Here is a 57,671-nt window from a genome sequence, read left to right as displayed (position 1 = left end):
GCAGGCGCTTTCGACATCGAGCCCCGAGCACCCCCCTCCAGCGCTGTGGAGGGCCTCCCCGTCTGCGTGCGCGTGCGCCAACCGTCAGCGCTCGTGCCGGAGTTGCTCGCCACCATGCGCCATGCCCTGGATGCGCAGTTGGAGGCGGATGTCGTTTGGAGCCGCTCCCAGCTTGCGGTGGCCTCCTTGAACAGGGCCGGAGCCGCCGCACTGGTGGAGCGCGGCCTGCGCTGGGCTCAACGCTCGGACATTCTGGACGAGGCCGGGCAGAGCTACTTCGACCGGTATCTTCAGGCGCTTGAGCCCTTGAGGGACGAGTCGCAGCGCGGGCACCTTCTCGGAGACGCCGCCGAGCCCCTGCAGAAGGCCATCGCTCTGCGTTCCAAACGCTTCAAGGCGAGCTACAGCGTCACGGATGGCTCGCCCGTCCTCGCTCCGGGCAGCGTCGTGGGCCGCTTCTATTTCGCCGACAGCTCGAGTGTCCAGGTGCGCACCCTGCTGCTGCTCACCGAGGAAACATCTTTGGAGCGTGCGGAGCTGCGCGTGCGCAACGCTCCTCGTGGAAGCCCGCGCGTCATCATCCCCGGAGAGGACGGGCGCTGGCGGGGCTACAGCGCCGAATTCAACACCGTTGCCGCTGCTCCCGATCCGCTCGAGCACCCCGAGGGCAATGCCTACTGGTACTACCCAGGCACGCTCCTCATTCGACCGGGGCACTGGCGGCCGGGGCTGAGCGCCGGTACGGGCGAGTTGGCGGCCTTGCGACGAGAGCTCCTCCAGACAGCCCTCGCCACGGCGACACCGCAAGCGCCCCAGCCCCTTGTCTCCCTCGACCATGACGTGCTCGCCCTCCTCACTCCGGACGAGCGACTGGGCGTCTTCACTACCATCCTCACGGGCCCCGCGCTTACCTCGGACATGAAGGAGGAGGCAGTGGACCTGCTCGCGCGTGTACTGCTGTCCACGCCTGACCGGGAATTTCCACCCCTGGAGCGCAGGCTCACTTCGAGTGGAGCGCTGGAGAAGCTGCTTGGCACCCAGGCACCGGACAGCAAGGTGTTGTTGGGACGAGCCTTCACCCAGAAGGCACTCGCCTCGTTTCCCCTCGTGTTGGACCTCCTCGAGTCCCTGCCCACCTTCCACCTGGGGCGTGAGGGCGAGAGGACATACCTGCTCAACATCCCCTCTGGGCTGGTGTCCACGGTGTTGGTGGCGCCGGAGGCGTGGGAGGAGCAGCAGGGAGTGCGCCTCGGAGCCGAACCCGCTCTGCCCGGAGAAGCGGTAGGGCCCTCCAGGCGCATGGCGCTTTACTTCCAGCCGGTGCGGCAGGAATTCCAGGCCCGCTACCTGTCCTCGGTGGACGAGGCGCCGCGCAGCCGGGCTCTGCACCCACTGGAATGGGTACGGCTGGAAGTGCATGGGCCACAGCCGCGCACGCACCTGATGACGGCCATGGAGCTGGCCCTGCTCGCCTCCACGCCGGACACGACACTGGTGTGGTCGGCGGTGAGCCGAATCAGTGAGATGCACATGGTGTACGGCGCCGTTTCCGCCCTGACGAAGGCACCGCTGTTGACAGGAGTGCCAGCCACGGTAGCGCAAGGCGGCACGCTGGCGGCGGCACGCGGAACGGCGGTGCGCCTCTTCGTGGGCCGCATCTCGTGGGTGGCGACTCTGGCGGTGGTGGACACGTACCGGGACGAGCTGTCGCAGACGCCAGAGGGACGGGACTTTCTCGCAGTACATGACGCGGCCATGGTGGCGCTGGCCGCCCGGGACATCTACAAACTTGCCACCTCGGGTATAGGACGCGAGCTGGTACACCGGGGAGGGCTGGCGTTGAATGCGGCTGGCGCCCGGGCCTCGTCCGGCATGCGCGAGTCGGTGGAGTCAGTCCAGGCCTTGGTGAAAACGCTGGAGCGGATGCTTGCCCAGGGCAAGGCCGTTGCGACACCGGACGGGCTGAGGTTCTCTCTTCCTGGCGGTGCCGAGGCCTTCAAGCAGGCCTTCTTCGCCATCCGCGGAGAGATCGCCGCTGCACGGGCCCTCGGCGGCATTCGCAGGGCGGGGCTCGCGGCCCAGCAGGCAGAGAAGACATTGGATGCGTTGAAGCTGCTGGCGGCGGAGAGCCAGGAGATGACGCTCGCCTACGGTTCGGTGGCACGGCGAGCGGCGGCGCTGCCGGCCGACAAGGCTCAGGCGTACCTCGCCGCGGTGGAAAACATGCGTGTCGCCACCCGCGGTGCGGCGAAGCCAGCACTCGCGGAACTACTGTGGCGCTCGGGAACTCCGAGCCTGAAGGACCCGCTTGCATTCTTGTCGCAAGCCGAGTGGCTCGTCAGGCACCCTCAATTGGACGTCGAGGCAGTGATTGAGCTGGCGAGGAAGGCGCGCAAGGGCAGCGTGGACCTGGGTTGGCTGCGCGCGACGGGGCTGTCCCTGGAGGATCTCAATGCGATGGCCAGGGACACACGGACGCCTTGGAGGCTGTTCCAGCAGGCAGCAGCGGAGCCAGGGAACCTGGCGAAGCAACTACGGGCGCGTGAGCAACTCCGAGGAATCGCCGCGGAATTATTGACAGAGCGCAATGCGCAAAAGCTCTTCCCAGGCTTTCGTCTGACAGGGCGGCAGGTGCCGTTAGAAGGGGGGCACATCATCGATCGCGAATTGACGTCGATGGGCCGCTCAAGACTTCAACACGGAGTAGAAGTCAAGGGCTGGAATGACAACAAGTGGCGTAAGGCGCTCGACGCCTGGACGGCAATGCAGCGTGCGAAGACGCTCAACAAAGGGCAGCAGGCGCTGACCGAGCAACTCCAGCGCCTACTCGACCAACTCAAGGACGCGGCGAAGGCGCCTAGAGGGACGCCATTCCTCGTCAGCACAGATGGGTTGAGTGGGCCTACCAGAGCGAAACTGGAAGCTTTCCTCCTGAAAAACGCACGAGATACGACTCTCATATGTTTGGAGGAATCGCTGATGTTGGAGAAGACAATGCAGCTGCGAGCGGCACTCAAGCTGCCAGAGAAATTGTCCGGAGGTATACCGTGAGCAAGTGGCCTCTCTGGGCGGTCCTGACTCCAGGCGATCCCGCGCGGCTTGAGGGACACGTTCGTGATGCGTTGATGTTGGAGACGGACGAAGAGGATGGAAAGGAGCCGTCCTTCGACGTCATTTCAGGGAGTGGCCTTTATCATGCCATCGTGGGTACGAATCCCAACGACGTGGGCGCCGAGTTGCAGATCGCTGAAGATTTGTCACTCCAATTCGATGAGCCTGTGTACTCGATCAATCGCGCCACGGATCCGTGGCTGATCATGTCATTTCGAAACGGTGTGGGAGCGGTGGAGGATGTCGGCCCAGAGGCCCTGGCGAAATCTCTCGGCTGTCCGCTGCCAGAGAGCAAGGAACATTCAGACCTGCCGATGGAACAACGGCTGCGGCATGTCGCATTGGTTGAAGGCGTCCGAGCACAGGAGGCGTACGGAATACTAGAAGAGGAGTCTGGCGAGCCCCTCGAGCCAGGGCACTACCGGCTCGAGGACACGCCGCAAGGGCTCCTCATTGCCAGCGACACAGGCGACATAGGCTTCGCGGATATTAACATATCTGAACGGCGCCCCATTGCGACCGCGTATGGGGTAATCGCCTCTCCAAGCCTCGATATATTCTTTGTCAACATTCTCCGAGGAGGCGAGTGCATTGGACAATATGCCCAACCCCCTCGTGAGCATTCGTCTCTGCCGAGAGTCACCGAAATCAAGGGCGAGCGCGTGCCCGAGCGGATTCTCTCCGCGCTGGGCATCCCGGCGAAGTGGTTCCGGAATGAATGACGGGTGACGTACACGGGTCCGTGGACCACCGGGCACCCGCTCTCCTGGGCACGCTCCAGCGCCGAGCCCTCTGGCTTCGCCGTGGTCGTCCCCGTCACCGATGCCTCGGGCGCGGCGGTGTTCCTTCCCGGTCCGGATGGAGTGCCCTACCCGGAGGTGCGCTCCGTCTCGCACACCCCGGAGCTCGCGCGTCTGCGAGACCTGTTCGCCTCGGTCCAGCCGCGGCAGGTGCTCTTCGTTCACCATGCGGCGCGGGCGCTCGTCCGGATGCCCACGAGAGAGGGGCATGGTAGAAATCCGTCCCACTCATGAGCCTGTCGCCTGCGAGAGCTGGGGCCCCCGGGGGGGTGGCCCGTCCACCTGGAATGCGTTGGCGCTTGTCTTTCCTCGGCACTCCCTCACTCTCCGATGGCGTGCGTCAGGTCTCCCTCGCGGACACCGGTGCGATGGTGCTCGCCTATGTGGCGCTGGAGGGACAATGCTCCCGGGCCGTCCTGTCCGCCCTGCTGTGGCCCGGTTCGCCCGAGGCGACGGCCCGCAACAACCTGCGCCAGCTCAAGCGCCGGCTGCGGCTCGCCTGCGACGGAGACGAGCTGCTCGAGGGCGAGGAGTCCCTCCAGCTCTCCGGCCACGTGCTGGTGGACGCGCTGCAACTGCGGGACTCCGTCCTTCCGGCTGGGACCTCCGAGGGAGAGCTGCTCGCCGGCCTGCAATTCGACGACAGCCCCGAGCTGGCGCGTTGGCTCGACGGGGCCCGGGCCAGGGTGGAGGGCTGGTGGCGGAAGGCGCGCGTCGCGGAGCTCGCCCGGCGCGAGGCGGCGGGAGACCTGGCGGGTGCGCTCGCGCTCGCCGAGGCCTGGGCCAGCCGCGAGCCCGAGTCCGAGGAAGCCGGCCGCCACCTCATGCGGCTCCTCTACCTCCAGGGACAGCGCGGCGCCGCCCTGAAGGTCTTCGAGCGGCTCGAGCGCACCCTGGAGCGCGAGCTGGGCGTGAAGCCCCTGCCGGAGACGCTCGCGCTCGCCAGACTCCTCGAGCAGGGCACCCAGCTTCCCGGCGCCACCGCCACGCGCAGGCCCCTGCCGATGAACATCCTGCGCCCTCCCGTCCTCGCCGGGCGCGAGGCGGAGTGGCAGGTGCTCCTGGAGGCCTGGGAGGCGGGCCAGGTGCTCGTCATCATCGGAGAGCCGGGCGTGGGCAAGAGCCGGCTCATCACCGACTTCGCCGAGTCGCGTGGGCGCTGGGTCCGCTGTGAGGGGCGCCCGGGAGACAGGGAGGTGCCCTTCGCCACCACGGTGCGCTCGCTGCGGGAATGGCGAGCGGTACGCCCGGACGTCCAGATTCCAGAGTGGGCTCGCCGTGAGTTGTCGCGGCTGCTCCCCGAGTTGGCCGAGCCGGGCGAGGCGCTGCCTCCGGTGAGCAGCGAACCGGACCGGATGCGTCTCTTCGACGCCATCACCGAGATGTCCACGCGGTTGATGGGCACCTACGACACGCTCGTCTCGGACGACATGCACTACTTCTCCGAGGCGGACCTGGCCCTGACCCGCTACTCCTTCGGCCGCATGTACCCCACGAATGGCGCGGGTCTCCCCCGGTGCATCCAGGGCCTGCGCAAGGGAGAGGGCTCGGAGAGCTTGTGGAGCCTGGTGCGCGGCCTGGAGGACGCGGGGGTGGCCCGGGTGGTGGAGTTGCGGCCGCTCGGGCCCGAAGGTGTGCGCTCCCTGCTGGCCGGGCTGGGCCTGGGCGGCGCGGAGCGGCACGCCGAGCGCATCGCCCGCTACACCGGCGGAAATCCCCTCTACGTGGTGGAGACGGTGAAGCACCTGGTGGAGACGGGCGCGCTGGAGGGGGACTGGCCCGAGCGGCTGCCTCCTCCTGGCAGGGTGGGGCGGCTCATCCAGCGGCGGCTGGAGGCGCTGTCTCCCTCGGCGCTCCGGCTGGCGCGCGTGGCGGCCCTGGCCCGCACGTGGTTCTCCTATGCGCTGGCGTCCGCGGTGCTGGAGGTGGGCGCGCTGCAGGTGGGCGAGGCCGCCGTGGAGCTGGAGGCGGCCCAGGTGATGGCGGGCGAGCGCTTCACGCACGATCTCGTCCACGAGGCGGTGGCGGGGGCCATCCCCGAGCCCCTGCGCCGCATGCTCCACGTGCGTCTGGGAGAGGTGCTCGAGCGCATGAAGGCACCGCCCGAGGTGGTGGCGCACCACTGGTTCGAGGCGGGCGAGCCCTGACAGGGGCCACGCCTCACTCGAGCGCCAGCATCTCGCGGACGTTGCCGCGCCAGGGCGCCCGCGTGAAGCGCCGATCCTGGGCGTGCACCGTCATGGGCATGCCGTGCTTGGGGCTGAGGGTGATCAACACCTCGCGATCGATGCGGGAGCCGGGCACCAGGGCGAGCCTGTAGCGTTGCAGCATCATGGCCAGGGCCAGCTTGAGCTCCATCATCGCCAGGGTGGCGCCGATGCAGCGGCGGGGCCCGTTGGCGAACGGGATGTAGGCATACACGGGCGGATCCAACGTCTTCCAGCGCTCGGGAAGGAAGCGCGCGGGCTCGGGGTAGAGCTCGGGCATGCGGTGGGTGACGTAGGGGCTGTAGATGAGCTCCGTGCCCGCGTCGAAGGAGTAGCCGCCCATCTCGAACGGGGCCGCCGCCACCCGCTGGCTCAGCGGCACGGGAGGCAGGAGCCGCATGCTCTCCTTGATGACCCGGTCCAGCAGCGGCAACCGCTCCAGTTGCTCGAGCGCCGGGGCCTCGCCCCGCAGGGTGCCCTGGAGCTCGTCCACCAGGGCGGCGTGGACCTCGGGGTGCTGATCCAACAGGAACAGGGTCCAGGTGAGCGCGTTCGCGGTGGTCTCGTGGCCGGCGATGAAGAGGATGGTGATGTGGCCCACCAGCTCCTCGTCGGAGAGCGAGCCCCCGTCCTCGTCACGCGCCTCGAGCAGCAGCGAGAGCACGTCATTGCCTCCGCCGCCCTCGCGCCGCTTGCGGGCGATGAGGTCGCGGATGGCGGCCTCGCCCCGCTCGGAGATCCGCATCACCCGGCGGTAGGGCAGCAGCGGCCAGTCGTGCTGGAGCAACTGCACCGAGGCGCTGCCGAACAGGCGGAACCACTCCGAGAGCAGCTCGCCATGGGCGAGGCACTCCTGTTCATCCTCCAGTCCGAAGAGCACCTTCGTCACCACCAGCAGGGTGACGCGCCGCATGTTCGCGGAGACGTCGCGCGTCTCGCCGGGCCGCCAGCCGTCGAGCATGCGCTGGAACAGGGAGACCATGTCGTCGCGGTAGCCCTCCACGCGTTTCTTGTGGAAGGCGGGCAGCATCAGCCGGCGCCCCTTCTTGTGCACCTCGCCGTTGGTGGTGCCGAGCCCCGTCCACAGGCGCCGCAGGGACGAGCCCGGGGGCGCGTTCTTCGCCGGCTCGAGCGAGAGGAAGAGGCCCGGGTTGCCGAGCACCTGCTGGACGTACTCGGGAGCGAACACGAGGATGTGCCGGCCGGAGCCACGGGCCAGACTGACGAGCGGACCATGGCGTTGCAGCTCGGAGAGCCCGCCGATGAAGTCGCTGAAGAGGCGGAACTGGCTGCCGAACTCGCCGAGCAGCGGCATGGGCGGCGGCCCCGGTGGGGTGCGGCGGATGGGCGTGGGCTGCAAGGTGGGTATCCTCCGGAAAGGGTCGTGCGCGGAGAGATGCCGCACGGCGGTGATTCCCGGGTGACCGCCCCGGGCGCGAGGGGCCGGCCGGGCCGTCACGCCCCGGTCACTCCGGCGGAGGAGGAGCGGGTAGAGTCCACGCCGTCTCATGAACGTCCGGGAGCCTGGTGTGTCGCGCCTGTTGGCATCAGTGGTGGTGGGAGTCCTCGTGCTCGGGGCCGCGGGCTGTGCGCACGAGACCGGTGCGCTTCCGTCCTCCGGAGAATCCGCTCCCCAGCGGCCGGCCGGGCCTTCCCGGGAGCCGCTTCCCAGCGGGCCGCTCGTCCTCCGGGGCGTGGTGACCTGGGAGGGCAAGCCCGCGGGGGGCGTGACGGTGAGCGCCGTCCCCCATGCCGATGTGCCCCTGTCCGCGCGGGCCTGCTCCTCCGGGGTGCCCGGGATGACCATGCTCGACCCCGGGTGCGGCGCGATGAAGGGGGAGCTCGCGCGGACCGCGGAGTGGCTCGGCCTCGAGGCGCCCATGGCCCGGACCGTGACCGGGGCCGATGGTTGGTTCGAGTTCTCCCAGCTCCGGGAGTCCACCTATGACCTCTGGGTCAGTGGTCCGCGGGGAACCGCCTTCCTGGCCGCCGTTCCCGCCGGGGCCAACGTGGTCGGGGTGTTGCTGGAGAAGGGCAGGAGCATCCAGGTGGCCGTGGAGGATGGGAACTCGGGGCGGCCCCTGCCCGGGGCCCGGGTCGCGCTGCTGCCCCAGGTGGGAGGCCAGGCCTTCCTGACGGTCTCGGACGACGGAGGACAGGCCACGTTTCCATCAGTGCCCACGGGCGAGTACCACGTGGTCGCCTCGCTTCCCGGGCGCCTCGCGGACGCGGGCCCGGCGGGGGCCGAGGGCACCACCCTTCACCTCCACGTGCCCCGGAGCCTCTCGGGCCGCGTGCTCCGCTCGGGTGGGAATGGCGAGGCCGGCCTCCGCGTCCGGCTCGAGGGGCAGGGGTTGCAAGGGCTCATCCAGACCCGCGAGCAGGGCGACTTCCACCTGGCGGGACTCCCGCCTGGCTCCTACGCCTTGACGGTGCGCGAGGGGCGGGAGCTCGCGATGGCCACGGTCCTCATCCCCGAGGACCGGGACGCCACGGACGTCCGGCTCACCCTGGAGCCCTGCGCCGAAGTGGCCGGGCGTGTCTCGCGCCCCACCGGGGAGCCCATCCCCCGGGCGGAGGTGGAGCTGCTGCTCGGCAGAGGGGGCACCTGGCGGAAGATGCTCGCCACCACCTCCGCGGAGGGGCGCTTCCGCTTCGAGTGCATGGAGCGGGGCCAGGTGCGGCTCTCCTTCAAGGCCCGTGGCCACGTCTCCCCACCCGAGCCCCTCGCCGGAGAGCTGAACGCGGGAGGCACCTTCCCGGCCGATGCCGTCCTCCCTCCAGCCGCGCCCGCGCGAGGGCGCATCGTGAATCCCGGGGGTCGCGGGGTGGGCGGGGTCCGCATCGTCCTGACCGCGCTCGATGGACGGAGTGGGGGCAGCGCCACGACGGCCGAGGATGGGAGCTTCGAGGTGGATGGCCTGGCGCCGGGCCGCTATGCGTACGAGCTCTCGCCGGGTGAGCGGTTCCAGGCGGCCAGGGGAGAGGTACGCCTGCCGGCGGCGAACCTGCGGCTCAAGCTGCTTCGGGGGCCCGCGGTGGAGGACCGCCGCCCGTGAGGGTTGGACGAACCGTGCCTGTTCAACCCGGGGCAGCCCTGGTAGATCCGCCCTCGACCCAGGGGGGGAGACCCGCCCCGCGCACCCGAGAGGGGGCCTCGTGGCCGAGCAAGTACCATTTGGAGCCTTGTCGTTCGCCGAGAACCCGGAGCCGCGCTGCCCGTGCGTGCTGCTGCTGGACACCTCCGGTTCCATGAATGGGCGCCCCATCGAGGCGCTCAACGCGGGACTGCTCCAGTACCGTGACGAGCTGGCCGCGGACAGCCTCGCCTCCAAGCGGGTGGAGGTGGCGGTGGTCACCTTCGGGGGCCAGGTGCAGACGCTGCACGACTTCTCCACCGCCGAGGCCTTCTTCCCCACCGCGCTGACGGCCGAGGGCAACACCCCCATGGGCGAGGCCATCGTCCGCGCCACGGACCTGCTGTCGGCGCGCAAGAGCCTCTACCGGCAGAACGGCATCCTCTTCTACCGGCCATGGATCTTCCTCATCACGGATGGAGGCCCCACGGACGCGTGGCAGGCCGCCGCCGAGCGCGTGCGCCAGGGCGAGGCCAGCAAGGCCTTCTCCTTCTTCTCCGTGGGCGTGGAGGGAGCCAACCTGGACGTGCTCAAGCAGATCTCCGTGCGCGAGCCGCTCAAGCTGGACGGGCTGCGCTTCAGGGATTTGTTCCAGTGGCTGTCCAACTCGCAGAAGGCCGTCTCGCGCTCGCAGACGACCGACGAGGTGCGGCTGGTCAACCCGGCGGCACCCGGCGGCTGGGCCTCCGTGTAGGGCGGGGAGTATCGCGATGTGGAGGCTGCTCCAGCAGTCCCTGGAGGGAACCTCGCACCGGCGCCTGGCCACGCCCTGCCAGGACAGCTGCGACGGGACGGTGACGAGCCCCGGGCAGGAGACCTTCCTGGTGGTGGCCTGCGCGGATGGGGCGGGCAGCGTCGGGCTGAGCCAGGAGGGCTCGGCGCTGGCGTGCCGGCGCTTCGTGCAGGTGGCCTGCGAGGCGCTCGAGCGCGAGGGCCCGGAGGCCGTGCGGGATCCAGAGCGCATCCGTGACTGGTACCGGCAGGTGCGGCGGGCGCTGGAGGAGGAGGCCGCCCGGCGGGAGGTGCCGCTGCGCGAGCTGTCCTGCACGCTGCTGACGGCGGTGGTGGGCGAGCACGCCGCCGTCTTCGCGCAGGTAGGGGATGGAGCCATCGTCGTGCGCGAGGGCGAGGGTTACGTGCCCATCTTCTGGCCGCAGGCGGGTGAGTACGCCAACACCACGTGGTTCCTCACCTCGGCGGACCTGGAGCAGGTGCTGCAGGTGGTGAGCCGGGAGTCCGTGGACGAGGTGGCCCTGTTCACCGATGGTTTGCAGATGCTGGCGCTGCACTTCGCCTCGCGCTCGGTGCACCGTCCCTTTTTCGAGCCCCTGTTCACCGCGCTGCGTGGCGCCGCGAATCCGGACGATCTGGTGGTGCCCCTGCGCTCGTTCCTGGACTCGCCCGCGGTGAACGAGCGCACGGATGACGACAAGACGCTCGTGCTCGCCGTGCGCGAGTCCTCGCCAGAAGCCGGGTAGCACGTGTCCCAGCCCGTCCTCTTCAATTCGCGGGGTGAGCGGGTGGCCCTGGGCCCCGAGGTGGGGCGCGGAGGCGAGGGCGTGGTGTACGTGCTGCCGAAGGACGCCTCGCGCGTGGCGAAGGTGTACCTGACGGCGCCGCCGGCCGAGCAGGGCCAGAAGCTGACGTGGATGGCGGCCCATGCACCGCCGGGCGTGGAGAAGCTGGCGGCCTGGCCGCAGGAGGTGCTGCACGAGGGCCGGGCGGGTGGTCCGGTGCGGGGCTTCACCATGCCCCGGGTGAGCGGCCTCAAGCCCATCCACCTGCTGTACTCCACGGCCAGCCGCCGCAAGGAGTTCCCCACCGCGGACTGGTCCTTCCTCGTCCAGACGGCGCTCAACTGCGCCAGCGTCTTCGAGGAGCTGCACGCGGTCGGCCACCTGGTGGGGGACGTCAACGAGAGCAACCTGCTGGTGTCGCCGCGGGACGCCACGGTGCGGTTGATCGACTGCGACTCGTTCCAGATTCGCGCGGACAAGCGGGTGTTCCGCTGCGAGGTGGGCGTGCCGCTCTTCACGCCTCCCGAGCTGCAGGGCCAGGCCTTCGGGGGGCTGGAGCGGACGCCCTCGCACGAGGGCTTCAGCCTGGGGGTGTTGCTCTTCCACCTGTTGTTCCTGGGGCGCCATCCCTTCACGGGCGTCTTCACGGGGCAGGGGGAGATGACGCCGGAGCGGGCCATCCGCGAGTTCCGCTTCGCCTATGGCCGCAACGCGCGGGCGCTGCAGATGACGCCGCCGGCCATCCACCTGCCCCTGGGGACGCTGACACCGGAGCTGGGCCGGCTCTTCGAGGATGCCTTCGCGCCGGATGCCCCGAGGGTGGGCCGGCCGGGCGCCACCGAGTGGTACCGGGCCCTGCAAGCCCTGGCGCGCTCGCTGCGCAGCTGTGCCCAGGAGCCCACGCACAAGTATCCGCAGCACCTGCAGACCTGCCCGTGGTGCCAGATGATGGCCACGCGCGGGGTGGCCTTCTTCGGCGCGCCGCGGAACACGGCCCCGGGGCCCCAGGGCTTCACGTGCACCTTCCAGGAGTTGGAGCCGCTGTGGACCGAGTCGCAACGGTTGCTGGCGCCGAACCTCATTTCGCCCGTGGCGCCGCCGCCGATGCCCGCGCTTCCGGACCGGCTGCCGGCGGAGCTCCAGGCCGAGGTGGAGCGGGTGCGGCAGGCCAGCGTGGCCATGCTGGTGGGCGGGGTGCTGGCCACGGTGGGCTGGTGGCTGGTGATGCTGGTCTCCGCCAGGGTGGGCGGATTGCTGCTGGTGCCGGGCGGCACGCTGCTGGGCAGTGCCGCGGTCGTGTGGTGGCTGAGCCGGAAGCACCAGCGGCTCCCGGTGGAGGTGGCCGAGCAGCAGGGGTTGTTGCGGCAGGCGGAGGCGGGCATGGCCGCGGCGCAGGCCGAGTCCGAGCGGTTCAAGGACGAGCTCCAGCGGATGGCGGATCGGGCGCGCCAGCTGTTGCACGGGTTGCGCGCGGAGTACGGCAAGCTGCAACCGGAGTTCGAGGCCGAGCAGCGGCGGCAGCTCCAGCACCGCGAGGCGATGCAGCGCGAGCAGTTCCTGCGCGGAGCGCTCATCGAGGACCATGAGATCGACGGCATCAAGCAGGTGCTGAAGGCGAACCTGGTGCGCTGGGGCATCGAGTCCGCGTACGACGTGCTGAAGGAGGACGTGAGGCAGGTGCCGGGCTTCGGTGAGGTGCGGACGACGAAGCTGCTCGCGTGGGCGAAGGAGGTGGAGAAGGGCTTCCGGTTCGATCCGGGGCTGGCGGTGAGCGAAGCGGAGCGGCGGGCGCTGGTGTCGCACTTCCTGCAGCGCAAGGCGTCGTTGCGCTCGCGGCTGGAGGCGGAGGTGGCGCCGCTGCGGGCGTGGTCGCGGGAGATGACGAAGCGCTCGGGCGAGCTGGCGGCGAAGCTGGAGGAGGCCTGGCAGGGCGTGATGCGGGCCAACCTGGGAATGCCCGCGACGCGTCCAGCGGTGGAGGCGGCGCTGAAGCCTCCGGTGTGGGAGGACCGGCGCGTCCTGTTGGCCATGGTCCTGGCGGTGATGCTGGGCGGAGTGGTGGGGCTGGTGAACCGGGCCACGACGGGGACGGTGGAGCAGGTGAAGGTGGCACCGCCTCCCGTGGCGCGGGATTCCGAGGAGCCCGCCGAGGCGGAGGTGTTGCCAACGGACTGCCTGGCGCGGGAGGAGGCCACCACGGGAGCGCCGGTGGTGGAGCGGCTGACGGCGGGAAGCCTGCTGGAGGTGGTGGCGAAGGAGGGCGGGTGGCGCAAGGTGGTGCTCGCGGGAGGCCGCGAGGGGTGGACGGGTCCAGGCTGCTGGTCACCTCCGTGAGCCCTTCGGGTACGCTCGTACCGGGAGGGAGCGCGTGGAGACTCCGCAGCAACGGTGGTTACGGGAGAGCCGCGAGGTGGAGCAGGCCCTGCGGGGCCTCTTCGCGATGGACCTGGATGACGGACAGTTGCGGCAGGGGATGGAGGAGATGGCCACGCGCTGGCCCTTCCCGGGGCTGATCGCCCTCTGGGGTCCCGGGCTCTACTACCGCAACCGCACCGTCTTCCGTCCCTTCATCCTCGCCCGCTTCCCGCAGTTCACCTTCGACACGCGAGGCCGCCCAAAATCCGTCTTCGAGGGGCCCACCGCGGAGCTCTTCGAGCGGTGGCTCCAGGATGTCGAGCGCTCCGGAGACGTGGAGCTGTTCCGCCGGTTGTACCGGCTCCAGTTCCAGGACGATGATGGGGAGGTGCGCCGCAAGCGCTGGCTCGGGGATCTGCTGGCCCGCTACGGCGCGGCCTCCACCCGGGCCCAGCGCCAGCTCGTGCTGACACAGTTCGACTTCCCCTTCGAGCTCGACGAGCCGGCGGCCATCACCCTCTACACCGCGGACGCCGTGGTCTCGCGCGGCTTCATCCTCGCGCACCTGCCCTGGAGGCGGTGGCACGGCTTCGGCCGGAGCTCCCCCTGGCAGAAGCTGCCCGCCCTGGCGCGCGAGCGCGGCGACGAGGCGCTCGCCCTCGACCTCTACCGCCGGCAGGTGCCGGAGGAGACCTGGAAGCAGGACGTGCTGGCGCTGTGCGGCAGCGTCCGGGAGCCTGGCGCGTTGGTGGAGGCGCTCGAGCAGCGGCACCCGGCGCAATGGCTCAAGGACGCGGCCACGACGTTCCTCGCACTCGCTCGCGAGCGCGGCCGGGATGTCGTGCCCTACCTGCTGCGCCACGTGCGCGACGTCCGCCAGCCCTGGGTGCCCCTGAACCGGAGCTTCTCCCAACTGGTGGAGCTGGCGCGCGAGCGGGAATGGTTGGATCTGTGGTCCGCGCTGATGTGCACCTCGGCGGCTCCCGACACCTATGCCCGCGAGGTGCTCGGCCTCCTCCAGCGCTCGCGGTTGTCCGGAGACGAGGTGCGGAGGCGGCTCCTGCTGCTCGCGGGAGTGGGCCGGGAGCTCAACTTCCCCGGCCTTGGCCTCGTCCAGGTGCAGCCGCTCGAGGACGAGACGGCGGTGCTGCTGTACGAGCGTTTCCCGGACCTGGTGCGCGGCCCCTTCCTGCGGCACGTCTCTCCCGGGTGGAATGGCACCTATCCGAAGCTCACCACCCGCGCCATCGAGCGGGATGACGCGCCACTGGTGGACTACCTCGCCAGCCGCGTGGCGCTCCAGAGCGTTCATTACGGCGCCTCGCGGCAGCCCTCTCCGTGGGCCGAGAGCATCGAGCGGCTCTCGGCCTCCTACGAGGCGTTGCTGGCACGCTCGCCCGAGACGTTCGTTTCCCGGGCGGCCACCGTGCTGGGGAAGATGCCGGCCTTCGCCATTGGCGACTACGGCCTGTTGGTCCGCCACAACCGGCTGGCCCGGCTCCTCTTCGAACGGGCCCACGCGCACTACGCGGCGGATGCACGCGCGGTGAGGGATCTGCTCGAGTCGCCGCAGATCCACGTGCAGGCGCTCGCCTTCCGGGTGCTCGGCCGGGACGACGAGCGGGCCCGGACCCTGGCCGCGCGGAACGTGGATCTGCTCCAGGCCACCCTCCTGCGTCCCTTGCATCGCAAGACGCGGTTGATGGCCTTGGGGGCTCTGCGCAACGCCGTCCGGGACGAGGCCGCAGCGCGCCAGCTCGTGGGCCGCATCCGGGATGCCCTGGACCTGCCGGACCAGCGGTACCCGAAGGAGGCGCTGCTCGGGATACTCGCCGACATCCTCCACCGCTGGCCCGCGCTCCGGGGCCCCTCCGAGCAGCCGGTGGTGTACGGAGGTGCCGCGTGATTCCGCTCCTCGTCGACTACGCCATCCCCAGCGCCTTCACCTCGGACTGGGACCGGGCGCAGCTCGGCCTGTCTCCCAATCTCCGCCGCCCGCTGCGCTTCCACGGCCGCATCCGCGAGCACGTCCTCTCGGTGAGGCTCGCGCTCCAGGCGCTCGGCGAGCTCATCTGGTCCGATGACTCCTGGGCGTCCACGGAGGAATACCTCTGGGGCGTGCTCGACCCGGTCGTCACCGTGCATCGCGACCGTGTCTTCTTCGAGGCCTTCAGCCAGGATCAGAGCGCCTACGGTCTGGTCATCATCGACCGGGAGCTGTTCGAGACCGAAGGGGAGGTGGAGTGCGGCACCACGAACGTCGACTTCACGGCGTGGCTGTGGGCGGCGCTGGGGGAGATGCGCTCCTCGCGTGACACGTGGTTGCGCATCGAGAAGCCCGGCCTCGAGGTGCGAACGGAAGGCGCTGGAGGCCGCTTCGAGAAGAAGGTGGAATTGCCCGAGGCGTGGGTGCGCGGCTTCCTCCAGCTCCAGGGCGCCATGGCGCTGCCGGGGACACGGCTCACGGTGCGTCCGGTGGATCTGGTCGCGGCCCTGCGATTCCTGCGCTTCAGCCATGCGAAGGTATCGCCGCGAGCGCTGCGCTACGTCTTCGAGCCCGGCCAGCCCGCGGCGCTGGTGCTGGAGCCATGGGAGGAGCGCATCGTCCTGCGGGGAGCGGAACACGGCTACGACGAGCCCCGCACCGTGCGGACCTGGGGCCGCCGCCGGCTGCGGCTGCTCGAGCCGTTGCTGCCCTACGCGAACAAGGTGGACGTCTTCCTCAAGGGCCGGGCCCTGCCGAGCTTCTACGCGGTGGAGCTGCCCGGGGTGACGTGGGTGCTGGGGCTCACCGGGTGGAGCGCCCAGCGCTTCAGCGGCACGGGGAGCTTCGATCTGCTCACGCCGGACGCACCGGTGACTCCGGGAGTGAAGGAGCGGGTGCTCGCCGTGTTGCGCGAGCGGCAGGCCGCCAGTGTGGAGGCACTTGCCCAGGCTGTGGGGGCGGACAAACCGGACACGAGCCGGGCCCTGTTCCACCTGTGCCGGGCGGGCATGACCATCTTCGACGTGCAGCGCCGCGAGTACCGTCACCGCGAGCTCTTCGAGACACCGGTGGACGAGGAGCGCCTCTTCCCTCCGGACCTCCGGCGCGAGCGGGCCAACGCGCTGCTCCAGGAGGGCCGGGTGAAGGTGGAGTCCGTCACGCCGCGCGAGACGCGGAAGCTCAAGTCGCTGCACACGCCCGAGGGGACGGTGCGCCGGGAGATCATCCATCGAGACCAGGTGGTGGCGGGGGCCGTGGCGGAGCAGTCCCGGGTGGAGCTCGTCCTCAACGACGAGGAGCGGCTCATCTTCGCCACCTGTGGCTGTGACTTCTTCCTGGAGAACATCCTCAACCAGGGGCCGTGTGAGCACATGTTGGCGTTGCTGACGGCGAGCGCGGGAGCACGCCGGGACATGGCGACCTCGGCCGCCGTGTCGCCGGAGGCCGAGGCGCTGTCGAAGCCTCCCCGTGCCACGGAGGAGGGCGGGAGCGGCGGAGCGGGAGAGGAGCTTGACGGTGAAGAGACGTAGGACGATAAGGGCCGAGCTTCATCCGGGGGAGCCGTTCGCCCGGGAGTCAGCCATTCGTGCCGTGGTGTTTCGCCGCGGCGGTGTCATGTTGCCTTCACCTCGCCACGGGACCCAGCGTACGGAACGCCGGGACCCATGGGTCCAGAGCTTCGAGAGTGACGCGCGACCGGCTCCCTCGGATGCAGGCGTTCGAGCCAGAGGAGGGGAGGCTCATGGGCTTCGTTGACTGGCTCAAGGGGCTCTTGCGTCCCAAGCTGGTGCGGGACGTCTCGCGTCTGGAGCGGGAGAGCGGCTCGCTCGATACGGTGCAGGAGGTGGTGCGGCCCGAATCCGGCCCGCTCAAGCCTGGGCACCGCCGCACGGTCCGGCGAGATCCCCGGCTGTTGCCCAAGCCGAAGCCGAAGGCGCCGCTGATCGGGAAGCGCAAGAAGTGGATGGAGGCGAGCGAGGCCCGCCGGCTCTTCGCCGGGACGCTGCGCACGCGCAACCGGCACATCAGTGATCTCCTGCCGGACGAGGCGCAGTTGCAGCGGCTCGGCTTGCCTGTGTGGCGGGACGAGGGAGAAGTGGCGGTGGCGTTGGGCATCTCCGTGAGGGAGCTGCGCTTCTTCTCCATCCACCGGGAGGCCGAGCGCGTTCCGCACTACGTCACCTTCTCCATTCCCAAGCGGAATGGGGGGAGGCGGCTCATCATGGCGCCCAAGCGCCGGTTGAAGGCGCTGCAGCGCAAGCTCCTGCCGCTGCTGGTGGACAAGCTGCCGGTGAGTGGGCACGCGCACGGATTCCGGGCGGGGCGCTCCATCCGTACCGGAGCCGAGCCCCACGTGGGCAAGGCGGTGGTGTTGAAGATGGATCTCGCCGACTTCTTCCCCTCGGTCACGTACGTGCGGGTGAGGGGTCTGTTGATCTCACTGGGCTATGGCTACACGGTGGCGGCCACACTCGCCGCGCTGATGACGGAGGCCGAGCGCCAGCCGGTGGAGATGAACGGAGTCCGGCTGCACGTGCCGGTAGGTCCGCGCGCCTGTGTTCAGGGGGCTCCCACGAGCCCGGGCCTGTGCAACGCGGTGGTGAGGAGATTGGACCTGCGGCTCGCGGGGCTCGCGCGCAAGCACGGATTTTCCTTCACGCGCTACGCGGATGACCTGTGCTTTTCGGGAGGCTCGCTGGAGGCACTGAAGGATCTGCGCGCAGGGGCGAAGCGCCTCATCGAGACCGAGGGCTTCCGGGTGAACGAGGCCAAGACGCGAGTGGCCCGGCGAGGGCGCCGGCAACAGGTGACGGGGGTGGTGGTGAACGAGACGCTCGGCCTGTCGCGCCAGGAGCGCCGGAAGCTGCGCGCCGCCATCCACCAGGCCCGGAAGGAGGGCACTGGTCCCGAGGCCGCCGCGCGCATCGAGGGCAAGCTGGCCTACCTCTCCATGCTCAATCCCGAGCAGGCCGCCGTCCTGCGCAAACGGTGGAAGCCGTCCAGGTAGGTGAAGCTCAGCCCAGTACTATGTATTTACCGTCGGGCATGAAGAGGTTACGCGGGCGGGTTCTCGCCGTCATGCAGGCGGGCCATGAAGTCCGTGAAGCTGTCCGCTACGGGGTAGATGAACATCTCCACGGTGACCAGGGTGACCTTGGGTTGCTCCGATGATTCTCTGTAGTCGAAGCACAAGTACTCACCGCCGGGAGTGAGCGCGAAGGGAAAGATCCCCGCTGGAACATGCGGTTCCAGTACGCGACGCGCCTGTTTGACGGAGTACGCCTCCTTTTCTCTGTCAGCGCTGACGATCAACAAGACGCTGAACGCGTCATTGCCTGTGCCAACATCGAAGGCGCAAGGTTCAGGACCCATTCCCTGGTGTTCGAGGACGAGTTCCCTGTACTGCTGAGGTAGCTTGACGTTCCATTGGTGCTCGAGTTGGTCGAGAACCTGTGAGTCCACTGGATGGGGTTCGGCCCACAAGTAGGGCTTCCATTGAATCCCCATGGCTACCTAGTCATGCAGCATCTCCAGGAACTCGGAGAAGCTGTTCGCGATGGGGTAGATATCCATCTCGACGGTGACGAGGACGATTGTGGGCTGTGCAGGTGTGTTCCGATAGTCAAAGCATATGTACTGGCCACCAGGAGTGTCGGCGAATGGGAATATCCCTGTGGGAACATGGGGTTTCAGCGCTTCAAATACCCTCCTCGCGGAATACTCCTGCCATTTCTCCTCTTCGTGGATCGTCAAGAGCGTGTTGAAGACATCGGTTCCTTGGTCCACATCGAAGACGGGAAACTCTGGAGTCATGCCTTGACGAGTGGAGATGATTCTCTTGAATTCGTCGGGAAGCAGCACATCCCATTCGTGCTCGAGGACTCCGATCTCATCTGGAGTGGCCGGGTGAGGTTCTTCCCAGAGATAATTCATCCATCGAACAGTCATTGCTCTTGACTCCTGCCAGCGCATCCCATCCGTTGCGCACTCGGTCAGCAGCAGGCATGCCACCAACTTGCGCTCCGTCACCTGTCTCATCCCGAGGGATACCCAGCGAATAACGCCACGTGTACTCCTGGGGGACGGTCTATCCGCTGTAGAGGCCATTCATGAACGACTTGAAATTGTCCGCGACAGGGTGGATGGACATTTCCGCCGTCACCAGGACAACCCTGGGCTGCTCTGGTGAGTCTCTGTAGTCGAAGCACAAGTACTCACCACCAGGGGTACTGGCGAACGGGTAGATGCCACTGGGGATGTGAGGTTTCACTGCCTCATATGCACGCATGACGGAGTATGTGCGCCACTCGCTGTCTTCGATGATCGTCAAGAGCACATTGATGACATTGGTGCCTCTGCCCACGTTGAAGACAGCTGGATGAGGCGTCATTCCCTGATACTGCGCGGCTACTTCCTTGTAGGCCTCGGGAAAAATAATGCCCAGCCGGTGCTCGAGTTGCTCGAACTCTCTGGATGCGGCTGGGCGGGACTCGTCCCAGACGTAGGGTATCCAGTTCAATGTCGTCATCAGTGCCCTCCTCCCCAAATGGCCATGCCACCCGTGTGTGGACGCGAGAGGATGTGCGCTTCCTCTTGTACGAGTTGCATCCTGCAGACATCTTGATGGTGGTGCCAGATGTATCCTCTTGGAGCTCTGTCTAGAGTCAAGAGTTGCTCGATGCTTGTTCTGCTCAATCCGAGTTCCTTGGCTAAGCCCGGAGCCGACTTGATTGCATCGAAAAGTCTTCGATTGGCTGCTCGCATATGCTGTTCGGAGCGCCCACTGCCAATGTGGATGTCATCTAGAATGGTCTCGAACTTCGTTTCGAACTCCGCAAATCCATCCTTGTCGAATCGGACGTTGTTCTTGCCATCCGTGATGGTTTGTCCCGCCCGGTTGCGGCCCAGGTTCGTGATGGGCTTGGGCGGATTCCTGGTGCCGGGGTAGGGCAGGATCTTCCCATCCTCGGTGAACCTCGGTTTGCGCCATGACTCGATGGATGGCAGGCGGTGGTTGCTCGGAGCGTCTCCGCCCCCGTCCGTGCCCTGGGCGGCCATGGCGAGGGCGCCCGGAGCCAGAGTCAGGGTGAGGCTGCTTTGGCCCACCAGCACCTGCCGCACTTGCCCTACCGCCGCCAGCTCCAGGCCCATCTGCGTCCTGGCCATGAGAGAGGCCTGCGCGTAACCCGGCAGCCCTGGCCCCTTCATGAGCAGGCTCGTCGTCGAGCCGAGGGCCGCTGTCGCCAGCATCACCAACAGGCGCCCCACCTGCGCGCCCATCACCCGGCCGAAGCGCTCACCGGCCTCGCGCACCTCGGCGAAGGTGCGCGCTTGCTGGGTCTCCAGCTCCAACTGCCTCCAGCCCTGCAACAGGCTCCACACCGTGTCCACGCCCAGCCAGGCCACCATGAAGCAGCCGAAGGAGACAGCGGCCGCCTGGGTCACCGGATTGGGAAACGCGAGCATGGCGAGGTAACCGGCCAGGGCGGTCATCACCATGGATTGCAGTGCCACCGGGTCCACCATGCTGGCCCAGACATCCACCGAGCCTTCCCAGACAGAACCCAGGGCAATGGTCAGCGCCAGGGTGCGCCGTGCCTCGGCTCCCAGGGAGCGCGCGTTGCCCAGCAGTGACAGGCAATCGCCCGGGGTACCCCGACGCTCGCACCAGAACCGATAGCCCTGCGTCACTGCCGCGCCTTCATCCTCCTGCCCAGGCTGGCCACATGAGGTGAGCGCCAGCCGATGACGGGAAGGGGAGGGCAACTCCAATCCGGCCACCAGCCGCGCCATGGCCGAGTCGAACTGCGCTGCGGTCACCTGCACGGGCATCACGCGCGGAGGGGCGAAGGTCCGCGAGGGGCCTTCCTCCGTCTCCAGTCGGACCTGGACGCGGCCGTGTGCGTCGGCCACCCGTGTTCCATCCGTCGCGCAGGCGGCCAGCAGCAGGCTCGCCACCAACAGGCGTACCGCCACCTGGCTCGTTCCGAAAATGCTCCTGCGAAGGGTGTCCGGCATGGCGGCGCGGCAGCTTACGAGCCTTCTCTCGTCGCCGTGAACGGCCGCTGATGTCACCTCCCACGTCTTGCCATCTGGCATGACTTGCGAGGAATACCCCTTGACTCGGAGTGCTGGGCATGGCACCACAGCGGCAAGAGAATGATAATGATAACCATTCTCAACTTCTGAAGCTCGCGCGGACCGGGCGTTCCGGGCCGTGGGAGGGAGCACATGGGAACAACCACCAGAGTGGCCCTGGTCACCGGGGCCGCGCAGGGCATCGGTGCGGCCGTGGCACGGGCGCTGGCCGGCGAGGCGTCGATCGCGGCGCTCGACAGGCGGGAGGAGGGACTGTCCTCCCTGGTCGCGGAGTTGCGCGAGCGCGGCTGCCGCGCCGCCGCCTTCCCGGCCGATGTGAGTGATAGCGCCGCGGTGGAAGCGGCGGTCGAGCGGATCGAGCGCGAGCTGGGGCCGATCGGCATCCTGGTCAACGTGGCCGGCGTGCTGCGGATGTCCCCGGTCGTGTCGCTCAGCGATGAGGACTGGGCGGCCACCTTCGCGGTCAACACCCACGGCGTCTTCCACGTCTCCCGCGCCGTCGCCCGCCGCATGGTGCCGCGCCAGTCGGGCTCCATCGTCACCGTCGGCTCGAACGCCGCGGGCGTGCCCCGCATGCAGATGGCCGCCTATGCCGCCTCCAAGGCCGCTTCCACCATGTTCACCAAGTGCCTGGGGCTCGAGCTGGCCCAGCACGGCATCCGCTGCAACGTGGTCTCCCCCGGCTCCACCGACACGGCCATGCAGCGCGCGCTCTGGGCCGACGATAACGGCGCCCAGGCGGTGATCGCCGGCTCGCCCGAGACCTTCCGCGTGGGCATCCCGCTGCGCCGGATCGCCACCCCGGCCGATATCGCCGAGGCGGTGGCGTTCCTCGTCTCGGACCGCGCCCGCCACATCACCCTCCATGACCTCTGTGTCGACGGGGGCGCGACCCTGGGCGCGTAGCGCCTCGGTGTCTCCAGATTCTGCGATTGGTTGTCATTTTCAATTTCAAGAGGTGATTGAGATGGTCGGAAACTCCTGTGCGTCGCGGATGCTGGCGGCGCAGTTGCTCGAGAGCTACGAGGCGGGCTCGTCGTTCTTCTTCGCCTCGCCCAAGCGGACGCTGTTGGCGAGGGGCACGTTCGCCACGGTGCCGCACTCCGGAGGCACCAACGGAGGCACCAACGCGCTGGCGCGCCTGCCCGAGCGCGTGGCGGCGGTGCTCAACGAGGCCCGCGAGGCCGACCACGACATCCCCGTGGCCGTTGGCGCGGTGCCCTTCGACAGCTCGATTCCCGCCCAGCTGGTGGTGCCCATGACGCTCCAGCGCGCGGGGCCGCTCGAGTTCGGCTCGGACGTTCCCGCGCAGCGCCCGCTGGCCGAGCGCTACACGGTCCAGCCGGTGCCCGAGCCCGCGGCGTATCTCAACGGTGTGAGCCGGGCGCTGGAGCTGATGGGAAGCGGGCCGCTGCGCAAGGTGGTGCTGTCCCGTGCGCTCCAGCTCAGCACCGCCACGCCGATCGACCTGCGCCAGTTGCTGCGCAACCTGGCCCGGCGCAATCCCTCGGGCTACACCTTCGCGGTGGACCTGCCCCCGCTGAAGGGCTCCGCGCCCGAAGCGGGGCGGCGCACGCTGATTGGCGCCAGTCCCGAGCTGCTGGTCTCCCGCTCGGGGTTCCAGGTGGTGGCCAACCCGCTGGCGGGTACGACTCCCCGGAGCGCGGACCCCGTCGAGGATCAGGAGCGGGCCGCCGCGCTGCGGGTGTCGCCCAAGGATCTCCACGAGCATGCCGTGGTGATCGACTCGGTCGCGGAGGCCCTGCGTCCGTACTGCAAGAACCTGGTGGTGCCCAAGGAGCCGTCGCTCGTCAGCACGCCGACGCTGTGGCACCTGTCGACCCGGATCAGCGGTGAGCTGTTGGATCCGTCCATCTCGTCGCTGACGCTGGCCGTGGCGATGCATCCCACGCCGGCGGTGTGTGGCTACCCGGCCGAGCTGGCCCACGAGGCGATCGGTTCGATCGAGCCCTTCGAGCGGGGCTTCTACACGGGCACGGTGGGGTGGTGCGACGCGAATGGTGACGGCCAGTGGGCCGTGACCATCCGCTGCGCCGAGGCCGGCGAGAACTCGCTGCGGCTGTTCGCGGGGGCGGGAATCGTGGCGGGCTCGAAGCCCGAGTCCGAGCTGGCCGAGACCGAGGCCAAGTTCCGCACCATGCTCCAGGCGATGGGGCTGGGGCAGGGCGTCGAGGTGCAGCGATGACGGCGCCTCTGGAAACCGTTCCACTTCCGGGCTGCCCCATGTGGCCCGAGGAGTTCGCCAGGCGCTACCGGCGGGCCGGCTACTGGTGCGGCGAGACCTTCGGACAGCTGCTGCGCGATCGGGCCCGGCGCCACGGTGCGCGCACGGCGCTCGTCGCCGGGGCCCAGCGCTGGAGCTACCGCGAGCTCGACGAGCGGGCGGACCGGCTGGCCGCCGGGCTCCAGGCACTGGGAATCAAGCCGAGGGACCGGGTGGTGGTGCAACTGCCCAACATCGCCGAGTTCTTCGAGGTCATCTTCGCGCTGTTCCGGCTGGGCGCGTTGCCGGTGTTCGCGCTGCCCGCGCACCGGAGCGCGGAGATCAGCTACTTCTGCGCGTTCACCGAGGCGGCCGCCTACATCATCCCGGACAAGCACGGGGGATTCGACTACCGCACGCTGGCCGAGCAGGTCCGCGACAGGGTGCCGGGTCTGCGGCACGTGCTCGTCGCAGGTGAGGCCGGTCCGTTCACCTCGTTGAGCAGTTTGTACGCCGAGCCAGTCGAGCTGCAGGGGCCGAGCCCCAGTGACGTGGCGTTCTTCCAACTGTCGGGTGGCAGCACCGGCATCCCCAAGCTCATTCCGAGGACGCACGACGACTACATCTACAGCCTGCGTGGCAGCGTGGAGATCTGCCAGCTCGATGGGTCGAGCGTGTACCTGTGCGTGCTTCCCGCCGCGCACAACTTCCCGCTCAGCTCGCCGGGGGTGCTCGGCACGCTGTACGCGGGAGGCACGGCGGTGCTGTCGCCGTATCCCAGCCCCGACGTGGCGTTCCCGCTGATCGAGAAGGAGCGCGTCACCATCGCCGCGCTGGTGCCTCCGCTGGCGATGATCTGGCTGGAGGCCGCAGCGGCCCGGCGGCACGACCTGTCGAGCCTGCGGGTGTTGCAGGTGGGTGGGGCGAAGTTCAGCGAGGAGGCCGCGCGGCGGGTGCGCCCCACGCTCGGGTGCACGCTGCAGCAGGTCTTCGGAATGGCCGAGGGTCTGGTCAACTACACCCGGCTGGATGACCCCGAGGAGATCATCGTCAGCACCCAGGGCAGGCCGATCTCCCCGGATGATGAGATCCGGGTGGTGGACGAGGACGGCCGCGAGGTCGCTCCCGGTGAAACGGGCCTGCTCCTGACGCGCGGCCCCTACACCATCCGTGGCTACTACAAGGCCGAGACGCACAACGTGCGGGCGTTCACCCCCGACGGCTTCTACAGCACCGGAGACGTGGTGCGGGTGACGCCCGAGGGCTACCTGGTGGTGGAGGGCCGCGAGAAGGATCAGATCAACCGGGGCGGCGACAAGGTCGCGGCCGAGGAGATCGAGAACCACCTGCTGGCCCATCCCGCCGTCCACGACGCGGCGGTGGTCGCCATCCCGGATCCGTTCCTCGGCGAGCGCACCTGCGCGTTCGTCATTCCCCGCGAAGCACCGCCGCCCACCACGGCGCTCACCACCTTCCTGCGCGAGCGCGGACTGGCCGCCTTCAAGATTCCCGACCGGGTCGAGTTCGTCGACGCGTTCCCGAAAACGGGAGTCGGGAAGGTCAGCAAGAAGGCCCTGCGCGAAACGCTCACCCGGCGGAATACCGCCTCCACCCCCTGAAAGGAGTCACTTCATGGCACTCCCCGCCATTGCCCCCTATTCCATGCCCGGCACGGCCGACCTTCCCAAGAACAAGGTCTCGTGGACGCCGGATCCCCAGCGCGCCGTGCTGCTGATCCACGACATGCAGCGCTACTTCGTCAACGCCTTCACCGCCGGGCAGTCCCCGGTGCCGGAGTTGATCGCCAACATCCAGCGGCTGCGGCAGCACTGTGCCTCGCTGGGAATCCCCGTGGTGTACTCGGCCCAGCCCGGCGGCCAGACGCCCGAGCAGCGGGGCCTGCAGCTGGACCTGTGGGGGCCGGGCATCAACGGCGGTCCGGACCAGAAGCAGATCATCGACGCGCTCACCCCGAGCGAGGGCGACATCCTCCTCACCAAGTGGCGCTATAGCGCGTTCGTCAAGACCGGGCTGCTGGAGATGCTGCGTGAGCGCGGGCGCGACCAGTTGATCATCACCGGCATCTACGCCCACATCGGCTGTCTGCAGACCGCCAGCCACGCCTTCATGCACGATGTGAAGGCCTTCCTGGTCGCCGATGCGCTGGGCGACTTCTCGCGCGAGCAGCACATGCTGGCGCTGAACTACGCGGCGAAGCTGTGCGCCGTCACCACCACCACCCAGCAGGTCATCGATGTGCTGCGGCCCGTGGCCTCGAGGGAAGACGGTCTCCTGAGCCGCCAGCAGGTGCGCTCGGATGTCGCCGAGCTGCTCCAGGAGGCGGCCTCCATCGGTGACGACGAGAACCTGCTGGAGCGGGGGCTCGATTCGATCCGGCTCATGAGCCTGGTCGAGCGCTGGCGGCGCACCGGAGCGGAGATCTCCTTCGTGGAGCTCGCCGAGCGCCCGACCCTGACCGACTGGTACGCGCTGCTGTCCCCGGCGGCCCCCCAGCGTCCTTCCCATCACGTTTCGTAGTCCGCGGTACACGGAGTCCCGAGCGATGCACGATCCACAGAATGTCCGCTGGCCTCTGTCAGCGGCCCAGCACGGAATCTGGCTGGGCCAACAGTTCGACCGCACGAGCCCGGTGTACAACGCCGGTGAATGCATCGAGATCCGCGGTCCCGTCGACCCGGCGCTCTTCGAGGCCGCGGTGCGGCAGGCCGTCTCGGAGGCCGAGGTGCTGCACGCTCGCTTCGTGACGGAAGGGGAGCGGCCCGTGCAACTCCTCGAGCCGCGACAGGACTGGACACTTCATGTGGCCGATCTGAGCGGGACTCCGGATCCGTGGGAGGCCGCGCGGGCGTGGATGCGCGACGACCTGGCGCGGCCCGTGGATCTCAGCCAGGGACCCCTCTTCGCGCAGGCGCTGTTCAAGGCCGCGCCCGACCGGTACTTCTGGTACCAGCGGGCCCACCACATCGCCCTGGATGGTTTTGGCTTCTCGCTGATGGCGAGGCGGGTGGCCGAGCTCTACACCGCGCGGGCCGCGGGACGGCCTGTCACGGGCGGCTTCGGCTCGCTGCGTGCCGTGCTGGACGAGGACGCGGCCTACCGGGCCGGCCCGCAGTTCGAGCTCGACCGGACCTTCTGGACGGAGCGTTTCGCCGACCGGCCCACCCCGGTGGGCCTCGCGGAGCCCGCGCCCATGTCGGCCAGCTTCGTGCGGCAGACGCGCCACCTGTCACCCGGTGACATGGAGCGGCTGCAGGCGGCCGCGCGCCAGGCGAACCTGGGCTGGTCGGATCTCGTGCTCGCGGCCACGGCGGCCTGGCTGCACCGGCGGACCGATGCGCCGGAGGTGGTGCTCGGCCTGCCGGTGATGTCGCGGCTGGGCTCGGCCGCGCTGCGAGTGCCGTGCATGGCGATGAACATCGTGCCCTTGCGCATCTCGGTGCGTCCGGGGGCCGGGTTGATCGACCTGGCCCGCGAGGTGGCCTCGGAGCTCCGCACCGTGAGGCCCCATCTGCGCTACCGCTACGAGCAGCTCCGGCGGGATCTGCGGCTGGTCGGTGGGCAGCGCCGGCTGTTCGGCCCGGTGGTCAACATCATGCCGTTCGACTACGCGCTGCGCTTCGCGGGCATGCCGGCCATCGCGCACAACCTCTCCGCGGGCCCGGTCGAGGATCTGTCGATCGGCCTGTACGCCAGGTCCGACGGCGGCGGACCGCGAATCGACTTCGACGCCAACCCGGTCTGCTACAGCGCCGATACACTGGACTCCCATCAACGCGAGTTCCTCCAGCTCCTGGAGTCGTGGGTCGCCGCGCCCGAGAAGGCGGTGGGCCGCTCCAGCCCGCTCTCGTCCATTCTCGATGGCGGGCCACTCCCCGTGCCCGCGCGTCCGGTCCTGAATCTGATCACCGAGCAAGCCCACGCGCATCCCGACGCGATCGCGGTGGAGCACGGCCCGCACCGGCTGAGCTACCGCGAGCTGCTCGAGGCTTCCCACACGCTGGCGGGCCGGCTCGTCGCGGCGGGTGTCGAGGCCGACACTCCCGTGGCGGTGATGGTTCCGCGAGGAATCGATGCGATCGTCGCGAGCCTGGGCGTGCTGTTCTCCGGGGCCGGTTACCTGCCGATCGATCCCTTCGGCCCCTCGTCCCGGACCACCGCGATCCTCGAGGATGCCGCGCCCGGGTTGATCATCACCTCTTCCCAGGGCGCGACGCCCGGTGCCGGCCCGGTGGCGCCGGGTCATCTGGCCGTGAGCAGGAATGAGAAGGCCACCCCCCGTGTGTCCGGTGAGGCGCCACGGAAGGCGGACGAGCAGCTGGCCTATGTCATCTACACGTCCGGCTCGACCGGTCAGCCCAACGGGGTGCAGATCTCCCGGGGCGCGCTGGCCCACTTCGTGGCGGGGGCGACGCAGCGCTACGGCGTGAACCGCGAGGACCGGATGCTTCAGTTCGCGCCGCTGCACTTCGACGCCAGCGTCGAGGAGATCTTCCTCACCCTGTGCGCGGGCGCGAGGCTGGTGCTGCGCACCGATGAGATGCTCCAGTCGGTGCCGCGGTTGCTCGGGGCCTGCGCGGCGCATGGCATCACCGTGTTGGACCTGCCCACGGCGTTCTGGCACGAGCTGGCCTACAGCGTCTCGACGGACGCGGCCCGCCTTCCTTCCTCCCTCCGACTGGTGATCATCGGAGGCGAGGCCGCGCTGCCCGAGCGTGTCGCACGCTGGCGCGCCGCCGTGGGGCCCGAGGTGCTGTTGCTCAACACCTATGGCCCCACCGAGGCCACCGTGGTGGCCACCGCCGCCACGCTCAGCGGTGGCACCAGCACCGCGTCCACCCACGAGGAGGTGCCCATCGGCTGCCCGCTTCCCGGCGTGCGCGCGGCGGTCCTCGACTCGCATGGCCGGCTCGCCGCTCCGGGCACAGAGGGAGAGCTCTACCTGCTGGGCGGTGCTCTGGCGCGAGGCTACCTGGGCCGTCCGGAGCGGGATGCGGCGCGCTTCATCCCCCTCGAGGCCCTGCCCGGCAGCCCACGCGCCTACCGCACCGGTGACAAGGTCCGGCTTCGCGGGGATGGGCAGTTGGTGTTCGCCGGCCGCGTGGATGACGAGTTCAAGATCAGCGGCCACCGGATAGACCCGGCCGAGGTCGAGACCACGCTGCTCGGTCACCCGGGGGTGCGCGAGGCCGCCGTGGTCGGGCAGGTGCTGCCCGGAGGCTCGCGGCGGCTGTGCGCGCACATCGTCGCGGCCGAGCCTGTTCCCTCGGCGGCGGAGCTGCGCCGGTTCCTCCTGTCCGAGCTGCCAGCGCCCATGGTCCCCAGTGCCTTCGTGTTCACCGAGCGGTTGCCTCGGACCAGCACGGGCAAGCTCGATCGGGCCGCGCTGCGTCACGTGTCACCCGCCGGTGAGTCCGCTTCGGTGACCACCGCGGCTACGGAGCTCGAGCGCGTGGTGTTGAACGCCTGGGAGCAGGTGCTGGGCGTGAGCGGGGTGTCGGCGCAGGACGACTTCTTCGAGCTCGGAGGCCAGTCGCTCCAGGGCATCCAGGTGGCCAACCGGCTCGGCGTCGCGCTGGGCCGCGAGGTGCCCGTGGCCACGGTGTTCCGTTACCCCACCGCCGCCGCGCTGGCGCAGGCGCTCGAGCGTGGCGCGGAGTCCGGCTCGGACGGTGGCGGTCTCACGCCCGCCATGCTCGTGGATGCCGAGCTCCCCGAGGAGATCGTTCCCCGCCAGGTGGGGAAGGGGCAGGGGACGGACGCCTGGGCACCGCGGCAGGTCCTGCTGACCGGTGCCACCGGCTTCGTTGGCGCGTATCTGCTCGACCAGTTGTTGCGCCAGACGGATGCGCGGGTGGTCTGCCCCGTGCGTGCCCGTGATGAGGCGCATGCGATGGAGCGGATTCGCGCGGCCATGAAGGCCTGGCGGCTCCCGGACACGGGCCTCGCCGAGCGGGTGCTGGCACTGCCGGCCGATCTGACCCAGCCCTGGCTGGGGCTGGGTTCCGCGCGCTTCCACGGACTGGCCGCCGAGTGCGATGCCATCTACCACAACGCCGCGGTGGTCAGCGTCGTGCGCGAGTACGGCAGCCTGCGGGCCGTCAATGTGCATGGGACTCGCGAGCTGCTCCGGTTGGCCGCCGCCGTGCGGCCCAAGCCGTTGCACTACGTCTCCACCCTGGCGGTGGCTCCGCCGGCGAATCTCGCCCCCGAGGTTCCCGAGGAGTTCGTGCCAGCCCACGCGGGGCTGCGCGATGGTTATCAGCAGAGCAAGTGGATCGCCGAGCGGCTGGTGCAACAGGCAGCGGAGCGCGGCCTGCCGGTGTCTGTCTACCGGCTGGGGCGGGTCGTGGGCGCTCCCGGTACCGGCACCATCAATCCGCAGGATCTCGTCTGGCGCATCCTGTTGGCCGGCATCCCCGCGGGGGCGTTGCCCCAGCTCGACGTGAGCGAGGCGTGGACGCCGGTGGACTACGTGGCGCGGGCGCTCGTCCGGCTCTCGTTGGTGCCCCAGCCCGGTGCGGTGTTCAACCTCACGCCCGCGCCGGAGGTGCGGCTGAGCGAGCTGTTCCGCCAGGTCCGTGACTACGGCTACCCGGTGGAGCTGCTTCCGGTCCCCGAGTGGTGCGCCCGCGTGGCGGAAAGCAAGGACGGCGCGGCGCACAAGGCCACGCTGGCGTTCTTCGAGCTGCGCTCGGGCTCCTCGGAGCCCACCTTCGGCCTGGGGCCCACCCGCTGCGAACGTTTGACTCGAGCGCTCGCGGGGACCGGCATCTCCTGCCCGCCCGCCGACCGCCAGCTTCTGTTCCGCTACCTGGATTCCTGCGTGGAGCAGGGGCTGTTGCCCGCTCCCTGATCCCTTCCATTCCCCCCATCTCGAAGAGCCCTACCGTGATGACCCGAAACTGGACCCCCCGTTCCTGGCGGGAGATGCCTGTCAGGCACATGCCCGAGGACTACCCCGATCCTCGAGCGCTCGCCCGCGTCGAGGAGGAGCTGTCGCGTCTGCCTTCCCTGGTGTTCGCGGCGGAGACGCGCCGCCTGACCACCGCGCTCGGCCTGGTTTCCCAAGGCAAGGCCTTCCTGTTGCAGGGCGGTGATTGCGCGGAGAGCTTCAAGGAGTTCACCGCCGACAACATCCGCGACACCTTCCGGCTCATCCTCCAGATGGCGGTGGTGCTCACCTTCGCGGGCGGACGCCCGGTGGTGAAGGTGGGCCGCATCGCCGGCCAGTTCGCCAAGCCCCGCTCCAGCGCCGTCGAGACCATCGGCGGTGTCACCCTGCCTGCCTACCGCGGCGACAACATCAACGGCATGGAGTTCGATCCGGCCGAGCGCACGCCCGATCCGAAGCGGTTGATCAAGGCCTATCACCAGTCCTCGGCCACGCTGAACCTCCTGCGCTCCTACGCGCAGAGCGGCTACGCGGACCTCTGCAACCTCCACCGGTGGACGCTCGACTTCGTCGCGGGTAGCCCCCAGGGAGAGCGCTACCGCCGGCTGGCGGATCAGATCTTCGAGTCCCTGACCTTCATGAGCGCCCTCCATGTGCACCCCGAGCCGCAGTCCTCGCCGGTCCCGGTGGATCTCTTCACCAGCCACGAGGCCCTGCTCCTGAACTTCGAGGAGACCATGACCCGCGCGGACCCCGTGTCGGGCGAGTGGTTCGACGCTTCGGCCCACATGCTGTGGATTGGCGAGCGGACCCGCCAGCCCGATGGGGGCCATGTGGAGTTCGTGCGCGGCATCCAGAATCCCATCGGCCTCAAGTGCGGCCCGACCATGGAGCCCGACGAGCTGTTGCGGCTGATCGACATCCTGAACCCCAAGGGCATTCCTGGACGGCTGACGCTCATCGGCCGTTTCGGCGCGGACAAGGCCGCCGAGTGTCTGCCCCGGCTGATGGCCGCCACCCGGCGCGATGGCCGCCCCGTGGTCTGGTCGAGTGATCCCATGCATGGCAACACGCAGAAGGCGGGCAACGGCTACAAGACCCGGCCCTTCGACCGCATCCTGTCGGAGGTGAAGACCTTCACCCTGGTGGCCGAGGCGGAAGGCGTCCATCCCGGTGGCCTGCACCTGGAGATGACCGGACAGAACGTCACCGAGTGTCTGGGGGGGGCCCGGGCGGTGACCGAGGACGACCTCTCCAGCCGGTACCACACGCACTGCGATCCCCGGCTCAACGCCGACCAGGCGCTGCAGCTCGCCTTCATGGTGGCCGAGAAGCTCCGCGCCGAGCGCCTTCCCCAGGAGGCCCGGGCGGCCTGATCCGAGTTCCTCCTTGACGACGCGGCCCCTCAAGGGCTAGACGCCTTGTGAAAATGAGAATGCGAACCATTTTCATAATCTTTTACACGTGGCTTCTCGTCGTCAGGGGGGCTCAGGCGCAAGAGCTTCCGTCCGAGGGGGCGGGTGAGGCCGCGGTGGCGCCAGCGCCGGTGGTGGCGCCAGCGCCGGTGGTGGTGCAGCCGAAGCTGCTGGATTTCGTCGAGGCGGACTACCCGGCCCAGGCGAAGAGCGCGGGCCTCGAGGCGCGGGTGCGGCTCCGCCTGCGGATCGACACCCAGGGCCAGGTCACCGAGGCCGAGGTGATGGAGCCGGTGGGGCATGGTTTCGACGAGGCGGCGCGAGAGGCGGCCCTCCGCTTCCGCTTCGAGCCGGCGAGGCGCGATGGGGTGGTGAAGCCCTCGCGGCTCGTCTACGTCTATGAATTCCGCCTGCCCCAGCAGAGCCCGAAGGAACCCGCGTCCAGTCCCGAGGAGCTGGGGCCCATCGAGATCAGCGTCCAGGGCGAGACCGAGGCGGAGCGCCGCCGCCAGTCCGCCGCGTCGGTGAAGGTGGTCGAGACGGAGCGCCTCCAGCGGGAGACCGCCGATCTGGGCGAGGCCCTGGCGCGCACCGAGGGCGTGGGGGTGCGCCGCTCGGGAGGGCTCGGCAGCCGCGCGCGCTTCTCGCTCGCCGGGCTCACGGATGATCAGATCCGGTTCTTCATCGATGGCATTCCGCTGGAACTGGCGGGCTTCGGGCCAGTGCTGGCCAACGTCCCCGTCAACCTCGTCGAGCGCGTGGAGCTCTACCAGGGTGTCGTCCCCATCCGCTTCGGGACCGATGCGTTGGGGGGCGCGGTCCAACTCCTCACCGACCGCTCGGTGTATGGGACGGGCGCTGCCGCGTCCTACGAGCTCGGGTCCTTCGACACGCATCGCCTCACGGCGGGTGTCCGGCACCTCCATGGGCCCACCGGGTTCCTCGTCCGGGCCAACGGCTTCCTGGACGACACCAGCAATGACTATCGCATCAACGTCCAGGCCGCCGACTCACAGGGGCGGCTCGTGCCCACGCGCATCCATCGCTTCCATGATGCCTACCGGACCCGGGGGGCGGGGGTGGAGATGGGCTTCGTGGATCGGCCCTGGGCCCGGCGCCTGCTCTTGCGCGTCTTCGGCAGCGGGTTCGAGAAGGAGCTCCAGCACAACCCCACCATGACCGTGCCCTATGGCGAGGTGGACCAGGGGGAGGCCTCGGGTGGCGCCTCCCTCCGGTTCGAGCGGACCTTCCTCGAGCGGCTCTCGGTGGACGCGGTCGCTGGCTACACCTTGCGCAAGACGCGCTTCACGGACGTGGGGGAGTGCGCCTACGACTGGTTCGGCCGGTGCCTCCTGAAGCTCCCGCAGCCGGGAGAGATCGAGTCCCGGGCCGTCGAGCGGTACGTGGATCAGCACACGGGTTTCGCACGGCTCAACCTGGAGTGGAACCTCTCCGCCCTCCACACGTTCCGCCTCGCGGTGGCCCCCACCGTCGTGGTCCGGAGTGGCGAGGACCTCCGCATGCGAGCCCGTAACGAGCCGGATCCGCTCATGGGCGAGCGCAACCTGTTCTCCCTGGTGGGTGGCCTCGAATACGAGCTCGATGCGCTCGACGGGCGCCTGGAGAACATCGCCTTCTTCAAGGACTACGTTCAGCTCGCGCGCGCGGAGAAGCTCCAGCCGGGCGGGAGCTTCGCGCGGAGCGATCAGGACACGCATGGCGTGGGGGTGGGCAACAGCACCCGTTTCCGCCTCTCCCAGGCGCTCTACGCGAAGGCCTCCTACGAGTGGGCCACGCGCCTGCCGCGTCCGGACGAGCTCTTCGGCGATGGGGTGCTCACCGAGGAGAACCTCGCGTTGAAGCCCGAGACCAGCCACAACCTCAACCTCGGGCTCGAGCTGGAGTCCTGGCGGACGCCGGCGGGGGACTTCCGGGCCAACGTGACGGGCTTCGGGCGTTTCGCGGATCAGCTCTTCCTCCTCATCGGGCAGGAGAACTACTTCATCTGGCAGAACGTCTACGCGGCCCGTTCCCTGGGGGTCGCCGCCGCGGCCGGGTGGACCTCTCCGGGGCAGTACCTCGTTCTCGACGGCAATGTCACCTGGCAGGACTTCCGCAATGTCTCCAACGAGGGCGGCTTTGGTGCCTTCGAAGGGCAGCGCATTCCGAACCGTCCCTACCTGCAGGCCTATGGCAGCGCTCGTTTCCAGCTCAAGGACCTGATGCGTCCCGGTGACGAGCTCTCGCTCGCGTGGCACTCCCGCTACGTCCACGCCTTCTTCCGCTCCTGGGAAAGACTGGGACAGGCGGAGGGCAAGCGGGTGATTCCTTCCCAACTCCTGCACTCGATCGGCCTCACCTACGTCATCCGCAACGCGCCCACCACGCTGAGCTGGACGATCGACGTGCAGAACCTCACCGATGCGCTCTCGTTCGATTTCTACGGCGTCCAGCGCCCCGGGCGGAGCCTCTTCGCGAAACTCACGGTGGACTTCGGAGGCTGAGCCCGTAGCCAGCCATTGCAACTGTAGACAGCAGAAAGGCAAATCACATGAGACTCTCGACTCCCCTTCGTTCGCTCGCCGTCACGGCGCTCGCCCTTCCCCTGTTCGCCGGCTGCGATCCCGACAAGCCGGGTCCCACCGGTCCGGACAATGAGGGGCCGGTGTATGCCATCACCACGCAGGTCCTCACGAGCGATGATCCCCAGAGCTACGTCGTCCTGACGGACAAGATGGACCACACCGAGCCGCTGTCGTTGGATCAGGCCATCGAGCTTCCGGGGCGCTCGCTCGGGGTGGGCATTCCGAAGTCGGGTGCGCTCTTCGTGGCCGGAAACGAGGGTCCCACCGTCACCCGCTACAACCTGACGGATGACGGCCGCCTGGTGGCGGGCGCCACCGTGAGCTTCGCGGGCGAGGGTGTGGCGTCGATCGGCGAGTACCAGCACCAGTTCCAATTCATCTCGGAGAGCAAGGCGTACTACTTCGATGGCCGCACCGCGAAGGCCATCATCTGGAATCCCAAGGAGATGACGGTCACGGGGAGCATCAGCCTCAACGGGATCGCCATCGAGGGTGCGATCCAGACCTTCGCGACGCTGCCCGTGCGCCTCGAGAACCAGGTGATCATGCCCCTGGGCTGGCGCCCGGCCGCGGGGATTGGCATCACGAAGCAGGCGGGTGTCGTCGTCATCGACACGAGGAACGACACGGCGACGGTCGTGAAGGACGATCGCTGCGGCTACGTGCGCGATGGGGTCATGGGCCCTGATGGGAAGCTGTACCTCGCGACGGAGGTGTACGGCGCGGCGGTGTACCGGGTCGCCGGGGGCGAGACGCCCAAGCCGTGCCTGCTCCGCTTCGACCCGCGGACGCTCGAGTTCGATTCTTCCTTCTACGTCGAGCTCAACACGCTCGCCAACGGAGGCACCGTCGGCACGCTGCTCCCCGGCCCCCAGGGGACCGCCTACCTGCGCGTCCTCGATGAGGGCGTCTACTCGGTGACGGCGGGGGTCCACCCCCGGACGGTGGCGAGCGCGGCCGCGTGGAAGTGGTGGCAGCTGCGGTTCGACAACCTGACGGCCACGCCCGTCGCTGGGCTGCCGGCGACCACGGGCAGCACCTTCATCTACGAAGCCGGTGACCGGACGCTCTACACCGAGTTCGCCAACGGCTCGACGGCGACGAGCTTCCGCGATCTGACGGATCAGAGTGGAACGGTGAAGGCGAACCTGCCCGGAGTCAGCTTCTCCTTCGTGCAGCTGCGCTGAGCCCTTCAGGTCCGGCAACGGCCTCCCTGGTTGCCAGGGAGGTCGCTGCTCGGCTGAACAGCAGGCCCATTCTTCTCAGTAGAGGTTCACCGCGTCGAAGGGGCGGTTGAGCTTGCTGCGCGCGCGGGGCAGGGCCTTGCGCACGGCCTCGGCGTCACCGCGTGAGAGTGCCTGTACCAGCGGCTCCGTCTCCGCTGGCGTCGTGGTGCTCGCCTGGGCGCAGCGCAGTGCCTCCGTCCAATCCCCGCTGCCCTCGGCCAGTGCCCGTCCCGCGAGGCTCTGCGCCGCCCGCAGCGGATCTCCGATGACCCGCGCCTGCTCCGCCGCCCGTGAGAACCACTGCGCCGCGGTGGCCGGCTCCGTGCCCAGCAGGTGCAGCCCCAGGTCCGCGGCGATCACCTGCTGGTGCAGCGGATCTCCCAGCTCCCCAGCGCACGTGAAGGCCTCGGTGTAGCTGGCCACGGCCGCCTCCCGCTCCCCATTGGCCATCTGCAGCGCGGCCAGCCGGTAACGGTGGTGCTTGGCGAAGTTGGCGCCCCAGTTCTCGCTGATCTTCTCGAAGCGCCTCCAGATGGCGATGGACTCCGCGAAGTTCCTCGCCGTCTCCTGCAGGTAGCTGGCGTTGGAGATGAGGTTGATCTTCAGGTGCGTGGCGCTCGCGTCGTGCAGGTCTCCCACGCACCGCATGGCCAGCTTCTCCTGCTCCTGCGCCAGGGGCAGCTTCTTCTCCAGGAAGTACGTGAGCGCGTACACGTTGCGCAGCCACGCCTCGTGCAGCTTGCGCAGCGGCGTGTCCAGCCCCGCCATCAGCGCGATTCCCGCCTCCACCTCGGCGCGGGCATCCGGAAGCTGCGCCAGCCGCTTGGTCCGCGTGAGCGCCCGGAACATGCGCATGTGCGCCAGCCGCTCCGGCGGCGCCTTCCGCTCCAGCGCCCGGCCGAACGCCTCCAGGGCCTCGTCGTGCTGGCCCGTGAAGACGTGCACCACGCCGATGCCGCGCTCGAAGAGCACGCGCAGCTCCTCCGCGTCCCCCAGGCTGCTCTTGTCGATCTCGATGGCCGGCGTGGAGAAGCCCGTGTCGAGCGCGTCCCAGCCCTCGGCCACGCGCGCGGTGGAGAGTCCCGGCCCCGCCGCGTCGAGCAGCGCCAGCCCGCGCTCGGCGGCGAGCATCGCGCCCTCGTAGTTGGTGGTGAAGAAGCAGCTGCGGATGGCGAGCACCGCCGCGGCGATGCGGTGCTCCAGCGGCGCGTCGTCGTCCACCACGGCGCCCAGGTAGCGGCCCTCCAGGTCCACCGCCGGCTCCAGCGCCCGGCCGGACACGGGGCCCACTCCGCCCCCCGGCGGCGTGGTGCGCATGCGCTCGCACAGCGAGCCCAGGAAGTCCCTCCGCCGCTGCTCGAAGAAGGCCGCGTAGTGCGGCCGGCGCGCGTTCCAGCCGGTGAGCAGGATGCGGCCCTCCAACTGCTCCAGCCGGCCCCACTCGGCCGCGCGCATCACCGCGCGCAGGCTGACCAGATCGCACTCGCCCGCGCCGTGGATGACGAGCGGCCGTCCACTCACCCGCAGCGTCTCCACGATGGCGCGCGCCGCCAGGTTGAGCACCCAGAACATCTGCTCGGACTCGCGGTGGAGCCGGCGCTCGGACGGGGTGAGCGCCAGGTCCGTCAAGTCTGGCGCGCCCTGGATGGAGCCGGGGAAGAGCCGGTTCCACTCCGCCGGGCGCTGGAGCGCCAGGGGCCGCACGGCCTCGGGTGCCGCGTCCTCGCAGGCCCGGAGGATCTTCCTCAGTCCTCCGAACGCCACGGGCAGCGCCACGCCGGCATCCACTTCGATGGCCCTGCCCGGCACCACGGCGGGCGAGCCTCCATCGACCAACACCGCGATTGCGCTTCGCTGACTCACAGCCACCTCGGGGGGGGTAGGGACCGTGCAGGGGCAACAGCCCTTTGCAGCCCTATTGTCCCAATTTTCTTGGATTACAGCAATCCGTCAAACCCCCCCGAGGGCTGCTACAGTGTGGGCGTCCATGAGCACTTTGGCTCCGGGAGAGTCCCCGGTCCTGTCCTTCCGGCACATGCTGTCGGATGCGGTCTGTTCGTTCCTCCATGAGACGGGGTTGAGCCCCGAGGACGTGGGAGATCCCCTCGGCGAGCTCATCGTGACGCTCTCGCGCTACCGCGAGGAGGGCGAGCCGCTCTTCCCCGTGGCGTTCCTCGGGGACGATCTGGAGGGGATGCTGCGGGTGCTGGGGGGCCGGGAGCCGGTGGCCATCGGCCGGGGGCCTCGGACGCGGGAGACGATCCAACGGGCGCTCAAGCAGTGCGCGCCGCTGGGGCAGGGGCGGTGGTGGTCGCTCTACATGCTGCTGGTGCCGGAGGGCTTCGCCTACGGGGTGTTCCGGACGGAGCCCTTCCCGCTGGTGGAGACGCCGCTGGAGCGCATGCGCCGCGCGGGAGACCGCTCGTTGCGCATGGTGGGGGTGTTGCAGCTCGCGGAGAACGTCATCGAGCTGAGGGCCATGGGCGGCCTCTACCGGCACGTCTTCCTGTCGGGTGCGCGGGTGGAGTCGACGCTGCCCACGGTGGCCATGGACGAGCTGGCGCTGGGGCTGACGGCGGACGTGCCGGAGCCGGCGCGCGGCTACACGCGGGACTTCTACCGGCGCGTCCTCTTCGAGGCGATGCAGGCCTCGCACGGCACCCTGGTGGCGGTGTTGCCCCGGAGGAGCGAGGGCTCGCCGCTGTTCGTGGACGGCGTGTTGCTGGAGGAGCCCATCGACATGGTGGCGCGGGTGATGCGCTACCACGAGACGCGGGAGGTGGAGGCGGCGTCGGCGGTGAGCTCGGCGGCGCAGCTGCTGCGCGGGATGATGGCCACGGATGGCATCACCGTGCTGCGCTCGGACGGCTTCATCCTCGGCTACAACGTCTTCATCCGGCACCCCGAGTCGCTCATCCGCGAGCCCGCGCGCGTGGGCGGCGCGCGGCGGCGGACCTACGAGGTGCTATGCGCCTGGGTGGGACGGGAGCTGACCACCGCCTTCTTCCGCTCGCAGGACGGCGCCATTGCCTGTTGCCGGGACTGAGGCCTCCGGCGGCTTCCAGCCCGGCCCGCGGAACACCAGCCCCAGGCGCACGCGCAGCGGGTTGGGGCGCAGCACGTCGCGCAGGATGGCCGCGTACTCGTGGAAGGCGATGCGCAGCGGGTTGTACGTGTGGATGTTCTTGGTGAGCCCGTAGATGGGGCGCTCGTCCTCCGCCTGGAAGGTGCCGAAGAGCCGATCCCAGATGATGAGGATGCCCGCGTAGTTCTTGTCCAGGTAGCGCGGGTTGGCGCCGTGGTGCACGCGGTGGTGCGAGGGCGTGTTGAGCACCCACTCGAGTGGCCCCATGCGGCCGATGGCCTCGGTGTGGATCCAGAACTGGTAGAGCAGGCTGATGGCATGGGCCAGGAGCACCATGGCCGGGTGGAAGCCGAGCAGCGGCAGGGGCGCCCAGAAGAGCAGACCCGACATGGGCGTCCACGTCTGCCGCAGGGCGGTGGAGAGGTTGTAGTGCTCGCTGGAGTGGTGCACCACGTGCGAGGCCCAGAAGAGGCGGGACTCGTGATGGACGCGGTGGAACCAGTAGTAGCAGAGGTCCTCGGCGAAGAAGAGCAGCACCCAGGCCAGCAGCCCAGAGCCCATCCTCAGCGGCGTGAGCTCGTAGAGCACGGAGTAGAAGGCGTACTCCACGCCCTTCCAGAGCATGTAGATGAGGGAGTAGACGGTGCCCATGGTGAGGCTGGCCGCCGAGTCCTTGACGGTGTAGCCGGCGTAGCCCTCCTGGCGGTGCCGGGCGAGCCAGAGGATCTCCACGCCCATGAGGAAGATGAACGCCGGCGTGGCGAGCTGGGTGGGATCCAGGGACTGGAGATCGGCCATGGTGCGGCTCCCTAGGGTGGGGGTGGAGAGGAGAACGCCCCGCGGGCGAGCTGGACGAGCAGGGCGAGCATCCGCCGGTGATCCGGATTGGCGGGGAGGGCGACACCGCCCACGGCGGCGCCCTGCACGGCGTTGAGGATGAGCTCGATGATGGCGTCGAAGCCGGGGTGGGTGGCGGCCACGTCGGGGAAGAGCTCGCGGGCGACGCGGTGGAGGTGGCGGCGGTGGGGCGGGTCCACGGTGCTCAGCGCGGAGGCGAGCTCGGGATCCGTGCGGGCGGCGACGTACAGCTCGATGGCGGCGAGGAGCTCGGGGCGCTGGTAGATGGACCAGAGGCGTTCGATCGCCTGGGCGACGCGGTCTCCGGGGGAGGGGACGGTGGCGTCGAGGGTGGAGCGGTACTCGTCGATGATGCGCGGGAAGAGGTGCTCGACGGCGGCGCCGAGCAGGGCGGCCTTGGTGGGGAAGTGCTTGAAGAGGGCCCCGTGGGAGATGCCGGCGCGCTGGGCCACGGCGAGCGTGGTGGCGCGGGCATAGCCGAGCTCCACGAGACACTCGACGGTGGCCTCGAGCAGCTTGAGGCGGGTGGAGTCCCGCCGCTCCTGCTGGGTACGCCGGACGCGAGGTGCCGCCTCCAGCCCCGGGGACGAATCAGACATGGAGGAAGTGTAGCGCCCGAGATTTTAAAAAGAAAGTGAGTGCTCACTCTCCAAGTTGACCGAGAACCAAGAGCCCCTGTGTCCCCAGGGAGGAGAGCGAGCCCCCCACCCCTCGCCCCCCGGGAGAGGGACGGGGTGAGGGTATCGAGGGCCTGTGTTCAGCCCTCGGTCAGGGCGCGCTCGGGGTGGGCCTCGGCGGAGGAGCGGGTGGCCTGGTACAGCCGGTGGGCCTCCTCGGCGGACACGCCGCGCAGGAAGTACGCGCGGGCGGCGGTGCCGATGGCGAGCGTGCCGGCGAAGGCGACGGCGCCGGAGACGACATTGCCGGCGCCGGGGAAGACGAACTTGACGAGGGCGCGGGCGGCCTCGCGCAGGGCGAAGGCGGCGCCCACGTTGACGCCGAGGGCGGTGAGGAACTCCCCGGAGGCCTTGAGGTCGAGCTGGCGGCCGGAGATCCACCCGATGCCGGCGATGAGGCTGAGCTGGGCGGAGGTGATGGGGATGATGTCGGCGACGGGGAGGGGGACGGCGGCGACGCCCATGCAGAGCGAGGCCATGGCACGGGTGAGGGTGGTGGCGAGCTCCTCCTGGAGGGAGCGCACGCGCGTCACGCGGGCGAGGACGAGCCGACCCTGCTCGGGCAGCTCGCGAAAGAGCACCTGGGCGAGCTCACCCAGCCTCCATCGCTCATCCGAGCGGATCGTCCCATCCGGGCGCCAGGACAGGTAGGTGGAGACGCCGAGGACGTTCACGAGCTCGCCGCGCAGCTCGGGGCGGGAGCGGAGCTTGTCGCGCACCTGGCGCTCGGCGGCCTCGACGTGGCGGAGCTTCTCCTGGAGCTCGGCGGGGTCCTGCGCGTCGGAGAGGTGGAGGTCGGTGCGCTTGGGCTCGAGCAGATCGCAGTGGGTGACGACGCCGATGAGGGGAGGGCGGAAGCCGTGGGCCTGCTCGACGGCGGAGGCGAGCTGCGTGAGGACATCGAGGTCGGCGTCGATGGCGGAGTCGACCTCGGAGGCCTTGATGAGGAAGAGGAGGGCGTCGGGGGCCTTGCGGCGGACCTCGGCGAGGATGGAGTCGAAGGGGGTAGCGGCGGCGTCGGCCTCTTTGGGGCGGGAGCCCTCCTGGAGGCCGCGTGTGTCGAGGATGGAGAGGGTGCCGAGCTCGCCCTGGACATCGAACCAGCGGCCCTGGCCGGTCTGGGATTTGACGTGACCGACCTCGGCGACGCGGGCGCCGAAGAAGGCGTTGATGAGGGAGGACTTGCCGGCGCCGCGGCGGCCCACGAGGACGAGGTTGGGCGAGCGCTGTTCGAGCAGCAGGGCGCGCAGGTGGGTGATCTTCTGGCGGATGTCCCGGGCGAGCGGATCCGGGACGCGGTCGAGCATCTCCTCGAGGCGGCGGACCGTCTCGGAGATTTCGAGGAACGTGGGTTGGGTGGGGTCGGCCATGGGGGCTCCTCGGAGATGAACATGACATACGGAGGAGGGGAGTCCCCTGCAATGGACCCATCCTTCTTTTCGGCGAAGTCCTGGTAAAGAAGGCGGCTCTCACGCCCCCCCATCATGCAGACACGTCCGAAAACCCTTGAAGGAGAAGCCTGATGCTCTCGAGTCTGCTGTTGATGGTGCTGTCGCAGCTCGTCGTCTGCACGCCCGGAGAGATGTCGGCGGTGTGTCACTGCAAGCACGGCATGGTGAGTGCGTGCGTGACACTCGTCACGGACGACGCGGTGAGGGCCGCGCGGGTACTGGTGGAGGTTCAGGACGAGTTGGAGGCGCTGGAGCAGTCCTCTCGGATGGCGGGGAAGGCAGACGAGAAGAAGCAACAGAAGCAGCGGGAGCTTCATGCGGCGGCGGAGTCCTTGTCCCAGGCGCTGGGATCCTCCGAGCCGCCCCAGTGCAAGGGCCAGGAGCACCACCTCATCTCCCGGCCCATTGCCAAGGCGCTCGATCGGCACCCCATTCTCAAGGGGCTCTACAAACCTCGGGACCCGCGTTTCAGGGCGCGGGCCAAGGACGAGCAGTCGCACTGCGGCTATCAGCAGTGGCACCGCGACGTGGACGATGAAGTCGTTGACTGGCTCGACAAGACCCCCGATGCAACACCCGGGGCGTTCATGGACAAGTTGCGCGAGATCTACAGCCGCCCTGAGATGCTAGCGAGGTTCCCCGATGGTCTCCGAATCCTCTGAGTCTCCGCGCTTCTTCGTGCTGACAGAGGGGGCACTCAGGTCCCGCTACGATGCCGATGTCGACACGGTCGAGCCCGTCAACCTCGGGGAGGCTCCTCGCTGCCCACAATGCGGCACCTTCATCGGGCTGTTGAAGTGGCTTCCTCCCTACCGGGTCGAGTTGGAACTGCATGGAGAGGAACTCGGGGACTTCATCAAGAACTCGGCGTATGACCTGCTCATCTCCGAGCGATTCGCCGAGGCCTTCCGGGCGGAGGGGCTCACCGGGCTGGAGGGCTTTCACCCCGTGGAGGTCGTCCGGGTGCGCCGCAGGGGAAAGCGGGCGCTCAAACCCATCAAAGTGCCTCGCTATCATGTCGTTTCGTCCCGTTTCGGCCGGGCGGCGGTGGATCTGGTGCTCAACCGTGTCCGCACGCACAGGACTCCCACCTGCCCGGAGTGCCGTTCCGGGGGGATCAGTGCCATCAACGGCTTCGTCCTGGAGCCGGAGACGTGGAGCGGAGAGGACATCTTCCGCCCTCGCGGCATGCCGGGAGAAATCGTCGTCTCCGAGCGCTTCAAGTCCTTCGTGGAGCGGCATGGGCTGACGAACATGGTGCTCACGCCCACCGAGCAGTTCGTGTGGGATCCCGGCAAGCGCGGACCCGCCCCCCTGCCCACGTAATCGGGGCAAGCCCACTCGGCTGGAATGTGCCGACTACCGGACCGGGCGGCCTGGCGGGGGCTTGCTTCCGCTGGACGAGGGGAGTCACAACGGGTTGCCAGGGATTCCGTACAAGGAACCTGTCTTTTCCCGAAGGAGTGGGATCATGTTGGACTCGCGGATTGATCAACGCTTCAAGCGGACGTGGGACTTCTTCCTGGCCAATGTGGAGGGGTTGTTGCTCGGGACGCTGGTGGTGCTCGTGGGCTCGCTCCTCGTCATTCCCGCTCCCTGGCTCGCCCTCAACCTGCTGCAGGAGACGCTCGAGTGTTACCGCGGCGGCCGTCGCGTCCGTTGGCAGGCAGCCTATGACCGGCAGGGCAACTTCCTGAAGAGCTGGGGAATCACCCTGGCCATGGGGATTCCCATCACCATCGGATACATGTTGCTCATCGTGCCGGGGGTGCTCCTGTCGCTCTACTGGTTCCATGCGCCGATGCTCGTCGCCGATGGCCGGAGTGTGGGTGATGCGCTCTCCGAGAGTGGCCGCATCTTCCGCGCCCGCAGCGACTGGGCGAGCTACTTCCTCAACTGGCTCGTCCTGGCGGTGCTCGGAGCGGTGGCTGGGCTGACCGCCTTCGCCACCATCCTCACCCTGCCGCTCACGCTCGTCTACCTCGCCCTCTGCTACGCCGACGAGACCGGACCGGTGTCGCTCACCGCCCTGCCAAAGCGGGAGATCGTGGTGTGAGCCTCGCCGCGCGAAGGCACGGGAGTCCAGGGTTTGTCCAGGACTGTTCCTTGGGGTTCTTCCTGGCTGGACGCACTCTCGGAAGAGGAGGGGGGCACTTGCGGTCAAATCCCCGGTAGGCGTTAACGTACAAGGATTGTCGAGGCTGGAGCGGCGCGTTCCACCCTCTGACAACCTGACCGGGGGGGCGCGACATGCGCACGGAAGAGGAGTTCGCATTGCTGGACGAGGTCCGCGCGTTCGTCGTGGTGTTGGATGAGCTGGGCGCGGTGCACTGGTGGAACGCGGCCTGTGGGGTGTTCACCGGCTGCCGGCTCGAGGAGGTGCGGGGCATGCCCCTGTGGCGCACCCCCCTGGCGGCCGACGACTCCGCGCCCCTGCGCGAGGCCTTCACCACGGCGCGTGCGGGAGCGCCCACCCGGGTGGAGGAGGCCACCGCCCGCATGCACCATGGCGAGCGGTGTTGGATTGCCTGGTCGTGTGGAGCGCTGGCGCCGCTCGGCGGGCGGGACCCCCGCATGGTGTGGACGGGCAGCGACATCACCGAGCGCAAGCGCCGCGAGGATGGACTGCTCCTGGACACCCATGCCCTGAGGCGCAGCGACGAGCGCTTCCGCGCCATCTTCAACCACACCTTCCAGTTCATCGGCCTGCTGTCGCCCGACGGGACGCTGCTCGAGGCCAACGCCAGCGCCCTGGACTTTGGCGGCCTGGAGCGCTCGGACGTGGTGGGGCGCCCCTTCTGGGAGGCACGCTGGTGGACGCTGACGCCCCGCACGCAGGAGCGGCTGCGCCAGGCCATCGCCGAGGCCAGTCAGGGCCGCTTCGTGCGCTATGAGGCCGAGGTGCTCGGAGATGGCGGCCAGGTGGCCACCATCGACTTCTCGCTCAACCCCGTCTTCGAGAATGGCCAGGTGACGTACATCGTCCCGGAAGGGCGCGACATCACCGACCGCCTGCGCATGGAGGAGGCCCTGCGCCGCTCCGAGGCGCGCTTCGCGGGCATCTTCTCCCTCGCCGCGGACGCCACGCTCGTCGTGGACGAGCACCAGCACATCCTCCTCTTCAACGACGGGGCGGAGGCCACCTTCGGCTATTCGCGCTCGGAGGTGGTGGGGGCTCCGCTGGACATGTTGCTGCCCGAGCACCACCGGCCGATGGGCGCGGGGCGCGAGGTGTTCGGCCGGCGCAAGAACGGAGAGGAGTTCCCCGCCGAGGCCTCCATCGCCGAGCTCGGCGACGGCCCGGAGCGCCTCTCCATCGTCTCGCTGAGGGACGTGACGGAACGCCACCGCATCGAGCGCGAGCAACGCTTCCTCGCCGCCGCCGGCGCGCTGCTGGCCGAGTCCATCGACTACGAGGCCACGCTCCGGCAGGTGGCCCGCCTGACGGTGCCGGACCTGGCGGACGCCTGCGTGGTGTACCTGCGCACCCCGGAGGACCAGGTGGGGATCGCCGCCGTCGAGCACGTGGATCCCCACATGACCGCGTTCGTCCGGGAGATCCGGCAACGCTACCCCGTGCGGCTCGACGCACCGTCGGGCGTGGGCCACGTCATCCGCACCGGGCAGAGCGAGCTGGTGCGCGAGCTCTCCCCGGAGCAGGTGCGCGCCCTCGCCCACGACGAGGAGCACCACCGCATGCTCCTGCGCCTGGGCATGCGCTCGTACCTGTGCGTTCCCCTCTGCGCGCGGGGGGAGGTGGTGGGCGCCATCCTGATGATCATGGTGGAGCAGTCCAAGCGGCGGCAGGGCCCGGAGAGCCTGGCGCTCGCGCAGGAGCTGGCGCGGCGCGCGGCGCTGGCCATCGACAACGCGCGCCTGTACCGCACGGCCCGGGAGGCCACGCGCGCTCGCAACGAGATGCTGGGCGTGGTGGCGCATGATCTCCGCAACCCGCTGCACGCCATCCTCCTGCAGGCCCACAGCCTCGGACTCAAGCTGAAGGCCGCGACGCTCCCCGACTCGATGCAGAACGTGGTGTCGAACATCGAGACCTCGGTGCGGCGCATGGACCGGCTGGTGGAGGATCTGCTCACCGTGACGCGCATGGAGGCGGGAAGGCTGTCGGTGCAGCCGACCCGGGAGAGCCCCGAGACGCTGGTGAACGAGGCGCTCGGCGGGGTCCGGCCGCTGGCGGAGCGGCACGCGCTGCGCGGGGCGGTGGGGATGGACCTGCCCCAGGTGCTGGCGGACAGGGACAGGGTGCTCCAGGTCTTCTCCAACCTGCTGGGCAATGCCCTCAAGTTCACGCCGCTGGAAGGCCTGGTGGAGGTGGGGGCGGCGCTCGAGGGGACCCACGTGTGTTTCTGGGTGCGGGACTCCGGCCCGGGCCTCTCCTCCGCGCAGCAGGGGCGCGTGTTCGATCGCTTCTGGCAGGCGGATGCCCGGGACCAGAGGGGGGCGGGCCTCGGGCTGACCATCTGCAAGGGGCTGGTGGAGGCACATGGTGGGCGCATCTGGGTGGAGAGCACCCCGGGCGGGGGCTCCACCTTCCGCTTCACGCTTCCGGTGGCCGCGGCGCCTCCCGAGCGGCGTGAGGCCATGGCCGGGCAGCCCTAGGCACTCAAGGAATCGGCGGCGTGAGCCGCCGGAACCGTGAAGAAGAACGTCGCTCCGGCGCCCACCCGGCTCTCGGCCCAGATGTGCCCCCCATGGGAGTCGATGATGCCCCGGGCGATGGTGAGCCCGAGCCCCGCTCCACGCTTGTCCGTCCGGTTGGCCTGCCAGAACCGATCGAAGAGGTGGGGCAGGTGCTCGGCGGGAATGCCGGGCCCGCTGTCGGTGATCCAGAAAAGGATCTCACCTCCCCGGGTTCCGGCGCCGGCCCGGATGTGTCCCCCCCGGGGAGTGAACTTGATGGCATTGCCAATGAGGTTCTCCAGCACCTGGGCGAGCCGATCCCGATCACCCCATAGCTCCGGTGGCTCGCCCTGCACGTCGAGCCGGAGGTCCAGGGATTGCTCCGAGGCGAGGGGCCTCTGGGTCTCGAGCACCTCGGCCAGGAGCCTCCGCGGGGAGACACGGGCACGTTGGAGGGAGAGCGACCCGGCCTCCATCCGCCCGACATCGAGCAGATCCTGGATGAGCCGGTTCATCCGGTTCGCGTTGCGCTGGATGGCATCGAGCGCGGGGAGCTCCCGGAGCTCGAGGGGTTGGCCCCGGCGGCGCAGGAGTTGAAGTTGCAGGAGGATGCCATTGAGTGGATTCCGGAGATCGTGGGCGACGATGCCCAGGATGTCGTCGCGTGAGCGCACCGCGCGGCGAAGGGCCTCTTCCGTTTCCTTCAAGTCCGTCACGTCCGCATCCACCGCGATGGCTCCCGAGGGCCTGCCCTGCGCGTCATGGAGCGGCAGCGCGGACTTCATGAGGACCTTCCGGCTGCCATCGGGACACTCGATCCGGATCAGCTCTCCGAGGCAGGTCTCCCCCTTCGTCAGTGCGCGGGTGAGGGGCCAGTCGTCCGCGCCGAGGGGCTCGCAGGTATCGGCGTGCCAGCCCTTGTATTCGCGCATGTCGGATGTGCGCGCGCCGCTCGCCCCCCAGATCCGCGTGGCGGCGGGGTTGGTGCGGATGATGCGTCCAGTGATGTCCGCGACGCGGATCCCCACCGGGATGAGCTCGAAGATACCGCTCAAGAGTTGCTCGCGCGTCCGGAGGGCCTCCTGCGCCTTCATGCGTTCGCTCACGTCCTGGAGCACGCCAATGGCGCCGATGATGCGTCCCTCGGAATTGCGGATGGGGGCCGCGCTCCCGAGGATGGGGAAGCGCGTGCCATCGGGGCGCTCGACGATGAATTCCGCGCCAATGACGGTCTCTCCGGTTCGAAGCACGCGGGAAGAGACGAGCTGCTCGCGCGGCACGGGGGTGCCGTCGGGAAAGAGGACGAGGTTGGCGTATTGGGTGGTGCCACGCTCGGGCGAGAGCTTGATGCCGAAGAGCTCGTCGGTCCGGGGATTGGAGAGGACGTTCCCCTCCGGCCCGATCAGGATGATGCCGAGGGGCACGGTGTCGAGCACCGTGCGAAGCCAGCGCCGCTCCTCGTCGAGCTGTGCATGGAGCCGCTCCCGCTCCTCTTCCCGCGCCTTGCGCTCGGAGATGTCGCGGATGAACATGCTCGTCCACTCCGCGCCGTGGTCGTCGCGGAAGATGGAGGAGGAGAGCTCCACCGGGAAGCGCGAGCCATCCTTGCGCTTCATGGTGATCTCACCGCGGAATCGCCCGCTGCGGCGCCGCTCCTCGAGCGCGGCCTGGAGCCGTGGGTCGGAGGGCTCGACCACGGCCCGCCGGTCCAGCCTCCTCAACTCCTCCTCGGTGTAGCCGAACATCTCGGTGGCGGCCCGGTTCGCCATGAAGATGCGCCCATCCGGCGCCGTCAGGAGCACTCCATCCATGCTGTGGTCGAAGATCGCCCTGTAGCGGAGCTCGCTCTCGCGCAGCGCTTCGCGCATCCGCCTGTGCTCGGTCACGTCATGGAAGTACACCGAGAGCGATTGCGGCGTGGGATACACGTGGACCTGGATCCACCTGTTGAGAACGGTGGAGAAGGACTCGAACTCGACTGGCTTCTGCTCCTGCATGGCCCGGCGGTACTCCCGGCCGATGGAGGAGTCCCACGTCTCGGGGAACACGTCCCAGAGCACCTTGCCCACCAGCTGCTCGCGGCCACGCCCGAGGTGCTCCTCCGTGCGCCGGTTGACGTAGGTGAAGCGCCACTGGTCATCCACGGCGAAGAACGCGTCGGTGATGCTCTCGAGGACGCCCGCGATGCGCTCCTCGGAGTCCTCGGCGCGGGCCCGATGCCTCGCGAGCTCCTCATTCGCCTCGCGGAGCTGGCGATTGGCCTCCTGCAGTTGCTGCGCGCGCTGGTAGATCTCCACCTCCATTTCGCCCGTGCGCGTGCGCAGGGCATCCATCACCGCCGTCTGCTCGAGCCCCTGCCGCTGGATGTGGACGAGCTCCGTCACGTCCTCGACGCGGTGGATGATGCTGGTGACCTCGCCCCGCGCGTTCAGCACCGGCGTGTTCAGCGGGCTCCAGTACCGCTCCTCGAAGCCGCCTTCCCGCCGGCGGATGTCGTACTTCTGCACCGCCATGGCATCCGGTGCACGGCCGTGGAGCACGCGCTCGAGCGAGCTCCGGAGGTTGCGCACACCGGTGGCCGAGGGATCGGCGGGATTGTCGGGAAACACCTCGAACAGACCGCGGCCGAGGATGTCCTGGCGGCGTGTCATGGTCGCGCGGAGGTAGGCCTCGCTCACCGCGATGATCGTGAAGCGCGGTGGATCCGGGGAGAGGATGAGGAAGGGGACCGGGGCCGCCTCGAAAGCTGCTTGGAAGTCAGGAGCACGGCCATCAGGCTCGGACATCGCAGGGACCTCCCCCAGTCTGGAATCCGCCGGGCTGGCCGCTCGTCCGCCCCGTACCCCGCTGTCCTCCTTCGCTCACCCCGCCTGCTTCCCCGCGGAGGCGGTGTAGGACGCCAGGATGTCCCCCCAGTCGGCGTAGGCCTCCACCGGGGCGCCGCGCTTGAAGAAATCGCGCAGGGCTTGTTTCAGGTTCTGCCAGAAGCTGCCCACCGTCGCGGTCAGCCAGTGCATGTCGCTGTAGGCCTCCAGGTAGCCCGCGGCGTGGAGGGGAGGGGCGCCCTGCTTCACTTCCAGCACCACCGAGAGTTGATGGCTCTCCACCCCCACACGTTCGGGCGAGCTCGTGTCATCCAGCCGCCAGCGCGCGCTGATGCCCTCGACTATCTCCGTCTCCACGCAGGTGCGGCGTGCTTCGTAGATGAACGGGCCGAGCTCGGTCTTGCCGTAGACCCGTGCGGCCACCTTGTCCGTGAGGACCAGCCCCGGCATCACGGGCAGCGGCACGCCCACCTTCGCGCCCATGTCCACCGCCAGCGCGGCGCCCATCTCCGCGTGCGCCTGGACCGTGCTCCGCTCCTCGGGGAAGAGCCTGAGGACTCGGAAGCAGTCCGTGCGCTCGTTGTCCGTGCGGAACTCCACCAGGCACTCCAGCCGGGAGAAGCCCTGATCCCTCTTGGGAAAGAGCGTCAGCGGAATGTCCACCCGCCACAGCGCGCATCCCGGTGCGCACGGCATGTCCCCCGCGGTGTAGGGGGTGATGCGCAGCCGCTGGTGGAACGCGATGAGCTCCCCGTGCAGCCGCTCGCGCAGCCGGGCCACGCGCTCTCCCGGGAGCTCCTTCTCCCCCCGGGAGGCGGGCATCTTCCAGGCAGCCTCGGAGATCTCATTCCAGAGCCGCTCGGTGTCCATGGGTGGATGCCTCGCCACGAGGCTCCTCAGCGCCGGGGTCATCTGCTCGTTGGCCATGCGGCCTCCCTTCGGATGGGGTCTGCTCACGCCGGGGCGGGGACGGGCTCTGGTCGCGTGGCATTCCGTCTGCCCACCCGCGCCGAGACCTGCTCCATGTAGGTGATGGTCGAGCGCAGCGTCGCCTCGTCGTCGTCGAAGCCGCCATGGCTCTTGGCGCGGGACGCACCGGGCTGGTCGTGCGCCACGTCATTGGGGGAGAGCACCCACCGGGCCTTGTCCTGGAACAGCGCGCGGAGTGTCTCGTCGCGCTGGATGAAGGTGGCCATGCCCAGCAGCGGCTCGCCTCGGGCATGGGCGTTGCGGGAGATGCGGGGGATCGTCTCGAAGGCGTTGGAGACCAGGTAGAGCAGCGACTTGCGATAGAGGCCCAGGCACGTGTCGTCGCACTCGGCCTCCTCGGTCAGGGTGAACACCGTGAGCTGGTCGATGCCGCCGCTCTCGAGGAGCGGCAGGTACGTTTCCTTGAAGAGTTGGGTGGTGCAGGCGGGGGCCCAGAGCGTGCAGGAGGCGATGGGCAGCCCATGGCCCGTCTCGCCCTCCATGGGGCCGTGGTCGATCCGCCCCTGGCTCGCCAGCAGTTGCACCAGCGGGGCCTGGAAGACCGCGCCCGCGCTGTGTCCGACGAGGTGGAGCTCGATCGAGGGATCCTTCCCGAGCAGCTCCGCGAGGAGCCCGGCGAGGAACCGGGCCCCGCCACGCGCCGAGGTCGTCGCCCGCGTGGCGTTCTCCTTCATCTCCTCCCACTGCGCCCTTCCTCCGAGCCGGCGCGCCAGCGGCTCGAGCATGTCGTCGAACCGGTCCTCCATGAGCTCCTTCAGCCCGTGAGGCATCCGCTCGGGCGAGCGCCGGCCGTAGGCGTCCCGCATGATGTTGTGCAGCGTCGTCAGGAAGCCGCTCTTCCAGACGAATTCCAGCGGATAGATGTGTCTGCTCAGCAGCGTTTCCCGGTGAAGCGCCACCCGGTGCACCGCCGCGGACTCGTCCACCAATCCGCCGTGTGCGTAGAGCATCAGCCGCTTCCGGGACCAGTGCCGGGTGATGCGTGGGAAGTCCTGCTCGAGGATCTGCTGGACGTCGGCCCGGCTCGTTCCGTAGGTACCGCCCGAGCGCAGGGTGCCGTTGTTGCCGAGGCTGATGATGTGCGGGCGCAGCTCGGCGAAGGCATAGCTCTCATGGCTACCCGCGGCCGCGGTGCGGGTCTTCCCGGTGACCCGTGCCGCGGCCTGGCGGCTGATGGGGACGCCCAGGCGCACCGCCCAGACGTCCGAACCGTTGGCCAGCCAGTCGTCGTAGGTGAGGTGGCAGAACCCCTGTCTGCCGTACCCCGGGCCCCAGGAGTTCTGGATCCAGAAGCCCTCCGCGTCGTAGCCGACGATGGCGAACGCATGCCCGCCCTCGAGCTGGGTGCTGCGATGGATGTGCCCGTCGCCGCCGACCGTCATCCAGCCCGAGTGCACCGCGCAGGAGGCGTAGAGGATGCCCACCTCCGCGAGCGCGCTGTGCATGCAGACCAGGTCCTTGTGGTTGACGCGGTAGTAGGCGCCCAACGGGCGCATCATGGCGTCGGCCGCGCGCTCATCCGTCAGCACGCCGGGTTGCGCGCAGGGGGCCTCGTACGTCCACCGCTGCTCCGTGCAGACGCCGTGCTTGTGCCAGCCCTTGAGGGCCCCTCGACAACTGGAGCCGTCGTACTTCTCTCCCGGCCACTCGTCGTACCGGCGGGCCATCTCGTAGAACATCCTCGGGCTCACGCACGGCGGCTCGGGCCGGGAGCCGTTGCCCTGCCTGCGCCCCAGCTTGCGGAACAGGTAGTTGGCGGTCGTGGCCAGGCCGAAGCCCGTGCACGCGCCCTCCTGGCCCTGATCCAGGATGGGCACGCCGTACGCCTGGTATTCCTCCAACGAAAGGACGGGGGGCACCTCCACCAGGGTGGCCTCATAGAGACGGTCCCGGAAGTCGGGAGTATCCCTGCGGGCATTCAGGATGGGCCTGGTGTCGCCGCTCGGCCGGTCCATGTGCGCTCCTTTCGTCTCCATGGACGATGCGGATGCGAGGCACGGTCCGCCCTGCCTTCCACATCACCCGCTCCCGGACCAGGGGGTCACCCTGGCGCAGGCGGTGCTCCCCCGTCCTTCAGCCAGCACGCGGGGACTACGTTGTCTGGCATGAGGAGTTCCTGGTTCAGGAGCGCGGGGCCGCTGGGGGTATCGGCCGGAGGGCTGCTGGTGGGGGGCCTGGCGTGGTGGCTCGGTCAGCCCCGGCTCATGGAGCTCGCCTGGGCGGCCGGCACCGTGCCGGTGCTGCTCGTGGTGGCGGTGTCCATCGTCGATGACCTGCGCCGGGGCCGCACCGGAGTGGACATCGTCGCCCTGCTGTCCATGGGGGGAGCCCTGGCGCTCGGCCAGTACCTCGCGGGCATCATCATCGCCCTCATGTTCTCCTCGGGAAGGGCCCTGGAGGAGCATGCCCGCGCCCGTGCGCGGCGGGAGTTGACGGCGCTGCTCGGCCGGGCGCCCAAGGTGGCCACCCGCTTCGAGAATGGCGGGCTCGTGCAGGTGCCGGTGGACGCGCTGCGGCCCGGCGAGCGCCTGCTCATCAAGGGGGGCGAGGTGATTCCGGTGGATGGGCTGGTGCTCTCCGCCGAGGCGGTGCTCGACGAGTCGGCCCTCACGGGCGAGTCGCTCCCCGTGTCGCACCCGCGGGGCGAGCGGGTGCGCAGTGGCCCCGTCAACGCCGGTCCGCCCTTCGAGCTGCGTGTCCTCACCTCCGCGGCCGAGAGCACCTACGCGGGGGTGGTGCGGCTGGTGCAATCCGCCCAGGCCTCCAAGGCCCCCTTCGTGCGCATGGCCGATCGCTACGCGCTGCTCTTCGTTCCGCTCACGCTCGTCCTGGCCGCGCTGGCCTGGGTGTTGTCGGGGGATCCGGTGCGCGCGCTCGCCGTGCTGGTGGTGGCCACCCCCTGTCCCCTCATCCTCGCGGCCCCGGTGGCCATCGTCTCCGGCATCTCCCGGGCCGCCCGGCGCGGCGTGCTCATCAAGGACGGGGCCGCCCTGGAGACGCTCGCCCGCGCCCGTGTCCTGCTGTTCGACAAGACGGGCACCCTCACCACCGGGCAGGCCCGGCTGGTGGCCATCGAGGCCACGGGAGACGCGGAGCCGGAGGCGCTGCTGCGGCTGAGCGCCTCGCTGGAGCAGGTCTCCCAGCACGTCATGGCCGGTGCCATCGTCTCCGCCGCGCGAGAGCGGGGACTGGCCCTGTCGCTGCCCACGGAGTCCGCGGAGACTCCAGGCGCCGGCATGAGCGGCGTGGTGGACGGCCATCGGCTGAAGCTCGGCACCCATGCCTGGGTGGAGGACGCGGGGCCTCCCTCGCCGTGGGCGCGCGCGGTGCTGCGGCGCATGGGCTACGAGGGGTGCTCGGGCGTCTTCGTCTCCCTCGACGGGAAGCTGGCCGGGGCGCTGCTGCTCGCCGATGAAATCCGCCCCGAGACGCCCCGGGCGCTGCGCCTGCTGCGCAAGGCGGGGGTGAGCCGGCTCGTCATGGTGAGTGGGGATCGGGCGGAGGTGGCTGGCATCATCGCCTCGGCGCTGGGCGTGGACGGGGTGCTCGCCGAGCGCAGTCCCCAGGAGAAGGTCCAGGCCGTGCTCACCGAGCGCACGGCGGGCGTCACCCTCATGGTGGGAGATGGCATCAACGACGCGCCCGCGCTGGCGGCGGCCGACCTGGGCGTGGCCATGGGCGCGCGCGGCTCCGGCGCGTCCTCGGAGGCCGCGGACGTGGTGGTGCTGGTGGACCGGTTGGATCGGCTCGTGGAGGCGCTGCTCATGGCCCGCCGGGTGCGCGCCATCGCGTTGCAGAGCGTGCTGATGGGGATGGGCCTGTCCCTGGTGGCCATGGGGGTCGCGGCCGTGGGCCTGCTGGGTCCGGTGGCGGGGGCGATCCTCCAGGAGGGCATCGACGCGGCGGCCATCCTCAACGCCCTGCGAGCATTGCGCGGGGGCGGCCTGCTCCCATCGCACCACGTGCTCCCGGCCGAAACGGTGGCCCGGCTCAAGGCCGAGCACCAGGAGCTGCGCCCCGTGCTCGAGCACATCCAGTCCCTGGCGGATCGGCTGGAGGTGTTGGAGCCACGGCGGCAGAGGGCCGAGCTGCTGGCACTGGAAGGGTTGCTGGAGGCGCGGTTGCTCCCCCACGAGCGCCGGGACGAGACCGAGCTCTATCCCACCCTGGCCCGGCTGCTGGGCGGGGAGGATCCGCTGGGCAGCATGAGCCACACCCACCGGGAGATCGCCCACCTGGGCCGGCTCCTCGAACGGCGGGTGTCGGACGTGTCCGAGGACGGGCCGGATGCCGCCGAGCAGCGCGAGTTGCGCCGGCTCCTCTATGGCCTGAGCGCCATCCTCCAGCTCCACTTCGCCCAGGAGGAGGAGCTCTTCGAGGCCGTCTCCTGAGCGAGCTTCCCATGGACACCACGCCCTGGCCGGCCAGGAAGAGGCCCTCCACCGGCGGTTCCCAGGTACGAAATAGCATGGAGGTGCCTCCTCTGATTAGAAGGTGAGCCACTGGGGGCGGAGCAGCAGCAGCAACCCCAGCAGCACCATCACCGAGCCGCTGAGCAGCTTGAGCCAGCGCCCGGCGCGCTCCTGGAGCTTGTGGTGCCCGAGCGTCACCACGGCGAGGAGGACCATCACCGAGTCGTCGAGGATGTAGGCCACGTTGTAGAGGGCGAGGTACGCGTAGTACCGCCAGCCAGGCAGGTGCTGGAGGACGAGCAGCTCGGTGTAGATGGCGGGGAGGCCCGCGGTGCAGGCCAGCTCGACGAGGTTGACGAGGAAGGCGAGTGCCACCACGCCGCCCATGGCGGGCAGCAGGGACCTCGCCTGGAGGAGCCTCCGCACGCGGGCATACAAGCCCGGCTTCGCGCTCTCGGGGATGGAGAGCGAGGGCCCGTGCTTGAACGCCAGGAAGTCCTTCATGTTGAGCGCGCCGATGACGAGCGCCACCCCGCCCAGCACCACCTGGGTGATGCGCGAGAGGCCCAGGTACAGGAAGACGTTGAGCCACGCCGCCATGAAGGCGAAGTAGACGAGCCCGCTGGTGAGCACGAAGGTGCCCGCCACGGCGAGCATCTTCCGCCGGCTGCGCAGGTTGACGAGCAGCGAGAGCAGGAACAGCAGCACCCACATGGCGCACGGGTTGAAGCCGTCCAGCAGCCCGATGACGACGGTGAAGGCGGGCAGGCCCCAGTCCCTCAGGCTCACCCGGCCCACCCACGGCGCTTCGATGGAATCCAGGGGTGCTCCAGGCGGACACTCGGGGGACTCTCCACCCACCGGACACACGGCCGCGTCCGGCGCTCCGGGGGCCTGTCCCTCGAGGAGGGCCACGAGCTGACGGCCCGTCGTCTCGGGACCGTTGAAGCCGACGAGGAGCCGCCCCGCCACGTGGAAGGCGGGCACGCCGAGCGCACCCGCGGTCCGCCGTCCGGCCAACTCCTGGAGCCGGGCGAGCGCCTCGGGTTCCCGCCCCACGTCGCGGTAATACACCTGGAGCGCGGGCCTCTGGGCCTGGAGCTGGGTGAGGAATCGCTTCGCCTCCTCGCAGCGCGGACAGCCCTCGCGGACGAAGACCTCCATTTCCACGGGCACGGAAGGCGCCTCGGCCCGGGCGCTGGAGGCGGCGAGCAGCCCCGCCGCGAGCAGTCCGAACACCCGGGCCCGCCTGGTTGGAGGGCACGGCACGGGGCGCGCGGTCCTGCTCTCCCCGGCCGTGAGGTGGTGGATCTTCATGCACGTCAGGTATGCATGGGACGTGGGGCCGGAGCGGCCATCCCGCCTGGGAGGGCTCCCTGCTGCCTCGCTCCTCCGGGTCGCGCTCAGCGCTCGCCGAGCAACCTGCTCCGCCGGATCCCCGCGCGCAGGAGCTCTGGTCTGATCTCCACGCATGCATGGATGTGCTCGGCCGCTTCCTCCACCGAGTCCGTGACGACCAGCCGCTTCAGGTCCTCCTCGGCGATGGCCCCCGCGGCCAGCATCGTCCCGCGCAGGAAGTCCAACAGCGGCTGCCAGTAGTCCCGGCCCATCAACACCAGCGGGAAGCCGCGGATCTTCCCTGTCTGGATGAGCACCGCCGTCTCGAAGATCTCATCCATCGTCCCGAAGCCGCCCGGGAAGGCCACGAACGCGTACGAGTACTTCACCAGCATCAGCTTGCGGATGAAGAAGTAACGGAACTCGACGAAGGTATCGAGGTACGCGTTGGGCTTCTCCTCATGGGGCAGTTGGATGTTGCACCCCACCGAGCGGCCTCCGGCTTCGCGCGCGCCCCGGTTCGCGGCCTCCATGATGCCGGGTCCGCCGCCCGTCATCACCGTGAAGCCCTGCCGGGCCATCTCCGCCCCCAGGCGCCGCGCCTGCTCGTAGGCACCATGGTCGGGGCCGAAGCGGGCCGAGCCGAACACCGTCACACACGGGCCCACGAAGTGCAGTGTCCGGAAGCCCTTGATGCACTCGCTGAAGATGCGCAGCGCCCGGGCCAGCTCCGAACCCCGGGGCCGAGCTCCTTCCAGGAAGATGCGCTCCTCGTGGGCTCGTGTTCCCTTGCCCCACTGCGCGTCGGGTGACGCCGTGGGCCCTGGTTTCCGGTTGTCGTCCGCTGGCACGGCGGGCAAGTGTAGTCCGGTTGTGCACCACCAGTGGCCCTCATGTTCCTGGGCGCTCTACAACCCTAGTGAGGCGCGAGCGGCTCGCCCCCCTCCCGCTCCCGTGCCCGTACGTCACCCAGTTGAGCTCGCAGCCAGCGCAGCAGATCGATGTACGAGAGGATTCCCAACACCCGCTGGTCCTCGTCCACCACCGGAAGCGCACCCACCCGCTCGTCGGTGAAGAGCTCCAGGGCCTGGGACAGGGAGGCACCGGAGCGCAGGACGAGCGGCTCCAACGTCATCACCTCGCCCACCCGCTCCTCCAGTACTTCGCGAGCGGCACGGGGCCACTCCCGGGCCGTCCCACCCAGCCGTTGACGCAGGTCGCGTTCGGAGATGATGCCCACCAGCCGATCCTCCTCATCCACCACGGGCAGGTGCCGCACGCCCCCGTAGATGAGCGTCCAGGCCGCCTCGTCCAGCCGCGCATCCGGTCCGAGCGCGAGCGGAGCGGGTGTCATCAGCGCGTCGACGGGCAGCTCCCACGGGCCGCTGGGGGAGGGCACCTGCTCGCCCGCCATGGCGGAGAGCAGATCTCCATCGGTCAGGATGCCCACCATGAACCCGTTCGCATCGACCACCACGAGCGAGTGGAGGTGGGCTCCACGCATCGTCCGCGCGGCCGCGGGAAGGTCCTCATTCTCGGAGATGCTCTGCACCGGGCAGGACATCAGCTTCCTCACCCGGACCCAGCGCTCCTTCCCCGAGTGGACCGCCTCCTCGAGGACATCCATCCGCGTCAGCATGCCCATGAGGCGGTTGTTCGCACCGACGACGGGAAGGTGCTGGACATGGCGGAACTTCTTGAGCAGCTCCTCCACGGACAACTCCTCGCTCGCCCGGAGGGTGGACACCTTCCGGCTCATCACGTCGCGCACGCGCAGACGGGCGGACCAGGGGACGCCGCCGTGCTCCCCGGGCTCGGGAA

40 protein-coding genes (1 of these 40 running past the window's edge) are annotated in these 57,671 nt (G+C 69.3%); 25 read left to right on the top strand and 15 right to left on the bottom strand.

The window, feature by feature from the left end:
- The 4 genes in view from Q664_RS10660 to Q664_RS10645 are tightly spaced (at most 53 nt apart) and all read left to right on the top strand, a layout consistent with a single transcriptional unit that may run on beyond the window.
- A protein-coding gene (locus Q664_RS10660; RefSeq protein WP_152622025.1) for a hypothetical protein crosses the window boundary here: on the top strand, positions 1-3,051 show its 3' portion. Its footprint begins 747 nt before the window's first position; 3,051 of the gene's 3,798 nt are visible here — the last part of the coding sequence; the start codon falls outside the window, past its left edge; it ends in the stop codon at positions 3,049-3,051.
- On the top strand, positions 3,048-3,833 hold the full coding sequence (locus Q664_RS10655; protein WP_152622024.1) for a hypothetical protein: 786 nt from the start codon (positions 3,048-3,050) through the stop codon (positions 3,831-3,833). Before Q664_RS10660 ends, Q664_RS10655 begins: the two co-directional genes overlap by 4 nt.
- A gap of 3 nt (positions 3,834-3,836) precedes the next feature.
- Positions 3,837-4,145, top strand: a complete 309-nt coding sequence (locus Q664_RS10650) for a hypothetical protein (protein ID WP_043393058.1) — start codon at positions 3,837-3,839, stop codon at positions 4,143-4,145.
- Between the two features lie 53 nt (positions 4,146-4,198).
- Positions 4,199-6,058, top strand: a complete 1,860-nt coding sequence (locus tag Q664_RS10645) for an ATP-binding protein (protein ID WP_043393112.1) — start codon at positions 4,199-4,201, stop codon at positions 6,056-6,058.
- A 13-nt stretch (positions 6,059-6,071) separates the two neighbouring features.
- Here the strand turns inward: Q664_RS10645 and Q664_RS10640 are convergent, their stop codons facing one another.
- Positions 6,072-7,478 (bottom strand): cytochrome P450, encoded by a 1,407-nt coding sequence (locus tag Q664_RS10640; RefSeq protein WP_043393056.1) that lies wholly within the window; start codon positions 7,476-7,478, stop codon positions 6,072-6,074.
- A gap of 169 nt (positions 7,479-7,647) precedes the next feature.
- Here Q664_RS10640 and Q664_RS10635 point away from each other — a divergent pair, with 169 nt between their 5' ends.
- From Q664_RS10635 to Q664_RS10605, 7 genes are all read left to right on the top strand, one after another.
- Entirely contained in the window at positions 7,648-9,177 is a 1,530-nt protein-coding gene (locus tag Q664_RS10635) for an MSCRAMM family protein (RefSeq protein ID WP_160174378.1), read from the top strand.
- 127 nt (positions 9,178-9,304) lie between these two features.
- The gene (locus Q664_RS10630) at positions 9,305-9,949 is read left to right on the top strand and encodes a vWA domain-containing protein (RefSeq protein WP_235216637.1); all 645 of its coding nucleotides are present in this window, start codon (positions 9,305-9,307) and stop codon (positions 9,947-9,949) included.
- 16 nt (positions 9,950-9,965) lie between these two features.
- Positions 9,966-10,733, top strand: a complete 768-nt coding sequence (locus Q664_RS10625; protein WP_043393047.1) for a PP2C family serine/threonine-protein phosphatase — start codon at positions 9,966-9,968, stop codon at positions 10,731-10,733.
- Between the two features lie 3 nt (positions 10,734-10,736).
- A complete protein-coding gene (locus Q664_RS62105) occupies positions 10,737-13,106 on the top strand; it encodes an SH3 domain-containing protein (protein ID WP_043393045.1) in 2,370 nt (789 codons plus the stop codon).
- A 34-nt stretch (positions 13,107-13,140) separates the two neighbouring features.
- Positions 13,141-15,033, top strand: coding sequence for a hypothetical protein (locus Q664_RS10615; protein WP_043393042.1), 1,893 nt, complete (start codon positions 13,141-13,143; stop codon positions 15,031-15,033).
- A complete protein-coding gene (locus Q664_RS10610) occupies positions 15,030-16,643 on the top strand; it encodes an SWIM zinc finger family protein (protein ID WP_052517939.1) in 1,614 nt (537 codons plus the stop codon). Before Q664_RS10615 ends, Q664_RS10610 begins: the two co-directional genes overlap by 4 nt.
- Before the next feature lie 212 nt (positions 16,644-16,855).
- Entirely contained in the window at positions 16,856-18,121 is a 1,266-nt protein-coding gene (locus Q664_RS10605; protein WP_043393109.1) for a reverse transcriptase family protein, read from the top strand.
- A gap of 47 nt (positions 18,122-18,168) precedes the next feature.
- Here Q664_RS10605 and Q664_RS10600 read toward each other — a convergent pair whose 3' ends face one another.
- From Q664_RS10600 to sitA5, 4 genes are read right to left on the bottom strand one after another with little or no spacing between them, the layout of a single operon-like run.
- A complete protein-coding gene (locus tag Q664_RS10600; RefSeq protein ID WP_043393039.1) occupies positions 18,169-18,621 on the bottom strand; it encodes an SMI1/KNR4 family protein in 453 nt (150 codons plus the stop codon).
- Between the two features lie 6 nt (positions 18,622-18,627).
- A complete protein-coding gene (locus Q664_RS10595) occupies positions 18,628-19,143 on the bottom strand; it encodes an SMI1/KNR4 family protein (protein WP_160174377.1) in 516 nt (171 codons plus the stop codon).
- A 58-nt stretch (positions 19,144-19,201) separates the two neighbouring features.
- Positions 19,202-19,642: an SMI1/KNR4 family protein gene (locus Q664_RS10590; protein ID WP_052517938.1), complete on the bottom strand. Its 441-nt coding sequence runs from the start codon at positions 19,640-19,642 to the stop codon at positions 19,202-19,204.
- Positions 19,642-21,132: a SitA5 family polymorphic toxin gene (sitA5, locus tag Q664_RS51910; RefSeq protein ID WP_052517937.1), complete on the bottom strand. Its 1,491-nt coding sequence runs from the start codon at positions 21,130-21,132 to the stop codon at positions 19,642-19,644. The genes Q664_RS10590 and sitA5 overlap by 1 nt, the downstream gene beginning before the upstream one ends.
- 213 nt (positions 21,133-21,345) lie before the next feature.
- On the opposite strand from sitA5, the gene Q664_RS10580 reads away from it, so the two are divergent.
- The 8 genes from Q664_RS10580 (at position 21,346) to Q664_RS10545 (ending at position 35,537) form a co-directional block, all read left to right on the top strand.
- Complete coding sequence (locus Q664_RS10580; protein WP_043393033.1) at positions 21,346-22,119, top strand: 2,3-dihydro-2,3-dihydroxybenzoate dehydrogenase; 774 nt, start codon at positions 21,346-21,348, stop codon at positions 22,117-22,119.
- 61 nt (positions 22,120-22,180) lie between these two features.
- Complete coding sequence (dhbC, locus tag Q664_RS10575) at positions 22,181-23,419, top strand: isochorismate synthase DhbC (protein ID WP_043393030.1); 1,239 nt, start codon at positions 22,181-22,183, stop codon at positions 23,417-23,419.
- A complete protein-coding gene (locus Q664_RS10570; RefSeq protein ID WP_043393028.1) occupies positions 23,416-25,056 on the top strand; it encodes a (2,3-dihydroxybenzoyl)adenylate synthase in 1,641 nt (546 codons plus the stop codon). Before dhbC ends, Q664_RS10570 begins: the two co-directional genes overlap by 4 nt.
- Before the next feature lie 13 nt (positions 25,057-25,069).
- A complete protein-coding gene (locus Q664_RS10565) occupies positions 25,070-25,975 on the top strand; it encodes an isochorismatase family protein (protein WP_043393025.1) in 906 nt (301 codons plus the stop codon).
- A 25-nt stretch (positions 25,976-26,000) separates the two neighbouring features.
- On the top strand, positions 26,001-30,311 hold the full coding sequence (gene mxcG / locus Q664_RS10560; RefSeq protein ID WP_043393022.1) for a myxochelin non-ribosomal peptide synthetase MxcG: 4,311 nt from the start codon (positions 26,001-26,003) through the stop codon (positions 30,309-30,311).
- Between the two features lie 38 nt (positions 30,312-30,349).
- A complete protein-coding gene (locus Q664_RS10555) occupies positions 30,350-31,726 on the top strand; it encodes a class II 3-deoxy-7-phosphoheptulonate synthase (protein ID WP_043393019.1) in 1,377 nt (458 codons plus the stop codon).
- 155 nt (positions 31,727-31,881) lie between these two features.
- Positions 31,882-34,269, top strand: a complete 2,388-nt coding sequence (gene mxcH, locus Q664_RS10550; protein WP_235216635.1) for a TonB-dependent siderophore myxochelin receptor MxcH — start codon at positions 31,882-31,884, stop codon at positions 34,267-34,269.
- Positions 34,270-34,316: 47 nt separating this feature from the next.
- On the top strand, positions 34,317-35,537 hold the full coding sequence (locus Q664_RS10545; RefSeq protein ID WP_043393014.1) for a hypothetical protein: 1,221 nt from the start codon (positions 34,317-34,319) through the stop codon (positions 35,535-35,537).
- Between the two features lie 75 nt (positions 35,538-35,612).
- On the opposite strand, the gene Q664_RS10540 is transcribed toward Q664_RS10545, so the two are convergent.
- Positions 35,613-37,415, bottom strand: a complete 1,803-nt coding sequence (locus tag Q664_RS10540) for a hypothetical protein (RefSeq protein ID WP_235216634.1) — start codon at positions 37,413-37,415, stop codon at positions 35,613-35,615.
- A 148-nt stretch (positions 37,416-37,563) separates the two neighbouring features.
- On the opposite strand from Q664_RS10540, the gene Q664_RS10535 reads away from it, so the two are divergent.
- Positions 37,564-38,622, top strand: a complete 1,059-nt coding sequence (locus Q664_RS10535; RefSeq protein ID WP_043393008.1) for a hypothetical protein — start codon at positions 37,564-37,566, stop codon at positions 38,620-38,622.
- Here the strand turns inward: Q664_RS10535 and Q664_RS10530 are convergent.
- The 3 genes from Q664_RS10530 to Q664_RS10520 form a co-directional block, all read right to left on the bottom strand.
- Complete coding sequence (locus Q664_RS10530) at positions 38,542-39,459, bottom strand: sterol desaturase family protein (RefSeq protein WP_052517936.1); 918 nt, start codon at positions 39,457-39,459, stop codon at positions 38,542-38,544. The genes Q664_RS10535 and Q664_RS10530 overlap by 81 nt on opposite strands.
- An 11-nt stretch (positions 39,460-39,470) precedes the next feature.
- Positions 39,471-40,118 (bottom strand): TetR/AcrR family transcriptional regulator, encoded by a 648-nt coding sequence (locus tag Q664_RS10525; RefSeq protein WP_043393005.1) that lies wholly within the window; start codon positions 40,116-40,118, stop codon positions 39,471-39,473.
- Positions 40,119-40,276: 158 nt separating this feature from the next.
- Entirely contained in the window at positions 40,277-41,566 is a 1,290-nt protein-coding gene (locus Q664_RS10520; RefSeq protein WP_043393003.1) for a GTPase family protein, read from the bottom strand.
- 152 nt (positions 41,567-41,718) lie between these two features.
- Between Q664_RS10520 and Q664_RS10515 the strand changes: the two genes are divergently transcribed.
- From Q664_RS10515 to Q664_RS51905, 4 genes are all read left to right on the top strand, one after another.
- A complete protein-coding gene (locus Q664_RS10515; RefSeq protein WP_043393000.1) occupies positions 41,719-42,309 on the top strand; it encodes a hypothetical protein in 591 nt (196 codons plus the stop codon).
- A complete protein-coding gene (locus Q664_RS57560) occupies positions 42,290-42,973 on the top strand; it encodes a double-CXXCG motif protein (protein WP_043392998.1) in 684 nt (227 codons plus the stop codon). Before Q664_RS10515 ends, Q664_RS57560 begins: the two co-directional genes overlap by 20 nt.
- Positions 42,974-43,118: 145 nt before the next feature.
- Positions 43,119-43,703: a hypothetical protein gene (locus Q664_RS10505; RefSeq protein WP_043392995.1), complete on the top strand. Its 585-nt coding sequence runs from the start codon at positions 43,119-43,121 to the stop codon at positions 43,701-43,703.
- A gap of 194 nt (positions 43,704-43,897) precedes the next feature.
- Positions 43,898-46,264 (top strand): sensor histidine kinase, encoded by a 2,367-nt coding sequence (locus Q664_RS51905; protein ID WP_052517935.1) that lies wholly within the window; start codon positions 43,898-43,900, stop codon positions 46,262-46,264.
- Here the strand turns inward: Q664_RS51905 and Q664_RS51900 are convergent.
- The 3 genes from Q664_RS51900 to Q664_RS10485 form a co-directional block, all read right to left on the bottom strand.
- Positions 46,261-49,071 (bottom strand): sensor histidine kinase, encoded by a 2,811-nt coding sequence (locus Q664_RS51900; protein ID WP_052517934.1) that lies wholly within the window; start codon positions 49,069-49,071, stop codon positions 46,261-46,263. The two genes, Q664_RS51905 and Q664_RS51900, sit on opposite strands and share 4 nt — an antisense overlap.
- Before the next feature lie 75 nt (positions 49,072-49,146).
- Entirely contained in the window at positions 49,147-50,037 is an 891-nt protein-coding gene (locus Q664_RS10490) for a hypothetical protein (protein ID WP_043392992.1), read from the bottom strand.
- 26 nt (positions 50,038-50,063) lie between these two features.
- On the bottom strand, positions 50,064-52,076 hold the full coding sequence (locus Q664_RS10485; RefSeq protein WP_052517933.1) for a C1 family peptidase: 2,013 nt from the start codon (positions 52,074-52,076) through the stop codon (positions 50,064-50,066).
- Between the two features lie 129 nt (positions 52,077-52,205).
- On the opposite strand from Q664_RS10485, the gene Q664_RS10480 reads away from it, so the two are divergent.
- Positions 52,206-54,491: a heavy metal translocating P-type ATPase gene (locus tag Q664_RS10480; protein WP_043392989.1), complete on the top strand. Its 2,286-nt coding sequence runs from the start codon at positions 52,206-52,208 to the stop codon at positions 54,489-54,491.
- 96 nt (positions 54,492-54,587) lie between these two features.
- On the opposite strand, the gene Q664_RS10475 is transcribed toward Q664_RS10480, so the two are convergent.
- The 3 genes from Q664_RS10475 to Q664_RS10465 all read right to left on the bottom strand — a co-directional run.
- On the bottom strand, positions 54,588-55,829 hold the full coding sequence (locus Q664_RS10475; RefSeq protein ID WP_084609703.1) for a glutaredoxin family protein: 1,242 nt from the start codon (positions 55,827-55,829) through the stop codon (positions 54,588-54,590).
- An 86-nt stretch (positions 55,830-55,915) separates the two neighbouring features.
- A complete protein-coding gene (locus Q664_RS10470) occupies positions 55,916-56,701 on the bottom strand; it encodes an LOG family protein (protein ID WP_084609713.1) in 786 nt (261 codons plus the stop codon).
- Between the two features lie 65 nt (positions 56,702-56,766).
- The coding region (locus tag Q664_RS10465; protein ID WP_043392988.1) for a CBS domain-containing protein at positions 56,767-57,671 on the bottom strand (905 nt) is incomplete at its 5' end.

The sequence above is a fragment of the Archangium violaceum Cb vi76 genome, assembly GCF_000733295.1.
Lineage (GTDB): Bacteria > Myxococcota > Myxococcia > Myxococcales > Myxococcaceae > Archangium > Archangium violaceum.
The sequence above is the reverse complement of the archived record's forward strand: the minus strand, read 5'-3'. Positions and strand labels throughout refer to the sequence as shown.

Bases quoted from the DNA above. Each gene is read 5' to 3' on its own strand.
- Q664_RS10580 (WP_043393033.1), top strand. From the start codon at position 21,346: ATGGGAACAACCACCAGAGTGGCCCTGGTCACCGGGGCCGCGCAGGGC.
- dhbC (WP_043393030.1), top strand. From the start codon at position 22,181: ATGGTCGGAAACTCCTGTGCGTCGCGGATGCTGGCGGCGCAGTTGCTC.
- Q664_RS51900 (WP_052517934.1), bottom strand. From the start codon at position 49,071: ATGTCCGAGCCTGATGGCCGTGCTCCTGACTTCCAAGCAGCTTTCGAG.
- Q664_RS10515 (WP_043393000.1), top strand. From the start codon at position 41,719: ATGCTCTCGAGTCTGCTGTTGATGGTGCTGTCGCAGCTCGTCGTCTGC.
- Q664_RS10485 (WP_052517933.1), bottom strand. From the start codon at position 52,076: ATGGAGACGAAAGGAGCGCACATGGACCGGCCGAGCGGCGACACCAGG.
- Q664_RS10490 (WP_043392992.1), bottom strand. From the start codon at position 50,037: ATGGCCAACGAGCAGATGACCCCGGCGCTGAGGAGCCTCGTGGCGAGG.
- Q664_RS10570 (WP_043393028.1), top strand. From the start codon at position 23,416: ATGACGGCGCCTCTGGAAACCGTTCCACTTCCGGGCTGCCCCATGTGG.
- Q664_RS10605 (WP_043393109.1), top strand. From the start codon at position 16,856: ATGGGCTTCGTTGACTGGCTCAAGGGGCTCTTGCGTCCCAAGCTGGTG.
- Q664_RS10505 (WP_043392995.1), top strand. From the start codon at position 43,119: ATGTTGGACTCGCGGATTGATCAACGCTTCAAGCGGACGTGGGACTTC.
- Q664_RS10480 (WP_043392989.1), top strand. From the start codon at position 52,206: ATGAGGAGTTCCTGGTTCAGGAGCGCGGGGCCGCTGGGGGTATCGGCC.
- Q664_RS10555 (WP_043393019.1), top strand. From the start codon at position 30,350: ATGACCCGAAACTGGACCCCCCGTTCCTGGCGGGAGATGCCTGTCAGG.
- Q664_RS10530 (WP_052517936.1), bottom strand. From the start codon at position 39,459: ATGGCCGATCTCCAGTCCCTGGATCCCACCCAGCTCGCCACGCCGGCG.
- Q664_RS10645 (WP_043393112.1), top strand. From the start codon at position 4,199: ATGCGTTGGCGCTTGTCTTTCCTCGGCACTCCCTCACTCTCCGATGGC.
- mxcG (WP_043393022.1), top strand. From the start codon at position 26,001: ATGCACGATCCACAGAATGTCCGCTGGCCTCTGTCAGCGGCCCAGCAC.
- sitA5 (WP_052517937.1), bottom strand. From the start codon at position 21,132: ATGCCGGACACCCTTCGCAGGAGCATTTTCGGAACGAGCCAGGTGGCG.
- Q664_RS10600 (WP_043393039.1), bottom strand. From the start codon at position 18,621: ATGGGGATTCAATGGAAGCCCTACTTGTGGGCCGAACCCCATCCAGTG.
- Q664_RS10565 (WP_043393025.1), top strand. From the start codon at position 25,070: ATGGCACTCCCCGCCATTGCCCCCTATTCCATGCCCGGCACGGCCGAC.
- Q664_RS10590 (WP_052517938.1), bottom strand. From the start codon at position 19,642: ATGACGACATTGAACTGGATACCCTACGTCTGGGACGAGTCCCGCCCA.
- Q664_RS51905 (WP_052517935.1), top strand. From the start codon at position 43,898: ATGCGCACGGAAGAGGAGTTCGCATTGCTGGACGAGGTCCGCGCGTTC.
- Q664_RS10520 (WP_043393003.1), bottom strand. From the start codon at position 41,566: ATGGCCGACCCCACCCAACCCACGTTCCTCGAAATCTCCGAGACGGTC.
- Q664_RS10545 (WP_043393014.1), top strand. From the start codon at position 34,317: ATGAGACTCTCGACTCCCCTTCGTTCGCTCGCCGTCACGGCGCTCGCC.
- Q664_RS10625 (WP_043393047.1), top strand. From the start codon at position 9,966: ATGTGGAGGCTGCTCCAGCAGTCCCTGGAGGGAACCTCGCACCGGCGC.
- Q664_RS10535 (WP_043393008.1), top strand. From the start codon at position 37,564: ATGAGCACTTTGGCTCCGGGAGAGTCCCCGGTCCTGTCCTTCCGGCAC.
- Q664_RS57560 (WP_043392998.1), top strand. From the start codon at position 42,290: ATGGTCTCCGAATCCTCTGAGTCTCCGCGCTTCTTCGTGCTGACAGAG.
- Q664_RS10475 (WP_084609703.1), bottom strand. From the start codon at position 55,829: ATGAAGATCCACCACCTCACGGCCGGGGAGAGCAGGACCGCGCGCCCC.
- Q664_RS10525 (WP_043393005.1), bottom strand. From the start codon at position 40,118: ATGTCTGATTCGTCCCCGGGGCTGGAGGCGGCACCTCGCGTCCGGCGT.